This is a genomic window from Variovorax paradoxus (genome assembly GCF_040544635.1).
Lineage (GTDB): Bacteria > Pseudomonadota > Gammaproteobacteria > Burkholderiales > Burkholderiaceae_C > Variovorax > Variovorax paradoxus_R.
The window spans coordinates 111,960-166,604 of sequence record NZ_JBEPKJ010000012.1 but is presented as its reverse complement, the minus strand read 5'-3'; the positions used below and the strand labels follow the sequence as shown (position 1 = coordinate 166,604).

Here is a 54,645-nt window from a genome sequence, read left to right as displayed (position 1 = left end):
GCGCGCCAGCACCGGCACGCCGCCCTGCTGCGGCCAATCGGCGGGCAGCAGCCAGCGCGGCAGGCGCGCGTTGTCGAGCAGGACGGGCGTTTTCATGCGAAGCGCGCCATTGCGGTGCCGACCCGCGCCATGAAGCGCTTGAGCTGGGGCTCGGTCGCCACGTTCATGTGATAGTGGGCGTGGTAGTCCACCTTGGCGCGCCGGCCCGTGAGCCGCAGCATGTAGCGCGTGACGATCTTGCGCGGCGGATCGCCCATGTACCAGGCCATCCAGCGCGGCCGTCCGTAGGTGACCACGGCGCTGATGCGCTTGATGTGCGTGAGCATCGGCTTCACGTCGGCCGGGTCGCTGATGTCGAAGGCCACGCCGGGCATGAAGAGCCGGTCGAAGTAGCCCTTCAGCATCGCGGGCAGGCCGAAGCACCATGTCGGGAAGCAGAAAACGATGCCCTCGGCCCACTGCAGCCGCTCCACGTAGGGCTTGAGCGGCAGCTGGTTGTTCGGCACGTCGTGGTAGCCGAGCCGCTCCTCGCGCGAGAGCACCGGGTTGAAGCCCTCGGCGTACAGGTCGCAGTCGTCCACCTCGTGCCCGGCCGCGCGCAGGTTCTTCAGCACCTCCTGATGCAGGGCCGCATGGAAGCTGGTTTCGACCGGATGGCAGTAGACGACGAGCACGCGCATGGTGTTTGACCGCTTAATCAGAGCAAGTGGTCAGGTTATGCAAGCGACGTGCCAGTCCGGATGCACCGGAATGGGGATGTGGGGAATTTCCCGCGCTGCGGCTAGCTCGCCTTGCGCGGCCACAGCCGCACCGCCAGCGCAGCGGCAGCCGTGCCGGTTGCCAGCCCCGTCACGCCGACCCAGCCCCATTGGGCGAGCGCCAGCGCACCCAGCGCCGAGCCTGCCGCCATGCCGATGAACATGCTCGTGAAGAGCACCGCGTTGAGCCGGCTGCGCGCACCGGGCTCGATGCCGTAGACGATGGTCTGGTGCGCGATCAGCGCCGCCTGCATGCCCAGATCGAAGCCGACGGCCGCAAGCGCCAGCAGCCAGAGCTGCGCATGCGGCAGCAACAGCGGCGCAAACCCCATGGCTGCGAACGACACCACCACCAGCCCGGCGCCGAGGCGCGTCACCAGTTCCGGCCCGCGGCGGTCGGCCAGCCGTCCGGCCAGCGGTGCCGCGAGCGCGCCCGCCGCACCGGCAAGGCCGAACGCGCCGGCTGCCGCGCTGCCCAGATGGAAGGGCTCCCCGTGCAGCATCACCGCCAGGGTGGACCAGAAGGCGCTGAAGCCCACCGCCAGCAGCGCCTGCGCCAGTGCGGCGCGGCGCAGTGTGCCGTGGCGCGACCACAGCGTGCCCAGCGAGCCGAGCAGCGCGCCGTAGGCCAGGTGCGTGGTGGGCCGGAAGCGCGGCAGCCCGCGCCACGCGGCCGCGCCGATGAGCGCGATGCTGGCCGCCGCGGCAATGAACATGGCGCGCCAGCCGAAGTGCTCGGCCACGAAGCCGCTCACCACGCGCGACAGCAGAATGCCGAGCAGCAGCCCCGTCATCACCGTGCCGACCGTCTTGCCGCGCGTGGCTTCGGGTGCCAGCGTGGCCGCGGCGGGCACGATGTCCTGCGCCATCGTGGCCGCGATCCCGATGGCGAGGCTGGCTGCGAGCAGCACGCCGATCGACGGCGCGGCCCCGGCCACCAGCAGCGCGGCGCACAGCGCGGCTGCCTTGGCCAGCACGATGCGGCGCCGGTCGTAGCGGTCGCCCAGCGGTGCCAGCAGCAGGATGCCGAGTGCATAGCCCAGTTGCGTGAGTGTGGGAATGAAGCCCACCGACCGCGCGGAGGCGCCGATGTCGGCGCCCAGCACGCCGAGCATCGGCTGGGCGTAGTAAAGCGATGCCACCGACAGGCCGGCGCCCGTGGCGAGCAGCAGAACCAGCGATGCCGGCAGGTCGCGCGCCGCCGGTGCGGCTGCATCCAGTGCATGCGTTTGTTGAATGGAAAACATGGCGTTAACCCTTGAATATCGAGCGAGGGTTGAAATGTGCACCTCTGAGGCGTGACTTGGTAGCCCTGAAGATCGCACAATGTCTATACGTTGCACGCATAAATACAAGCCATGTCAACCTCTTCTCCTGCTGCCGACCGCATCGAGCTGATGCAGACCTTCGTCCACATCGTCGAGGCCGGCAGCCTCTCGGCCGCCGCCCAGCAGATGGGTGCCACGCAGCCCACCGTCAGCCGCCGGCTGCAGGCGCTGGAGCGCTCGCTGGGTGTGCGGCTCCTGCGCCGGTCCACGCACGCCATGAAGCTCACCGAGGACGGCGAGCGCTGCTACGAGCGCGCCAGGGAGCTGATTGCGGACTGGCACGCCTTCGAAGCCGACCTTCGCGGTGTGGGCGACGAGCCCGAGGGCACGCTGCGCGTGGTGGCGCCGCATGCACTGGGGCAACTGTTGCTGGTCGGGCCGCTGGCCGACTACCTTCGCGCATACCCGCGGGTGTCCGTCGAATGGCTGTTGAACGACCGTCGGCCCGACTTCATCGCCGAAGGCGTCGACTGCGCCATCCAGGTCGGCGAGATGACCGACACCATGGCCGTGGCGATCAAGCTCTCCGAAGTGCCGCGCGTGGTGGTCGCCGCGCCCTCGGTGATGGCCGGGCGGGCGCTGCCGACGCATGCGTCGGAACTGGCCGAATTGCCCTGGCTCGCGCTGCGCACGTTCTATCGCAACGAGGTACTGCTCACGCACCGGCCGACTGGCGAGGTGGCCCGCGTGCCCATCCGCCCGCGCATGAGCACCGACAGTCTTTACGCGCTGCAAAGCGCGGCGCGCATGGGCTTGGGTGCTTGCATGGGCTCCGTCTGGCTCATGAAGGACGACATCGCCACCGGCCGGTTGGTGCAACTCGTGCCCCAGTGGCATGTTGCGGCGCTACCCGTCTATTTGATCTATCCGCATGCGCGCTTCCAGCCGGCGCGGCTGCGCCGCTTCATCGAGATGATGCGGCTCGCGCTGGCCGACCCGGCAGGGCGGGCCTGGGAAGCCGGAACGTCGTGAGCGGCGCCTTGGGGGCGCGGCAAAACGCTAAGCCTTGATCCCGCAGCCGCCCAGCACGAACGCCACCAGCTCGCGCGCAATCGGCTCGCGGTCGATGGGTGCGTCGGGCGGCAGGCCGAGCATCACGCGCGTTTGGATTGCGTAGTCGGCGTAGCTCTGGGTCATGGCCCAGATGTGCATCAGCAGCAGGCGTGCGTCGAGCGGACGCATCTGCCCGCGTGCGATCCAGCCGTTGATCACGTCGACCTTTTTCTGCGTCCAGGCCCGCGCGTTGGGCCAGTAGCGGTCGAGGTTGCGGCCGCCGTCGAGCACCTCGCGCGTGAAGATGCGCGAGATCTCGGGGTTGTCGAAGGCGTGGTCGAGCTTCTTGCGGATGTAGTCGCCGAGCACCGTGGCCGGGTCGCTGGCGTCCTCGAACGAAAACACCACCTTCCAGGCATGCAGCACCTGCATCAGCAGCTCCTCGTAGAGCTCTTCCTTGCCGGCGATGTAGTAGTGCAACTGGGGCTTGGTGAGGCCGGCGCGCGCGGCAATGGCCTGGGTCGAGGTGCCCTTCAGGCCGTGCAGGCTGAACTCGGTGACAGCTGCGGTACGGATCGCCGCCAGGATGCGCTCGCGCCCGGGGCGGGCTCGCGACAGCGGGCCGTCGGGGGCGGGCATTTCCTGGGCGGTCGTGGGGGGAAGGGCTGCGGGATCGGCGTTCATTGGCATGGATTTGCGGCGGTGCGCCCGGCGATGGTAATCCCAGGCGCATGGCCGCATGCGATGCCGGCATGGAAGATCAAGGCATGCGGGCACGGTTCATGTATCTTCTCGCCGCTTCCAGAAATTCGTTCAAGACAAAGGAGTTCTTTCATGTACCTTTCCCCTCGTTTCAGGGCCTTCGCGGCCGGTGCCGCGCTGCTCGCGGCCAGCGCCCTCGCGCAAGCCCAGCAGGCGTTGCCCAATGTGGTGATCCTGGCCACCGGCGGCACCATTGCGGGGGCCGGCGCCTCGGCCGTGAACAGCGCCACCTACGCGGCTGCCAAGGTCGGCGTCGACAAGCTGATTGCCGGCCTGCCCGAACTCTCCAAGATCGCCAACGTGCGCGGCGAGCAGGTGTTCCAGGTCGCTTCCGAAAGCCTGACCAACGACAACCTGCTGACGCTGGCCAAGCGCGTGTCCGCGCTGTCCAAGCAAGCCGACGTGGACGGCATCGTCATCACCCACGGCACCGACACGCTGGAAGAAACCGCGTACTTCCTGACGCTCACCGTGCGCACCAACAAGCCGATCGTCGTGGTCGGCTCCATGCGCCCGGGCACGGCGCTGTCGGCCGACGGCGCGCTCAACCTGTATGACGCGGTCAGCGTGGCCGGCAGCAAGGACGCGGCAGGCAAGGGCGTGCTCGTGACGATGAACGACAACATCGACAGCGGCCGCGACGTGAGCAAGAACGTCAACGTCAAGACCAGCGCGTTCTCCAGCCAGTGGGGCCCGCTCGGCATGGTGGTCGAGGGCAAGAACTACTGGTTCCGCGCGCCGGTCAAGCGCCACACCATGAACTCGGAGTTCGACATCGACAGCATCAACACGCTGCCGGCGGTCGAGATCGCCATGGGCTACGAAGGCGTTTCGTCCATCGCCATCGACGCGTTCGCCAAGAGCGGCGTGAAGGCGATCGTCCACGGCGGCACGGGCAACGGCTCGGTGGCCAACCGCATCGTGCCCAACCTGCAGAAGGCGCGCACCGACGGCGCCATCATCATCCGCAGCTCGCGCGTGGCCGACGGCTTCGTGATCCGCAATGCCGAGCAGCCCGACGACAAGTACGACTGGGTGGTGGCGCACGACCTGCGCCCGCAGAAGGCCCGCATCCTGGCGATGGTGGCCCTCACCAAGACCAGCGATACGAAAGAACTGCAGCGCATCTTCTGGGAGTATTGATCCCGCTCAACGCGCGGCCCGCCGTTTGCGGTGCCGCGCGTATTCGAGGCTGCTCACGCACACGAGCAGCCAGGCCAGGCCGGTCAGCAGGCCGGCCACCACGTCGCTGGCGAAATGCACCTGCAGGAAGACGCGGCTGCATGCAATGGTGACGATGGCGGCCACGGCCGCCATGGCCGCCGGCACATGCCAGCGCGCCGGCAACAGGCGCAGCGCCAAGTACATCAGCATGCCGTAGCTCACGATCGCGCCCGCACTGTGGCCGCTCGGAAAGCTGAAGCTCGTTTCCAGCGCCAGCCCATGGTCGTGCAGCGGCCGCGCCCGCGCGAAGATGCGCTTGAGCGCCGGGTTCAGCAGCACGATGCCGCCCAGCGCCATCACCCAGCCCAGCGCCAGCCCGCGGTGCGCGTTGTGCCACAGCACAAAGGCCAGCACCACGCACACCGGCGCCAGCAGTTCGGCATCGCCCAGATGCGTGAGCCAGCTGAAAATAACGAGCACCGCCCACGGCACATGGTCGCCGACGGCGTCGGCCAGCGCCTGGTCGGCCAGGCCGAGCAGGCGGCCGTCGCCGAGCTTCGAGGCGATGTACGCCACCAGGCTTGCCGCCCCGAGAATCAGCACGAAACCCAGCGCCAGCCCGGCCGCCACGCGCGGCTCGTCGGGTTCGCCGTTTTCTGAAGAACTTCTGGCGCGGCGCTGCTGCAGCGCCCGGCAGACGATGCCGGCGCCCAGCACCGACACCGCGAAAACGCACAGGAACCAGACAAGGGCATGCTCGCCGACCTGGTGGGCGAGAAGAACGAGGGCAGGGGCTTCCATTGGCATGCGGGGCACCCTAAGGGAGCACCGCGCCGCTGGCAAGCCGAAGCCGCAATACTTTGCCGCACACAAAGGCCTTGTGAATCGCCGAATGGTCCCACCGCTCCACTTGGCAAACGCGGGTGCCGCCAATGTTTTCCAGGCGCAGCACGTTCACCGAGTTGGGGTGCCCCGCGCGTACGCGCGACGACACGGCCGTGCCGGCCTGCACCGCCCATGTCGTGCGCGGGCAGCCGGCGTAGGCGTCGTGCAGCGAGCGCACGAACGGCAGATGGATGTGGCCGCCCAGAATCAGATCTGCGCCCGCATGGCTCCAGCGCGCGACGGCGGTCTCGCGCCCGCGCAGCCGGTTGTGCATGTCTTCCTGGCGCGTAACCATCACCGGCTGGTGCGTGACCACCACGCGCAACTGAGAAGGCGAAGCGGACGCCAGCCGGGCCGCGACCCGCTCGACCTGCGCGGGCGAAACCTCGCCGTCCTCGTGCCGGTACCAACGCGTGGTGTTGACCGCAACCACCAGCCATTCGGCGGATTCGAACACCGGCTCCAGGTCGGTGCCAAAAGCCTCTGCGTATCTTTCGTAGGGCGAGAACAGCCGCGCCGCCAGGTGAAAGAGCGGAATGTCGTGGTTGCCGGGGATGGCAATCACCGCCGGCACCGCCAGCCTGTCGATGAAGGCGCGGGCCGCCGCAAACTGCGCGCGCGTGGCGCGCTGGGTGATGTCTCCCGAGAGCACCACCACCTGCGGCGACAGGGCCTGCGTGAGCCGCTCGAGTGCCTCCATCACGTCGGCCTGCTCGGTGCCGAAATGCGGATCGGAGATCTGAAGCAGGCAGCTCATTCCTTGGCGGCCTCCAGTTCGGGCGCGAGATCGGGCCGCACCAGCCACAGCGGCTCGGGCGACACCCGGAACAGCAGCGGCATCTCGGTCCAGGCGATCTCGCCGTCGGTGGCCACCTTCACGCGGCGCGGGAAATGCAGGCGGCCGGTTTTCACTGTCATCGATTCGAACGGAAAGCTCAACACCTCGTCGGCGCTCCCGAGGCGGCCCAGGGCGCCGCGCACCAGCAGGCCGGGCATCGCCAGGACGCCCGTCGGCTTCAGCACGACGGCCGCCAGCTGGCCGTTTTCGGGCGCGTCGGCATGTTCGATGCCCACCTGCAGCAGCTGCAACGGGTTGTTGCCGACAAAAAGCGTCGGCGTGCGAATGTCGCGCTCCTGACCGCGCCAGGCCATGCGCAGGTTCCAGAGCCGGTGGCCGCGCATCAGCGTCGAAAGGCCCGCGAAAAACGCGATCCAGCGGCTGCGGCCATAGCGTGCCTTGTAGCTTTCACGCTCTTCCAGCAGTTCGGCGTACAGGCCCATGCTGGCATTGACCAGGAACACGCGGTCGTTGACCAGCCCTACCTGCGCCGGCTGCGGCTGCGCGGTCAGCAGCACCTGCAGCGCCTCGGCCGTATCGCCCGGAATACCGTGGGCGCGGCTGAAGTAGTTGAAGGTGCCCTGCGGCAGCACGCCGAAGGCCAGCCCGCTGCCGAGCGTGGCCTGCGCCACCGTGTTGATGGTGCCGTCGCCGCCCGCGGCCACCACCACGCCGCCGACAGCGCGGGCGCGCTCGACCGCTTCGCGCGCAAGCGCCCGCACCGTGGCGCGCTCGTCCACCAAGAAGATGCGGTGCTTGCGGCCGGCCGCCGCACAGCCCTCCTCGATGACCCGGCGGGTTGCGGCGGTGTCCGCATTGCCGGAGCCGGCGTTGAGAACGATGAACAAAGGGGAATTCGGACCGATTTGGGGCGGCAGCATGTCGATGGAAACGGGGAAAAAGGAGCGCCGGCGGTGCAGGCAATGCTGGGGGCGCCGGGGGCGAAAAAGACCAGGAAAGGGCGATTGCATGCAACCGGCCCACCTTTGTCGCACGGCCCGCCGCGCGGCGCCGGCAGCCGGCATCCCGGTTTGCTGTGGGAGAGTTACCCTACGACCGTAAAATCGTCTGCTTTCGCGGTGCTTCGCCGCGCTACCGTCCAAATGTCCGGCCCACGCCGGCCAGCTTCATGTTGACCTTCCAGCAAATCATTCTCAAACTGCAGTCGTACTGGGCCGACAAGGGCTGCGCGCTGCTGCAACCGTACGACATGGAAGTGGGCGCGGGCACCTCGCACACCGCCACCTTCCTGCGGGCCCTCGGCCCCGAGCCCTGGAAGGCCGCCTACGTGCAGCCCAGCCGCCGCCCCAAGGACGGCCGCTATGGCGAGAACCCCAACCGCCTGCAGCACTACTACCAGTACCAGGTGGTGCTCAAGCCGGCGCCCAGCAACATCCTCGAGCTCTACCTCGGCAGCCTGGAAGCCTTGGGCTTCGACCTGAAGAAAAACGACATCCGCTTTGTCGAAGACGACTGGGAGAACCCCACGCTCGGCGCCTGGGGCCTGGGCTGGGAAGTCTGGCTCAACGGCATGGAGGTGACCCAGTTCACCTACTTCCAGCAGGTCGGCGGCATCGACTGCAAGCCCATTACCGGCGAAATTACCTACGGCCTCGAGCGCCTGGCCATGTACCTGCAGGGCGTGGACAACGTCTACAACCTCACGTGGACCGAAGGCCTGAGCTACGGCGACGTCTACAAGCAGAACGAGGTCGAGCAGTCGACCTACAACTTCGAGCACAGCGATGCCGAGTTCCTGTTCACCGCTTTCAATGCGCACGAAAAGCAGGCCAAGCACCTCATGACGGAGCAGCTTGCGCTGCCGGCCTACGAGCAGGTGCTCAAGGCCGCGCACAGCTTCAACCTGCTCGACGCGCGCGGCGCCATCAGCGTGACGGAGCGCGCCGCCTACATCGGCCGCATCCGCAACCTCGCGCGCAGCGTGGCGCAGAGCTATTACGAGAGCCGCGAACGGCTCGGTTTTCCGATGGCGCCTCGCGAGTGGGTTGCACAAATGACGAAGAAGGCGGCCTGAACGATGACGAGCGTGCAAAAGAACCTGTTGGTCGAACTCTTCGTCGAAGAGCTGCCGCCCAAGGCGCTGAAGAAGCTCGGTGACGCCTTTGCCGGCGTGCTGCGCGACCAGCTGGTGGCGCAGGGGCTCGCCGAGGCCGGTGCAGTGCTCACCGCCTACGCCTCGCCGCGCCGCCTGGCCGCACACCTCACGCACGTGGCCGGGCGTGCCGCCGACAAGGCCGTGTCGCAAAAACTCATGCCCGTGGCCGTGGGGCTCGATGCCTCGGGCCAGCCCACGCCGGCGCTGCTCAAGCGCCTGGCCGCGCTCGGTGCCGACGCTTCCGCCGTGCCCGGCCTGAAGCGCGCGATGGACGGCAAGGCCGAAGCCCTGTTCTACGAAAGCACCGCCAAGGGCGCCACGCTGACCGAAGGCCTGCAGAAGGCGCTGGCCGAATCCATCGCCAAGCTGCCGATTCCCAAGGTGATGAGCTATCAGCTCGAAAGCGGCTGCGAGCTGCCGGGCTGGAGCAGCGTGAGCTTCGTGCGCCCCGCACACGGCTTGGTGGCGCTGCATGGCGACACCGTGGTGCCCGTCGAGGCGCTGGGCCTGCATGCCGGCCGCGAGACGCACGGCCACCGCTTCGAAGCGGCGGTCGACCCGGTGGTGCTGCGCGATGCCAACAGCTACGCGCTGCAGATGCAGGACGACGGCGCGGTCATCGCGAGCTTCGAAGCCCGCCGCACCGAAATTGCGCGCCAGCTCGCGGCCGCCGCCGTGCGGGTCGGCGGCGGCACCGTGCCCATTCACGACGACGCGCTGCTCGACGAAGTGACGGCACTGGTCGAGCGCCCCAACGTGCTGGTCTGCAGCTTCGAACGTGAATTCCTCGAAGTGCCGCAGGAGTGCCTCATCCTCACGATGAAGGCCAACCAGAAGTACTTTCCGCTGCTCGACGCATCGAACAAGCTCACCAACAAGTTCCTCGTCGTCAGCAACATCAGCCCCGAGGATGCGAGCGCGGTGGTCGGCGGCAACGAGCGCGTGGTGCGCCCGCGCCTGGCCGACGCCAAGTTCTTCTTCGACCAGGACCGCAAGAAGTCATTGGCCTCGCGCGTCGATTCGCTCGGCAAGGTGGTCTATCACAACAAGCTCGGCACGCAGGGCGAACGCGTGCAGCGCGTGATGCACATCGCGCGCGGCATTGCCGAGAAGCTCGGCGATGCCACGTTGGCCGCGCAGGCCACGCAGGCCGCCCAGCTCGCCAAGGCCGACCTCGTGACCGACATGGTGGGCGAGTTCCCTGAGCTGCAGGGCACCATGGGCCGCTACTACGCGCTACACGACGGCCTCGGCGCCGCGGTGGCCGATGCCATCGAAGACCACTACAAGCCGCGCTTCGCCGGCGACGAGCTGCCGCGCAACACTATCGGCCTCGTGGTCGCGCTGGCCGACAAGCTCGAAACGCTGGTTGGCATGTTCGGCATCGGCAACCTGCCCACCGGCGACCGCGACCCGTTCGCGCTGCGCCGCCATGCATTGGGCGTGCTCCGCATGCTGATCGAGAAAGACCTCGCGTTGGGCCTGGACGCGCTGCTGCAGGACGCCGCCGCGCAGTTCAAGGGCATCACAGGCTTCGACGACAGCAAGGCCACCGTCGAACTGCAGGACTTCATTCTCGACCGCCTGGCCGGCAGCCTGCGAGAGCAGGGCGCCAGCGCGCAAGAGGTTGACGCCGTGCTGGCGCCGCGCCCGCAGCGCCTGGGCGAAGTGCCCAAGCTGCTGGCGGCTGTACGCGCCTTCGCCGCGCTGCCCGCCGCCGCCGCGCTGGCGGCCGCCAACAAGCGCATCGGCAACATCCTCAAGAAGGCTCCCGAGGCCGACGCGCACGTCAGCGAACTGCTGCTGCAGGAGCCCGCCGAGAAGGCGCTGCATGCCGCCATGGCCGAGGTCGTGCCCGCGGCCAATGCCCAGTTCGACGCCGGCGACTACACCGCTTCGCTGCAGACATTGGCCGCGCTGCGCGAGCCGGTCGATGCTTTCTTCGACGGCGTGATGGTCAATGCCGAACAGGCCGATCTTCGCCTCAACCGGCTGGGCTTGCTGATGTCGTTGCACGTCGCGATGAACCGCGTGGCGCAACTCGAACGGCTGGCGGTCTGAAGCGAAGCACGGGCTTTTTTGCCAACGCCATGAAACTCGTCATCCTCGACCGCAACGGCACGATCAACGTGCACCGCGAAGATTTCGTCAAGAGCGACATCGAGTGGACGCCGCTGCCCGGTGCACTCGAGGCCGTGGCCCGGCTCAACCATGCGGGCTGGCATGTGGTGATTGCGTCCAACCAGTCGGGCCTGGGCCGTGGCCTGTTCGACATGGCGTCGCTCAACGCCATGCACGCCAAGATGCACAAGATGCTCGCGGCCGTGGGCGGGCGGGTCGATGCGGTCTTCTACTGCCCGCACAGCCCCGACGAGGGCTGCGATTGCCGCAAGCCCGCGCCGGGCCTGTTCCGGCAGATTGCCGACCGCTACGGCATCGATCTCAAGGGCGTGCCGACCGCCGGCGACAGCCTGCGCGACCTGCAGGCCGGCGCGGCGGCCGGTTGCGAGCCGCACCTGCTGCTTACCGGCATGGGCGCCGCCTGCATCGGCGTCGACCCGCTGCCCTCCGAATACCCGGCGAACACGATGGTTCACGAGAACCTCGCCGCCTTTGTCGACTTTTTGCTTGCGCGCGAAGCGCAGGCTGCACTCCAGGTAGCTGTCTGATGGCGTTTCTCCGTTCCGTTGTCCATGCACTGTGGATGCTCGTCACCGTGGTGCCGTGGGGCATCATCATGTGCGTCAGTTCCCTCTGGAAGCGCGGCATTCCGCTCTACTGGATGGCGGTGCAGTGGCTCAGTTGGGCCATCGGCGGCGCACGCGTGCTGCTCGGCATTCAGACCCGCGTGACCGGCATGGAAAACCTGCCGACCGACAAGCTCGCCGGCGCGGTCTTGCTGGTCAAGCACCAGTCGACCTTCGAGACTTTCCTGATGCCCACGCTGATGCCGCACCCGCTGGCCTTCGTGTTCAAGAAGGAGCTGATCTACGTGCCCTTCTTCGGCTGGGCCATGGCCCGGCTCGACATGATCCACATCGACCGCAGCCAGCGCGCGCAGGCGTTCAACAAGGTGGTGAACCAGGGCCGCAAGCTGCTCGCGCAGGGCATCTGGATCATCATGTTTCCCGAAGGCACCCGCATTCCGCGCGGCCAGAAGGGCACCTACAAGAGCGGCGGCACGCGGCTCGCGTGCGAAACCGGCGTGCCCGTCATCCCCGTCGCCGTCACTTCGGCGAAGGTGTGGCCGCGCAAGGCTTTCATCAAGCGCCCCGGCGTGGTCGACGTGTCGATCGGCCCGGCCATCCCCAGCGTCGGCCGCAAGCCCGATGAACTGATGCGCGAAGTCGAAGCCTGGATCGAATCCGAGATGCGCCGGCTCGACCCCGAGGCCTACCGCGACAGCCCGCCGCTGCAGGCAGCGCAAGAAGTGCACTGAAGAGAAAGCCCGAGATGCGGGGACTGCTTCAGTTCACGATGGATCTGTTCGACGGGTTGGGCAACGAGTTTGCGCCGGCCCAGCCGTCCGCGCCTCGGCCGAGGAAGGTCAGGAAAAAGGCGGCGCCGCCTGTCGTCGTGGCGCCTCCCGTGGTCGTCGATGCGCCGCCGCAAGACAAGGCCGATCACGCGGCCCCCGCGCTGCCCGCCATCCCGCTGCGCGACACGCTGGCGCTCGCAAGCTTCGTGCATCCCCAGGCCACGCGCGAAGCGGTGCTGGGTTCGGCGCGCGTGGCCTATGAGTTCAAGCGCGGCAAGCGCAAGACCATCGGGTTCCTGGTCGGCGCCGAAGGCTTGTCGGTGCGCGCGCCGCGCTGGGTCACGCTGCGCGATGTCGATGCCGCCATCCAGGAAAAGGCCGACTGGATCATTCGCAAGCTGCTGGAAACGCGGCAACGCCACGCACGCGTCGAGGCCACGCGCATCGAGTGGAAAGACGGCGCCGAATTTCCTTTCATGGGTGAGACGGTCGTGATCCGCCTGGATCCGAAGCATGGCTTCGCAAGCGTCGGCGGCACGCTCGATGCGGGAGACGACGGCACCGGCCCGCGCATCTTGCGCCTGGCCGTGGCGCAGAACGCCGAGCCGTCCCAGATCCGCGACGCCGCCCAGGCCTGGCTCATGCGGCAGGCGCGGCGGTTGTTCATCGAACGGCTCGATCACTTCGCGCCGCGGCTCGGGGTGCGGTGGCAGAAGCTGTCGTTGTCGAATGCCGCTACGCGATGGGGGAGTGCGAGTGCGGATGGGTCGATTCGACTGAACTGGCGGTTGATTCACTTTCGCCTGCCGGTGATCGACTATGTGGTTGCGCATGAGCTGGCGCATCTGCGGGTGATGGATCACTCGCATCGGTTCTGGGAGACGGTGGAGAGTGTGGTGCCGGACTATGACTTGCTGCGGCAGCAGTTGAAGGATGAGGCTGTGCCTCGCTGGGGCTGATTTTTCTTGGTTTTTTTTTGATTCCGAGGCCGGGATTCCGCCCGGCGGCGGACTCACTTTCTTTTGCTTCGCCAAAAGAAAGTAAGCAAAGAAAAGGCGACCCCACTGTCTGCGACCCCTGCGCTGCGCTACGGGGCAACCTGCGGTGCTCGCGTTTCGCGGGGTCCGCAGAACTCGCTTCGCTCAAACAGCTGCGGCCCTGATCCGCGAAACCCTCCGCTCCTCGGCGCATACAGAGGGGCTTGGAAACCGAACGGGCCTTTGCTTCGCTCGGCCACCAGGCCCCTGCGGCGCTGCGCGCCGCGGGGGGCGGGATTGGCTGTTGGTCTTGGGGCCGAGCGAGAGCGAAGGCTGCCCGTTCCCACCCCTTCTGTATGCGCTGAGGAGCGCAGATGGAGGCGGGATCAGGGCCGCAGCTGTTTGAGCGAAGCGAGTTCTGCGGACCCCCGCCGGAGTCGAGCACCGCAGGTTGCCCGTAGCGCAGCGAAGGGACGCAGACAGTAGGGGTCGCCTTTCTTTGCTTACTTTCTTTGGCGAAGCAAAGAAAGTGAGTCGCCCGCCGGGGCGAGACCCGGCCTCGGAACCCAAAAAAACCAAAGAAGCAAACAAACTCAACGCGCGTGCGTAACCCCCCCATCCACCACCAACGTAGACCCCATCACATAGTCCCCCGCCCGAGAGGCCAAATAAATAGCCGCCCCAGCCATATCCTCGGCCACCCCGATGCGCCCCGCAGGAATCCGCTCCTTCACCTCATCCCCATGATCACGCGCCAGCTTGTTCATGTCCGAAGCAAACGCCCCCGGCGCAATCGCACTCACCACGATCCGCTCTTGCGCGAGCCGCAGCGCCATGCGCCGCGTCAGCTGAATCAACCCGGCCTTGCTCGCCGCATACGAATAAGTCTCCTGCGGGTTCACCGAAATCCCGTCGATCGAAGCAATGTTGATGACCTTCGCCAAATGATCGGTCGCCGCCTTCTTGAGCATCGGCGTCAACGCCTTGGTCAGGAAGAAGGGCGTCTTCAGGTTCAGGTCCACCACCTTGTCCCAGCCGCTCTCCGGAAACTCGTCGTACGGCGCGCCCCACGCCGCACCGGCGTTGTTGACCAGGATGTCGAGCGAGTCTTCATGCCTGGCATAGGCATCGACCAGCGCCTGCGCACCTTCCAGGGTGGACACGTCGGCCGGCAGCGACACGCATTGCCCGAAGGCCGAAAGCTCCTTGGCGGTCTGGTCGCAGGCTGCGGCCTTGCGGGCCGAGATGTACACGCGCGCGCCCTGGGCGAGGAAGCCCTCGGCGATCATGCGGCCGATGCCGCGCGAGCCGCCGGTGATCAAGGCGCTGCGGCCCTTCAGCGAGAAGAGTTGGGTGGTGTCCATGGTGCAGGTGTCTCCTGAATGAAATGACGAAGGATTTCAGGAAACGAGCTTAGTGCGCCGCGTGCGGGCGGTGCGTCACCTTGGCGGCAGCGAAAGGCTCCGGGGGCTCGTGAAAGTGCGCAGCTCGCCGCTCACGGGGTCTTGAAACGCCACCGACTTGGCCAGCAGCTGCAAGGGCTTGTCGAAGTCGTCGCTGTCGGGCGGCAGCAGCGTGGGGTAGATCGGGTCGTTGACGATCGGCATGCCCAGCGCCATGCAGTGCACCCGCAGCTGGTGCTTGCGGCCGGTAATAGGCGAAAGCTTCAGCAGGGCATGGCCGCCCGCGGCCTGTTCCACGAGGATGCGCGTTTCCGAATTGGGCTCACCGGCTTCTTCCTTCACGCGCATGAAATGTTCGTCGTCGACCAGCCGGCTGCGGTAGGTGCCGGGCACCGACGACACGCCCGGTTGCCACGGCACCACCGCCTCGTAATGCTTGGCGATGCGGCGCTCGGGAAACATGGCCTGGTAGGCGCCGCGCGTTTCGGGGCGCACCGAAAACAGCACCAGCCCCGCCGTGCTGCGGTCGATGCGGTGCAGCGGCACCAGGTCGTCGAGCTTCAGCTTGCGCTTGAGCCTCACCAGCAGGCTTTCCTGCAAATACTTGCCGGTGGGCGTCACGGGCAGGAAGGGCGGCTTGTCGACCACGACGAGCTGGTCGTCCTGGAACAGCACCTGTTCGTCGAACGGAATGCGCACCTCGGCATCGAGCGTGCGGTAGTAGTACACGCGCAGCGGCGCCTGGTAGCGGCGCTGCGCGGTCACGGGCGCGCCGTGCTCGTCGACTACATCGTTGGCTTCGATGCGTGCCATCCACGCATCGCGGGTGATCGCCGGAAAGCGTTCGATCAAAAAATCGACGATGGTGGGCCAGGGGCCTTGCGGCAAACCGACGCAACTTGGGCCGACCCCGTCGCGCGTGGGCAGCGGCAAGCGCTGGCTCGTCATTGCGAGAGCTCGCCCTGGAGCAGCGACAACGCCTCGGCGAACGACGGCCGCGCGGCCGCGTCGGGCTGCATGCAGCGGTCTTTCAAGGCGGCCAAGGCTTGCGGCGATGCGTCGCTGCAGCGGTCGAGCAGTTCTTCCAGCAGGCAGCCAAAGGCGCGCATCTCCAGCCGTTGCAACGCCTCGGCTTGCGCCGGCTCGAGCGCGCCGGTCATCCAGGCTGCGCCAAAGTCGCCGAGCAACCCGCCGCCCTGTGCACTCCACAGGATGTTGTGCGCGTAGAGGTCGCCGTGCAGGATGCCGCGCGCATGCAGGTGCCGCATGGCGGAAGCGATGTCGCGCGCAATGCGCAAGGCCACGTCGGAAGTCCATTGCGCATCGGCCGCATAGACATCGCGCGTGCACGACGCCAGGCTCGGCGGCCCCGCGAGCGTGCGAAAAGAGGGGTCGACCAGCGCCATGACCAGGCCTTCGATGCCTTCAGGGTGGCCGTCGATCCGGCTTTGCGCGGCAATCAGGGTCGGGTGCGCGCCGGCCGCGATGCTCGCGGCCATTTCGCTGTGCGGCCAGCCGTCGCTCGTCACGGCGCCCTTGAACAGCTTGACGGCCACGGGCTGCGATGCCGCGCCGAGCGTTGCTTGATGAATGACGCCCGATGCGCCTTCGCCGAGCTTCGGGCCCAGCGTCAGGTCGCGCCAGTCGATGTGCGGCACGGATTGCGCCGCAATGGCGGCGTCTTCCGCCTGCGCATCGAAAGGATTGCCAGCGCCTGCAAGCCACGAAAGGCGCGGCAGCGAGAGCAGCCACCCGGGCAGCGCCTCGAAGCGGTTGGCCGAGATGCGCAGCAGTTCGAGCTGGCTGCAGGCCGCCAGCGATTCCGGCAGCGCGCCCAGTCGATTGCCGGCGAGCATGAGCTTCTGCATTTGCGTGCACTGGCCGATGGCCTCGGGCAACGTCTCGACCTGGTTGTCCGTCAGGATCAGCCAGCGCAAAGAGGGCAATTGCAGCGCGGCAGCGGGCACGGTGCGGATGCGGTTGGCCTTGAAGCCGACCATCTCCAGGCCTTGGCATTGCCCGATGGATTCGGGCAGCTGCGTGAAGCGGTTGTCGGAGCAGAACAGCACGCGCAGGCGGTGCAGCCGGCCCAGATCGCCGGGCAACGCATTGAGCGCGTTGCCCGAAAGGTTCAGTACCTCGAGCGAATCCGCCAGGTCATAAATCTCGCGCGGAAACTCCGTGAGTCCGCACGAGAGATCGATTCGTTTGGCGCCAGCCAGCCGGCCGGCACGCAGCTCAGCCAGCGTGTCCATCCGGCGAGTCTAAATCCCTAGGCCGCGGCGCTGCGGGCGCCGAAGCGGTAGACGCCGTCCTTGCCCAGTTCGCGCCTGAGCTGGCCCGAGAACCACAGCAGGTGCAGGTGCGCCACCGTCTCGCCCATGGCGAAGGTCATCTGGTGCAGGTCGAGTTCGCGCTTGAACAGAATGGGCAGGCCTTCGGCCGCAGTCAGAGGGCGGGCCGTGCAGGCTTCGAGCAGTTCGGCCAAGCGGTCGCGGTGGTGCTCCTGCAGTTGGTCCACGCGGCGGTGAATGCCGGTGAACGGCTTGCCGTGCGAAGGCAGGCCCAGCGTGTCGGCGGGCAGCGCTTTGAACTTGTCGATGCTGTCCAGGAAGAGCCGCAGCGAGTTGGCTTCGGGCTCGCCCGAATGCACGCTCACGTTGGTGGAAATGCGCGGCAGCATCATGTCGCCGCCCAGCAGCAGCTTCAGCTCGTCGCAGTAGAGCGCAATGTGCTCGGGCGCATGGCCGTAGCCGCTGATGCAGCGCCAAGCGTGGCCGTTGATCGTGACCGTGTCGCCGTCCATCATGCGCGTGAAGCGCTCGGGAACCGAAGGCACCATGTTGGCGTAGTAGTTGGTGCGGGCGCGAATCTTGGCGACCGCCTCCGGATCGGTCAGGCCATGCGACGCAAAGAAGTTGGCCGCCTGGTCGCCGCCGGCCAGCGTGTCGCCGGCAGAGGTCAGCACGCGGGCCACGTGGTAGTCCGTCGAGCTGATCCACAGCGGCGCGTTCCAGCGCTTGCACAGCCAGTCGGCCAGGCCGATGTGGTCGGGATGCATGTGCGTGACGATCACGCGCAGGATCGGCAGGCCCTGCAGCTGCGTTTCGAACACCCGCTCCCACTGCGCGCGGGCTTCGTCGTGCGCAATGCAGCAGTCGACCACCGTCCAGCCCTCGACCCCGTCGAGGCTGTCGCGCAGCAGCCAGAGGTTGATGTGGTCGAGCGCAAACGGCAGCCGCATGCGGATCCATCGCACGCCCGGCGCGACTTCCAGTGCTTCGCCGGGGGCGGGCAGGGTGTCGCCCAGGGGGTAGTGGAGTTCGCGTTCGAGGAGGTTCATGTAAGATTGACGTTTACGTAAACGTCATGGGTTAAGGGCACCATTGTAGGGAGACCGGGGAAAACCTGCTGTCGCCATCGCAACGCCCCTCCAGACGGCTTTTTCGACCGATTCCAGCCACATGTCCGCGCAAACCTTCACCATCAGCCAGCTCGCGAAGGAGTTCGACCTCACGACGCGCGCCATCCGCTTCTATGAAGACATGGGGCTGCTGACGCCGGAGCGGGCCGGCATGCAGCGCGTCTACAGCGCGCGCGACCGGGCGCGGCTCACGCTCACGCTGCGCGCCAAGCGCCTCGGCCTGAGCCTGACCGAGGCCAAGGAAATCCTCGACATGTACGACAGCCCGCGCGACACCGTGGCGCAGCTGCAGAAGTTTCTCGGCGTGCTCGGCGCGCACCGGGCCCAGTTGGAAGAGCAGCTTGACGAACTGCAGGCCAACCTGGCGGAAGTGCGCGAGCACGAGAAAAAGGGCCGCGCGGCCCTGGCCAAGGCCCAGAGAGCGGCCAAGACGGCCTGAAATACCGCATCGAATCACGACTCATCGACAATCATGCCCATGTCCGACACTCTTGATGACCTGTTTGCCCACAACCGTGCCTGGTCCGCACAAATGGAACGCGACCGGCCCGGCTTCTTCACCAGCCTGGTGAAGCAGCAGACGCCGCGCTACATGTGGATCGGCTGTTCCGACAGCCGCGTGCCCGCCAACCAGATCACCGGCCTGGAGCCCGGCGAAGTGTTCGTGCACCGCAATGTCGCCAACATCGTGGTGCATTCCGACCTGAACGCGCTCTCGGCCATTCAATTCGCGGTCGAGCACCTGAAGGTCGAGCACATCATGGTGGTCGGCCACTACGGCTGCGCCGGCGTCAAGGCGGCGCTCAGCGGCAAGCGCATCGGCCTGGCCGACAATTGGATTCGCCACATCCAGGACGTGCGCGACCGCCATAGCGTGATGATCGAGAGCCTGCCCGAAGAAGTGCGCGTCGATGCGCTGTGCGAGCTCAACGTGGCCGAGCAGGTGGTCAACGTGGCTGTCAGCACCGTCATGGTCGATGCCTGGGGCCGCGGCCAGAAGGTCAAGATCCACGGCTGGACCTTCGGCGTGCACGACGGCCTGCTGCAGGACCTGGGCCTGGACGTCGACGGCGCCAAGCCGCTCGACGCGGTGTACAAGGCCGCGGTGCAACGCATCCGCTACAAGTGGAGCAAGCCGCTGAACATCTCGCCGTCCGCCCAGGCCGGTGCCGACGGAACCGAAACCGCCGAAGCCGTCCCGGTTGTCCAGACCGGGGAAAGCAGCGAAACGAAAACCGGCTGAAGCCATGTTCCCGCAGCGCCTCGATTCACCGCTGGCTTACGACATCGCCAAGGCGATGATCGATGGATTCAATCGCCACTACAGCTTGTTTCGCGCTGAATCGGCGCGCGCCAAGCATCGCTTCGAAACGGCCGACTGGCACGGCCAGCAACGCGCGCAGCGCGAGCGCATCGAATTCTATGACCTGCGCGTGAACGAGGCCGTGGCCCGGCTCGAGAAAGAATTCAAGGCCGGCGACCAGCCGATGGAGGTGTGGCACCAGGTCAAGCTGCACTTCATCGGCCTTTTGGTGGACCACCACCAGCCCGAACTGGCCGAGAGTTTCTTCAACTCGGTGACCACGAAGATCCTGCATCGCGCTTATTTCCAGAACGACTTCATCTTCGTTCGGCCGGCCATCAGCACCGAGTACATCGAGCCGCGCGGCGCGCCCACCTATCGGCCCTACTACCCCTCGCACGACACGCTGGCCGACACCATCGAACAGATGCTCGACGACTATGCGCTGCAGGGCACTTTCGCCAACAAGCGGCGCGATGCCGAGCGCGTGGCGCACGCCATCATGGGGCGCTTTCACCAGGTGAAGCTGCGCGCCAATTTCCAGATCCAGGTGCTCTCGGGGCTCTTCTATCGGAACAAGGGCGCCTACGTGGTCGGCAAGATCATGAACGGCTTCGTCGAGCTCCCGTTCTCGCTGCCGATATTGCACGACAGCCACGGCAAGTTCTATGTGGATGCGGTGCTTTTCGGCGAAGACGACCTGCAGATGCTCTTCAGCTTTGCGCGCGCCTACTTCATGGTCGACATGGAGGTGCCTTCGGCCTGCGTGCAGTTCCTGCGCTCGCTCATGCCGCGCAAGCCGCGCGCCGAAATCTACAACGCGCTGGGCCTCGCAAAGCAGGGCAAGACGCTGTTCTACCGCGACTTTCTTTCGCACCTGAACTACTCGAGCGACCGCTTCCGCATTGCGCCCGGCATCAAGGGCATGGTCATGCTGGTGTTCGACCTGCCTTCGTTTCCGTTCGTCTTCAAGGTCATCAAGGATTTCTATCCACCGCAGAAGGACACCACGCGCGAGCAGATCAAGGGCAAGTACATGCTCGTGAAGCAGCACGACCGCGTGGGCCGCATGGCCGACACGCTGGAGTACAGCGACGTGGGCTTTCCGCTCGACCGCTTCGAACCCGAGCTGATCGAGGAAATCCAGAAGTTCGCGCCCAGCCAACTCGAAGTCGGCGACCGCGACGGCAACGGGGAGATGGAGGTGGTGCTCAAGCACGTCTACATCGAGCGCCGCATGATTCCGCTCAACATCTTCCTGCAGGAAGCCTTCGACACGATCGCGAACCCGGAAAGCCCGGCCCATGCCAAGCGCGCGAAGGAGCAGCTCGAGCACGCGGTCGTCGAATACGGCAACGCCATCAAGGACATGGTGGCGGCCAACATCTTTCCCGGCGACATGCTGTGGAAGAACTTCGGTGTCACGCGCGGCGGCAAGGTCGTGTTCTACGACTACGACGAAATCGAATACATCACCGATTGCCAGTTCCGCAGGGTGCCCGCGGCGCGCAACGAGGAAGACGAGATGAGCGGCGAGGTCTGGTATTCGGTCGGCCCGAAGGACGTGTTTCCCGAAACCTTCGAACCCTTCCTGCTCGGCAACAGCGACGTGCGCGCGGCCTTCATGGCGCACCATGCCGACCTGCTCGACGCTGCCTTCTGGCAGCACCACAAGGAACGCATCGAGGCCGGCCAGATGCTCGACGTGTTCCCGTACGAAGAATCGCAGCGCTTTCAGCACGAAGGCCATGCAACCCATTTTTGATTGAGCCCCGGTCCACCGCGACCCCTTTCAACTTTCCGAAGGAGACCACCATGTCCGAATCCATCGTCATCGTCGGCGCCGCCCGCACCCCCATGGGGAGCTTCCAGGGCGACTTTTCTTCCCTCTCCGCGCACGACCTCGGCGGCGCCGCCATCAAGGCCGCGGTGGAGCGCGCAGGCATTGCGCCCGACAGCGTCGGCGAAGTGCTGTTCGGCAACTGCCTGATGGCCGGCCAGGGGCAGGCGCCGGCCCGCCAGGCTGCCTACAAGGGCGGCCTGCCCGACAGCGCGGGCGCGGTCACGCTCAGCAAGATGTGCGGCTCGGCCATGAAGGCCGCCATGTTCGCGCACGACCTCCTGCTGGCCGGCACGCACGACGTGATGGTGGCCGGCGGCATGGAAAGCATGACCAATGCGCCCTACCTCATGCTCAAGGGCCGTGGTGGCTACCGCATGGGCCACGACCGCATCTTCGACCACATGATGCTCGACGGCCTGGAAGACGCCTACCAGCCGGGCCGCTCGATGGGCACCTTCGGTGAAGACTGCGCCGCCAAGTACAAGTTCACGCGCGAGCAGCAGGACGCCTTCGCCATTGCCAGCGTGCAGCGCGCCAAGGCGGCCACCGAATCCGGCGCGTTCAAGGACGAGATCACGCCCGTGACCGTGAAGGGCCGCGGCGGCGACACCGTCATTTCCATCGACGAAGGCCCGGGCAAGGTCAAGCTCGACAAGATCGCCACGCTCAAGCCCGCGTTCAAGAAAGAGAACGGCACCATCACCGCCGCATCGAGCTCGTCGATCAACGACGGCGCTGCGGCGCTGGTGATGATGACCGAATCGCATGCGAAGAAGATCGGCGCCAAGCCCATCGCGCGCATCGTCGGCCATGCCACACATGCGCAGCAGCCCGAGTGGTTCTCCACCGCGCCGGTGGGCGCCGTGGCCAAGCTGTTCAAGAAGACCGGCTGGACGGTCAGGGATGTCGATCTGTGGGAAGTGAACGAAGCTTTCGCGGTAGTGCCCATGGCGCTGATGCATGAGCTCGACGTGTCGCACGAGATCGTCAACGTGAACGGCGGCGCCTGCGCGCTGGGCCATCCCATCGGCGCCAGCGGCGCGCGCATCATGGTCACGCTCATTCATGCGCTGAAGGCGCGCGGCAAGAAGCGCGGCGTGGCCACGCTGTGCATCGGCGGAGGCGAAGGCACCGCCGTGGCACTCGAATTGCTCTGATAAAAACGACCGCCACAAGCGCCCCCTTGCCGGGGCGCTTCGTGGTTTTTTCTACGAATACAGCAGACGCCAGGAGGTTCTACATGCGCCCATTCACTCAACGTACCGTCATGGCGGCCTTGCTGGCCGGCGCCTTCTTGGCGCCCGCGGCCGGCTGGGCGCAGAAGCGCGACAACGTGCTGTTCCAGGCGGCCACCGATGCGCAGCCCGCCGTGCTCAAGACGCTGGAGCAGCTCGTCAACATCGAAACCGGCACCGGCGATGCCGAAGGCATTGCGGCCGCGGGAAACTACCTCGAGGCCGAACTCAAGAACCTCGGCTTTACGGTCACGCGCAGCAAGTCCGCCGGCCTCGTGGTGGGCGACAACATCGTCGGCAAGATCAAGGGCAGGGGCGGAAAGAACCTGCTGCTGATGTCGCACATGGACACGGTGTACCTCAAGGGCACGCTCGCGAAGGCGCCGTTCCGCATCGAGGGCACCAAGGCCTACGGCCCCGGCATTGCAGACGACAAGGGCGGCAACGCCGTCATCCTGCACACGCTGAAGCTGCTCAAGGACTACGGCGTGCGCGACTACGGCACCATCACCGTGCTCTTCAACACCGACGAGGAAAAAGGCTCCTTCGGCTCGCGCGACCTGATCCAGGAAGAAGCCAAGCAGGCCGACTACGTGCTTTCGTTCGAGCCCACCTCGGCAGGTGACGAGAAGCTCTCGCTGGGTACTTCGGGCATTGCGTATGTGCAGGTCAACATCACCGGCAAGGCCTCGCACGCCGGCGCCGCGCCAGACCTGGGCGTGAACGCACTCGTGGAGGCGTCCGACCTCGTGCTGCGCACCATGAGCATCGACGACAAGGCCAAGCACCTGCGCTTCAACTGGACCATCGCCAAGGCCGGCAGCGTGTCGAACATCATTCCCGCCAGCGCCACGCTCAATGCCGACGTGCGCTACGCGCAAAACGAAGACTTCGAAGCCGCCATGAAGACGCTGGAAGAAAAGGCGCAGCAGAAGAAGCTGCCCGAATCCGACGTCAAGGTGGTGATCACGCGCGGCCGCCCGGCCTTCAATGCGGGCGAAGGCGGCAAGAAACTCGTCGAGAAGGCCGTGGCCTTCTACAAGGAAGCGGGCGGCACGCTGGGCGTTGAAGAACGCACCGGCGGTGGCACCGACGCGGCCTACGCGGCGCTTTCGGGCAAGCCGGTGATCGAAAGCCTGGGCCTGCCGGGTTTCGGTTATCACAGCGACAAGGCCGAATACGTGGACATCAGCGCCATTCCAAGGCGCCTGTACATGGCCGCGCGGCTCATCATGGACCTGGGCGCCGGCAAGTAAGACGCAACAAGAAAAAGACAGGAGACACGCCATGCTGCTCAGTGCCGACCAGGAAGCCATCCGCGACGCGGTGCGCGATTTTTCGCAAGCGGAACTCTGGCCCAACGCCCCGAAGTGGGACCGTGAACACAGCTTTCCGAAGGAAGCACACCAGGGCCTTGCGGCGCTGGGCGCCTACGGCATCTGCGTGCCCGAGGAGCATGGCGGCGCGGGGCTCGACTACCTCACGCTCGCGCTGGTGCTCGAAGAAATCGCGGCCGGCGACGGCGGCACCAGCACGGCCATCAGCGTGACCAACTGCCCGGTCAACGCCATCCTCATGCGCTACGGCAACGCGCAGCAGAAGAAGCAGTGGCTCGAACCGCTGGCGCAAGGCCGGATGCTCGGTGCCTTCTGCCTGACCGAACCGCAGGCCGGCAGCGATGCGTCGAGCCTGCGCACCACGGCGCGCCGAGACGCAGACGGCTACGTGATCGACGGCGTGAAGCAGTTCATCACCAGCGGCAAGAACGGCCAGGTCGCCATCGTCATCGCGGTGACCGACAAGGGCGCGGGCAAGCGCGGCATGAGCGCGTTCATCGTGCCCACCGATGCGCCCGGCTACAGCGTGGCGCGTCTCGAAGACAAGCTCGGCCAGCACAGCAGCGACACCGCACAAATCAATTTCGACGGCTGCCGCATTCCGGCGGAAAACCTCATCGGTGCCGAGGGCGAGGGCTACAAGATCGCACTGGGTGCGCTCGAGGGCGGGCGCATCGGCATTGCGGCGCAGAGCGTGGGCATGGCGCGCAGCGCGTTCGACGTGGCACTGGCCTACGCGAAGGAGCGCCAGGCCTTCGGCGGTTCGATCTTCGAACAGCAGGCCGTGGGTTTCCGCCTGGCTGAATGCGCCACGCAGCTCGAAGCCGCCCGCCAGCTCATCTGGCACGCAGCCAGCCTGCGCGACGCCGGCCGCCCGTGCCTGAAGGAAGCGGCCATGGCCAAGCTGTTCGCCAGCGAAATGGCCGAGCGCGTCTGCAGCGCGGCCATCCAGACGCTGGGCGGCTACGGCTACGTGAACGACTTTCCGCTCGAGCGTATTTACCGCGACGTTCGGGTGTGCCAGATTTACGAGGGCACGTCGGACATCCAGAAGCTCTTGATCCAGCGCGCGCTGGCGTGAGCGCCGGAACGCGCCGCCGGCCGCCGGTGCTCCGGATCGCCGCGGCGGTCCTGCTGATGGCGCTGGCCGTCTGGACGGTCGCCATCGAGCCGCGCTGGGTCGCGGCGCGCGTCGAGCCATTGAGCTCGGCGCAATGGCAGGCGCCGGCCGGCCTCAAGGTGGCGATGGCGGGCGATTGGCACCTCACCACGCGCTCGGCATGGCGCATTACCAGCGTCGAGCGGGCGGCGGGCATCGTCGACGCCATCAACGCCGCGCAGCCCGACGTGATCCTGCTGCCGGGCGACTTTCTTGCGGGTTCGGGTGGCGACGAGGACCTGTCGATCGAAGAGATGGCTGCCGTGCTCGGCCGGCTGAAGGCGCTGCAGGGCGTGTACGCGGTGCTCGGCAACCACGACTGGTGGCACGACGGCAAGCGCACCGCCAAGGCACTGTCGGCGCAGGGCATTGTCGTGCTCGAGAACGCCTCGGTGCGTTTGCCGGGCCATGACATCTGGGTGGTCGGCATCGGCGACGACTCGACCGGCCATTCGGAACCGGACAAGGCACTGGCCGGTGTGCCGCCCGGCGCCGCCACGCTCGTCATGATGCACGACCCCTTCAGCTTCGCGACCATGCCGCGCACCCAGGGGCTGGTGGTGGCCGCGCACACGCACGGCGGGCAGATCAGCGTGCCGGGCTACGGCGCACTGGTCGTGCCAGGTCGCGCGCCGCGCGAATGGGCCTATGGCTGGATCGCGCACAAGGACAAGCGCATGTACGTGACCAGCGGGCTGGGCGTGAGCATTCTTCCGGTGCGCTTCAACATGCGGCCCGAGTGGGTGATGTTCCAGTAAGAGCTTCATGCGGTGTCATCGGTTTCGATGACAGACAGGACGCTGCCAGCGGCGCAGCATGGCGGTCTCTTCGTCGGAGGTCTTGTCATGTCCATTTCGAAACCCGTCCCCTTTGCTCTGACCCTCCTGTGCCTCGGCGCGCATGCCCAGCCCGCCGCCCCGGACATCGCCACCCTCACGGCGACGGATGCCGTGCAGCAGCTTTGCGTCGGCACCCTGACCAGCGAGCAGCTCGTGACGACGTACCTCGCGCAGGCCAAGGCTGGGGCAAACCTCAATGCCTTCATCACGCTGGATGAAGCCGGGGCGTTGAAGGCCGCGCGCGCCGCCGATGCCCTGCGCAAGCGCGGGGGCGCCTGCAAGCCGCTGGCAGGCCTGCCGGTGGTCATCAAGGACAACATCCAGGTGCGGGGCCTGCCCGCCACGGCCGGTTCGCCCGCGCTCAAGGGCTTCGTGCCCACCGCCGATGCGCCGGTGGTGGCCAAGCTTCGGGCGGCGGGCGCCGTCATTCTCGGCAAGACGAACATGCACGAGCTGGCCTTCGGGGTCACCGGCTACAACCCCGCGTTCCAGAGCGGCCCCGAGGTGGGAGTGCGCAACGCCTACGACGCGAGCCGCATTGCGGGCGGTTCGTCGTCGGGCAACGGCGCGGCGCTCGGCGCGCGCATGGCGCCCGCGGCGCTGGGTACCGACACCGGCGGCTCGGTGCGCATTCCGTGCGCGTTCAACGGCTGCGCCTCGCTGCGCCCGACCATGGGGCGCTACTCGCAGCAGGGCATCGCGCCGATCTCGCACACGCGCGACACCGCCGGACCGATGGCGCAGTCGATGGCCGACGTCGCGCTGCTCGACCGCGTGATTGCGGGCGGCGGGCCCCTCAAGCCCGCCGATCTGAAGCGCGTGCGGCTCGGCGTGGTGCCGGCCTTCCATGCGAACCTCGATGCCGACACGCGCGCCGCCACCGATGCCGCGCTCGACAAGCTGCGCGCGGCCGGCGCCACGCTGGTGGAGGTGGAGATGCCCGGGCTCACGGAACTCAACGGCGCCGTCGGCTTTCCGGTCGCGCTTTACGAGGCACATGACGACATGGTGGCCTACCTCGCGAAGTACCGCACAGGCATCGACATCGCGCAGCTGACGGCCGGCATCGCGAGCCCCGACGTCAAGGGCACCTTCGACGCTTTCGTGGTCCCGCGCAAGCTGCCCGCGCCGAACGGCGTGGTCGACGCGAAGCCGGCCTACGACCACGCGATGCGTGTCGCGCGGCCCGCATTGCAGAAGCTCTATCGCGAGACCTTCGCGAAGAACAGGCTCGACGCACTCGTGTTTCCGACGGTGCCGCGCGTGGCGCTGGCAGCCGGGCCCGAGGCCAGCAGCCCCGAGAACTTCGGCGCGCTGATCCAGAACACCGACCCCGGCAGCAACGCCGGCATTCCGGGCGTGCAGTTGCCCTCGGGCCTGGGTGCGGGCAGCGGGCTGCCGGTGGGGCTGGAACTCGACGGACCCGCCGGCAGCGATCGCAAGCTGCTCGCCTTGGGCCTTGCGGTGGAAAACGTAGTGGGCCGGCTGCCGGCCCCGAAGTCGAAGTAGGGCGCCTCCGGCCGTATCAGCGCTGAACCAAACCGGCCAGCGCCGACCGGCGCTCGATGCCGAGCTTGTCGAAAATGCGCCGCAGGTAGGTGCGCACCGTCGGCACGCTCACCGCCATACGGCGCGCAATCTCCTTGTCGGTCAAGCCTTCGCATACGGCCCGCGCGACCTCCTGTTCGCGCCTGCTCAATGCGCGCCACGCCGTATCGGCGGCGGGCATCGGCGCGGCAGCCGCGGTGCGCTGCGCGCGCTGCAATGCACCGATGAAGGCGGGCTCGATCAGGTCGAGCAGCGCCTTCTCGTGGTCGCCGAAATCGCCGCGCCCCTTGCACCGCCAGATGCGCAGGTCGCCCAGCGCACGGTGGCCCTCGAACGCATGCAGGTTCATGCCCCAATGCAGCCCGTCGCGTGAGAGAAAGTCGGTAAAAAACTCGGTGCGCATCAGTTCGCGCTGCGGCATCACGTCGGTCACCCGGGTGGCGCGGCGGTGCGATTGCAGCACGAAGGTGATCGGGTCGTGGTGCTGGTGCCATTCGCCGTAGCGGTCGAGGTTGGCCGGGTCCATGTTCAGCGCCACGCGGCCATCGAAGCGGCCGGTTCCGGCATTCCACACGAACGAGGCGAACTGGTCTGCATGCAGCAGGTCGAGCAGCGCCCAGCCGAGGCGCTCGCGGATGTCGCTTTCGCCGCGGTCTTCCGCCAGCAGCGTGAAAACGCCGCGCAGCGCCTGCTGTTCGGAGCCTGTCAGGTACATCGCCGCCTCGCTCTTTCGTGTGCCGAAGTAAGGCTAACGTTTAGCAAGCGCCGCGCCAAGAGTGGATCTCCGGGGCGGCCTCGGGGTTGCCCCATCGGGGGAAAGCCCGCGAGGTGTTCCAATAGAGGCCTTCATGAGTGCCACCGACCCCACCACCGGACCTTGCCCCTGCGGCCGCACGGACCGTCGAGACAAGCCCATCGGCTACGCCCTGTGCTGCGGCCGCTACCTCGAAGATTTCGAGGGCACGCCTGCGCCCGACGCCGAATCGCTGATGCGTTCGCGCTACACGGCCTTCGTGCTGGAGCGGGAGCCTTACCTGCTCGCCACCTGGCATCCGTCGAAGCGGCCGGCTTCGATCGAGTTCGAGCCGGGCGTGAAATGGCTGGGGCTCGACATCCGCTCGCGCTCGGTGCTCGACACCGACCATGCCGAGGTCGAATTCGTCGCCCGCCAGCGCAGCAGCACCGGCACCGCCACGCGGCTGCACGAGCGCAGCCGCTTCGTGCGCGAGGGCGATCGCTGGTTCTACCTCGAAGGCGACCTGCAAACCCCCGGTTGACGTGGCGGGCCGAGGCTCGCACAATCGGCCTCGCTCCGGGGTGCACGCATGTGGCGTGCTGAGATGGCAAAGCTGCCGACCCGCGAACTTGATCCGGGTCATACCGGCGTAAGAAGAGCTGCACTCCCTGACTCCGGTCCCGCCACCCACCCACCGTGGCGGCCCAAAGTCCTCAGAGCGATTGCGGAGCACCCTTTCCCTCAACAAGGAGTGCCCCGCATGAATGCCCCCGACAAGTTCACCTCCCTGCTCTCGCTCACGCGCGAGCCCTTTCCCGCTTCGCACAAGTGCCTGATTCCGGGCAGCCGGCCCGACCTGAACGTGCCGGTGCGCGACGTGCTGCTGACCAACGGCGAGACAGTTTCGCTCTACGACACTTCGGGCCCGTACACCGATGCCAAGGTCGAGATCGACGTGCGCCGTGGCCTGCCCGGCGTGCGCGGCGCCTGGATCGTCGAGCGCAACGACACCGAAAGCTACGAAGGCCGCTCGCACCAGGCGCTCGACGAGGGCCTCAAGCACGCTCACGACCACGATGCCCAGCGCCTGGCCGAACTGCGCGCCGGCGCTTCGGCGTTGCAGCGCACGCCGCGCCGCGCGAAGTCGGGTGCCAATGTCACGCAGATGCACTACGCGCGCCGCGGCATCGTCACGCCCGAGATGGAATACGTGGCCCTGCGCGAGAACGGCAAGCGCGAGTGGATGGCCGAATACCTCGCCAACGAGGAGCGCGCGAAGCGCGTGGCCGGCAACCCGATGGGCGCGAGCATTCCGCGCATCATCACTCCCGAGTTCGTGCGCGACGAAGTGGCGCGAGGCCGCGCGATCATTCCGGCCAACATCAACCATCCCGAAGTCGAGCCGATGGCCATCGGCCGCAACTTCAAGGTGAAGATCAACGCCAACATCGGCAACTCGGCCGTCACCTCGAGCATCGAGGAAGAAGTGGAAAAGCTCGTGTGGGCCATCCGCTGGGGCGCCGACAACGTGATGGATCTGTCGACCGGCAAGAACATCCACACCACGCGCGACTGGATCGTGCGCAACAGCCCCGTGCCCATCGGCACCGTGCCGATCTACCAGGCGCTGGAGAAGGTGGGCGGCGTGGCCGAAGACCTGACCTGGGAGATCTTCCGCGATACGCTGATCGAGCAGGCCGAGCAGGGCATCGACTACTTCACCATCCACGCCGGCGTGCGCCTGCCGTTCATCCACCTGACGGCCGACCGCATGACGGGCATCGTGTCACGCGGCGGCTCGATCATGGCCAAGTGGTGCATCGCACACCACAAGGAGAGCTTTCTCTATGAGCGCTTCGAGGACATCTGCGACATCATGAAGGCCTACGACGTGAGCTTTTCGCTCGGCGATGGCCTGCGCCCGGGCTCCGGTGCGGATGCGAACGACGAAGCGCAGTTTGCCGAGCTGCGCACGCTGGGCGAGCTGACGCAAGTCGCCTGGAAGCACGACGTGCAAACCATGATCGAAGGGCCGGGCCATGTGCCGATGCACATGATCCAGGCCAACATGGACGAGCAGCTCAAGCACTGCCACGAGGCGCCGTTCTACACGCTCGGCCCGCTGACGATCGACATCGCGCCCGGCTACGACCACATCTCGAGCGCCATCGGCGCCGCGATGATCGGCTGGGCCGGCACCGCGATGCTGTGCTACGTGACGCCGAAGGAGCACCTGGGTCTGCCCGATCGTGACGACGTGAAGCAAGGGATCATTGCCTACAAGATCGCCGCGCATGCGGCGGACGTGGCCAAGGGGCATCCTGGGGCGCGTTCGCGCGACGATGCGCTCAGCAAGGCGCGCTTCGAATTCCGTTGGCAAGACCAGTTCAACCTGGGCCTCGACCCCGACACGGCGCGCGAATTCCACGACGAGACGCTGCCCAAGGATTCGAGCAAGGTGGCGCACTTCTGTTCGATGTGCGGGCCGAAGTTCTGCTCCATGAAGATCACGCAGGAAGTGCGGGAGTACGCGGCGAAGAAGGGTGTGGCCGAGGCGGAAGCCATGGCCGAAGGAATGGCGCAAAAATCCAAGGAGTTCATGGCGGGCGGCGGCGAGATCTACATCCCGATCCAGCCGGTGTCCTGAGTTTGCCCCGGGGGTCATTGCTACCATGGCGGGAACTCCCCCCAAACTCCTTCAGCGCAATGACTCCATTCCCCTTCGCCGCAGTTCTCTTCGATTGCGACGGCGTTCTCGTCGATTCAGAACCCATCACCAACCGCGTTCTTGCCGAAATGCTCGGCGAACTCGGTTGGCATCTCACCACCGAAGAATCGATGAACACCTTCACCGGCAAGGCCGTGAAGGACGAAGCCGCCCTCATCGAATCCAGGACCGGCGTCAAGATCACCGAGGAGTGGCTGAGGGCATTCAGGGCGCGCCGCAACGAAGCCCTCGAACGCGACCTGAAGGCCATTCCCCACGCTCCCGCGGCCATTCGCAAAATCCATGCAAAGCTCAAGGGCCGCATCGCCTGCGCCTCGGGCGCTGACCGCCACAAGGTCGAGTTGCAGCTGGCGAAGGTCGGCCTGCTCGATTGTTTCGAAGGCCGCATCTTCAGTGGCCACGAGATGCCGCGCTCCAAGCCTCATCCGGATGTGTACCTTGCCGCCGCCGAGGCGCTGGGTGTCGATCCGAAGCGCTGCGCGGTGGTCGAAGACACCGTCACGGGCGCAATGGCCGGCGTGGCCGCGGGTGCCACGGTGTTCGGCTACAGCACCGGCGAATCGGGCCACAGCGGCCCCGAGGCGTTGCGCAGCGTCGGCGCGCTGCAGGTGTTCAGCGACATGCGGGAATTGCCCGCGCTGCTTGCCGCGCACGGCCTGCAGCCGGCCTGAAAACGGGCTTGCCGACCAAGCCCCTGCCGCGAGCAAGCCTGCAGGGTTTCTGCTGCAATGGCAGTAAAGCAAGTCCACAAGGAGCCAGACCCGATGACTTCCGAATACAAGACCGAGCAACCCGACCGCGCCGAGATCGATGCCCTGAAGGGTCCGGCCGTGGTCGAGTTCGGCACCAACTGGTGCGGCATCTGCAAGGCCGCGCAGCCGAACATTGCCGAGGCTTTTTCCAAGCACCCGGACATCCCGCGCATCAAGGTCGAGGACGGCAGTGGGCGACCGCTGGGGCGCTCGTTCAACGTGCGGCTGTGGCCCACGCTGGTGTTCATGCGTGACGGCAAGGAGGTTGCGAAGCTGGTGCGGCCGGAAGACAGCAAATCCATCGCCGATGCGCTGGCGCTGATTGCGCAGGCGGACTGACTTTCGGGTTGGTGCTTTGTTGGGGGCGCTGCTGTTCAGGGCTCTGTTGTTCAGGGCGCGTGCACAGGCCACCGGGTACTCCCCTCCGCGAATGTCCCCCGTCGGCGGGAGCGCGCCCTGAACAGCAGCGCCCTGAACAAATGCGCCCCGCACCCAAGCGCCGTTAAAGCAAAAAAGCAAAATCCCGCTACAGCCCCTGCTGCCGAAAGTCGCGCGGCGCATGTCCGGTCCACTGCAGGAACGCACGCGAAAAGCTCTTCTCGTTGCGAAAGCCCACCGCCAGCGCCACCTGCTTGATGGGCCGATTGGTGCGGCGCAACTGCTCCACTGCCATCTCGTGGCGCACTTCGTTCTTCAGTGTTTGTAGTGAGGTGCCCTCTTCGTGCAGTTGCCGGTGCAGCGTGCGGCTCGACACATTGAGCAGCGTGGCCAGCGCCTCCGCCGTGGTGGCCTCGGCGGCGCGCGAACGCAGCAATTCGCGCACGCGCTGCCCCAGCAGGCGGTCGCGCCGGTACTGCAGCACCGTGAGCGGCAGTGCCCGCTTGAGCATGGTTCGCAGTGCGCGTTCGTCTCGTTGCAAGGGCAGGGCGAGGTAGCGCTCGTCGAAGCTGATGCTGGCTTCGGGCGCATCGAAGCGCACATCGGGCGTGAACATCAGCGGATAGGCATCGCGATGCGGCGGCGCCGCGAACGGAAAGGTGGCGTCGCGCAGCGAAATGCGCGAGTCGATGGCCCAGCAGACATACCCATGCAGGAAACGCAGGCTCGTGACCAGGCAGAACTCGCGAAACGCTTCGTTCAGCGGGCGGTGCTCGGCAATGCGCAGCGTAGCCACGCCCCCCGACACCTCCAGCGCCAGCGTGATGTCGTCGGTCAGCAGGCGATGGTGGCGGCACCATCGCTTGATGGCCACGCCCAGGTCCGGCGAGGTCAGCGAGGCGCGGCACAGCATGCCGTAGCTGCCCCAGGGCAGCCGCCGCGAGAACCAGCCGAGGGCTTCGTCGTCCAGTTCCTGCATGGCATGTTCCGAGAGCGCCTCGAATTGCGCCGCCGTCACCCGCGCGCCCGGCCGTGCCAGTTCGCGCGGCGTGATCTGTGCCGCCTGCAAGGCCCCCGAGGGGTCGGCGCCATAGCGCTCGTAGCCCTTGACGATGGCTCTCACGAAGGCCATCGGCGTGGCGGCGCGGGCTGGGCGGAGGAATGAGGGGGACGACATGGCTGGGCGGAATAGGCGTGGCGCAATTTGCAACCATTGTGGCGCCAATTGCGGCGCAGCGAGGCGTAAGCTGTGTTTCTTCCAAGCGCCAATCCGCGTGGGTAGCTCTGCGCGCCGACCCCTCAGAGGAGACAAGACATATGCACGATCCCGGCCTGAACTTCGACCTGGGCGAGGACATCGACTCGCTGCGCAGCGCCATCCAGGACTTTGCCGCAAACGAAATCGCGCCCCGCGCCGCCGACATCGACCGCGACAACCTGTTCCCGCACGACCTGTGGCAGAAGCTCGGCGAGCTCGGCCTGCACGGCATGACGGTGAAGGAAGAGTTCGGCGGCACCGAGCTGGGCTACCTGGCGCACATCGTGGCCATGGAAGAAGTCTCGCGGGCCTCGGCTTCGGTGGGTCTTTCGTACGGCGCGCACTCCAACCTGTGCGTGAACCAGATCCACCGCAACGGCAGCGACGCGCAAAAGAAGAAATACCTGCCCAAGCTGGTGAGCGGCGAGCATGTGGGCGCGCTGGCCATGAGCGAGCCCAACGCCGGTTCCGACGTGGTGAGCATGAAGCTCAAGGCCGAGAAGAAGAACGGCTACTACGTGCTCAACGGCGGCAAGATGTGGATCACCAACGGCGGCGACGCCGACACGCTGGTGATCTACGCCAAGACCGAGCCCGAGATGGGCGCGCGCGGCATGACGGCCTTCATCGTCGAAAAAGGTTTCAAGGGCTTTTCGGCCGGCACCAAGCTCGACAAGCTGGGCATGCGCGGCTCCAACACTTACCCGCTGTTCTTCGACAACTGCGAAGTGCCCGAAGAGAACGTGCTTGGCGGTGAAGGCATGGGCGCCAAGGTGCTGATGAGCGGGCTCGACTACGAGCGCGCGGTGCTGTCGGGCGGCCCGCTCGGCATCATGGCCGCATGCATGGACGCGGTGCTGCCATTCATCCACGAGCGCAAGCAGTTCGGCCAGAGCATCGGCGAGTTCCAGCTGATGCAGGGCAAGCTCGCCGACATGTACTCGACCTGGCAGGCCACGCGTGCCTATGTGTACGCGGTGGGCAAGGCCTGTGATCGCAACGACCATGCGCGCACTTTCCGCAAGGATGCGGCGGGCGCGATTCTCTATTCGGCCGAGAAGGCGACGTGGATGGCCGGCGAGGCGATCCAGGCGCTGGGCGGCGTGGGCTATACCAAGGACTTTCCGGTCGAGCGGCTGTGGCGTGATGCGAAGCTGTATGAGATTGGTGCGGGGACGAGCGAGATCCGGCGGATGCTGATTGGGCGTGAGCTGTTCGCGGAAACCGCCTAGGATGTTTTTCTCCCTCCCCCTCTGGGGGAGGGCAGGGGTGGGGGGCAAGCGGCGTTCGATGAAGCACTGCACCGAACAAGCGCCGCTTGCCCCCATCCCAACCTTCCCCCAGAGGGGGGAAGGAGCAAGGCAAAACGGAGACAAGGAAGGACATGAGCATGACTGCTGCGCTGACCGAGAGTTACGGCAAGGGCGCCACCGACGTCCCCCTCATCGAACAAACCATCGGCGACTTCTTCGACGACATGGTCGCGAAGCACCCCGACCGCGAAGCGCTCATCAGCCGCCACGAAGGCAAGCGCTTCACCTACCGCGAGCTGCAGACCGAATCGAACCGCCTCGCGAGCGCACTGCTGAACCTGGGTCTCGCACCCGGCGACCGCGTCGGCATCTGGTCGCACAACAACGCACCCTGGGTGCTGATGCAGATCGCCACCGCCAAGGTCGGCCTGATCCTCGTCAACATCAACCCGGCCTACCGCACCTCCGAGCTCGAATACGCGCTCAACAAGGTCGGCTGCAAGGTACTGGTGACGATGGCGCAGTTCAAGACCAGCGACTACCTCGGCATGCTGCGAGAGCTGGGCCCCAAGCGCCTGCCGCAGCTGCAGCACACCTTCTGGATCGACGGCAAGGCCGCAGCCGATGTGGAACAACCGGGCATGCAGCGCTTCAGCCATCTGCTTGCAAGCGGCAAGGATGGTGGTGAGGCCGACCCGCGCGTGGCGCAGGTGCAGAAGACGCTGAAGGCCACCGACCCGATCAACATCCAGTTCACCAGCGGCACCACGGGCTTCCCCAAGGGCGCGACGCTCACGCACCGCAACATCCTGAACAACGGCTTTTTCATCGGCGAGTGCATGAAGCTCTCGCCCATCGACAAGCTCTGCATTCCGGTGCCGCTCTACCACTGCTTTGGCATGGTGCTCGGCAACCTGGCCTGCCTTACGCATGGCTCGGCCATCGTGTACCCGAACGATGGATTCGATCCACTCACCGTGCTCGAGACCGTGCAGGCCGAGAAGTGCACCGGGCTGCATGGCGTGCCCACGATGTTCATTGCCGAGCTCGACCATCCGCGCTTCAGGGAGTTCGATCTTTCCACGCTGCGCACCGGCATCATGGCCGGCTCGCCGTGCCCCATCGAGGTGATGAAGCGCGTGGTGAACGAAATGCACCTGAGCGAGATCACCATCGCCTACGGCATGACCGAAACCAGCCCGGTGAGCTGCCAGAGCAGCACCGACACGCCGCTGGACAAGCGCGTGTCCACGGTCGGCACGGTGCAGCCGCACATCGAAGTGAAGATCATCGATCCGGAGACCGGCGCGGTCATGCCGCCCGGCCAGTCGGGCGAGCTCTGCACCCGCGGCTATTCGGTGATGCACGGCTACTGGGAGGACGAGCCCAGGACGCGCGAAGCCATCGACGCCGAGCACTGGATGCACACCGGCGATCTCGCGACGATGGATGCCGAGGGCTACGTCAACATCGTCGGCCGCATCAAGGACCTGGTGATCCGCGGCGGCGAGAACATCTACCCGCGCGAGATCGAAGAATTCCTGTACCGCCACCCCAAGGTGCAGGACGTGCAGGTGGTTGGCCTGCCCGACAAGAAGTACGGCGAAGAGCTCTGCGCCTGGATCATCGTGAAGCCCGGCCAGACCGCGACCGACACGGAGATCCGCGACTTCTGCAAGGGCCAGATCGCGCACTACAAGGTGCCGAAATACATCCAGTTCGTCACCGAATTTCCGATGACGGTGACCGGCAAGATCCAGAAATTCAAGATCCGCGATGCCATGACCGAGCAGCTCGGTCTCAGCCAAGAAAAGACAGCATGAGCAAACTCGAAACGAAATTGAATGCGCGTTCGGCCGACTTCCAAGCGAATGCCGCGGCGATGCGCGCACTGGTCGACGACCTGCACGCGCAGTTCGCGAAAGTGGAGCAGGGCGGCGGCGAGGCCGCGCGCGCCAAGCACACGGCGCGCGGCAAGCTGCTGCCGCGCGACCGCGTGGCCGAGCTGCTCGACCCGGGTACGCCGTTCCTCGAGATCGCGCCGCTGGCCGCGCATGCGATGTACCTCGATGCGAAGGGGGCCGAATCGGCACCCGGCGCCGGCATCATCGCGGGCATTGGCCGCGTGAACGGCGTGGACTGCATGATCGTGTGCAACGACGCGACGGTGAAGGGCGGCACCTACTACCCGATGACGGTGAAGAAGCACCTGCGCGCGCAGGAGATCGCCGAGCAGAACCGCCTGCCCTGCATCTACCTGGTCGACTCGGGCGGTGCCAACCTGCCGAACCAGGACGAGGTCTTCCCCGACCGCGACCACTTCGGTCGCATCTTCTACAACCAGGCCAACATGAGCGCCCAGGGCATTCCGCAGATCGCGGTGGTCATGGGCTCGTGCACGGCAGGCGGCGCGTATGTGCCGGCGATGAGCGACGAGTCGATCATCGTGAAGAACCAGGGCACGATTTTCCTGGGCGGCCCGCCGCTCGTGAAGGCGGCCACGGGCGAGGTCGTGACGGCCGAAGACCTGGGCGGTGGCGACGTGCACACGCGGCTGTCGGGCGTGGTCGACCACCTGGCGCAGAACGATCTGCATGCGCTGGCGCTCGCGCGCTCTGCGGTGGCGAATCTGAATGCCAAGGCTGCAGCGCCGCAACCAGCCGAACATCCGGCGGTGAATGCGCCCGCGTTCCCGCGCGAAGAGCTCTACGGCGTGATTCCCACCGACACCCGCAAGCCCTTCGATGTGCGCGAGATCATTGCGCGCATCGTCGACGGCAGCGAGTTCCACGAGTTCAAGGCGCGCTTCGGCGCCACGCTGGTCTGCGGCTTCGCGGAGATCGAAGGCATGCCCGTCGGCATCATCGCCAACAACGGCATCCTGTTCAGCGAGTCGGCGCAGAAGGGCGCGCACTTCATCGAGCTGTGCTGCCACCGCAAGATTCCGCTGGTGTTCTTGCAGAACATCACGGGCTTCATGGTGGGCCGCAAGTACGAGAACGAAGGCATCGCGCGCCACGGCGCCAAGATGGTGACGGCGGTGGCCACCGCCAACGTGCCCAAGTTCACCATCATCATCGGCGGCAGCTTCGGCGCCGGCAACTACGGCATGTGCGGCCGCGCATACAGCCCGCGTTTTCTCTGGATGTGGCCCAACGCGCGCATCAGCGTCATGGGCGGCGAGCAGGCCGCGAGCGTGCTGGCCACGGTGAAGCGCGACGGCATCGAGCTCAAGGGCGGAAGCTGGAGCAAGGACGAGGAAGAGGCCTTCAAGGCGCCGATTCGCCAGCAGTACGAAGACCAGGGGCATCCCTACTACGCGACGGCGCGGCTGTGGGACGACGGCATCATCGATCCGGCGGATACGCGGCGGGTGCTGGCGCTCGGTTTGGCCGCATCGCGCAATGCGCCGATTCCCGAGCCGAAGTTCGGCATCTTCCGGATGTAGTCATGGCACAGCTTTCTTGCGCATCGAGTCGACATGGGCGTTGCCTTTCGGGGCGCGCTCCCGCCGACGGGGTACCTTGCTCCGCGAATGTCCCCCGGCCTGCGGCCTCCTCCTTTATTTCGCTGCGCAAGGCACCCCATCGACGTGAGCGTGATGCGCGTCGGTCGTTGATCAGCGTTGCACCAGCAGCGTGCCCAGGTGCACAGGGCATCGGGTGCTCCCCGCAGCGAAATAAAGGAGGAGGGCGAAGCCCGGGGGACATTCGCGGAGGGGAGTACCCGGTGGCCTTTGCACACGCCCTGAACAAATGCGCACCGCGCCACGGATCACTGACATGACCTTCACCAAACTGAAACTAGAAATCCAGGACACAGTAGCGCGCATCTGGCTAGACCAGCCCGACGCACGCAACGCCTTCGACGACGTGGTCATTGCCGAACTGACGCAGGCCTTCACCGAAGCCGGCGCCGCGCCGCAGGTGAAAGCCATCGTGCTCGGCGCGAACGGCCCCGCCTTCTGCGCGGGCGCCAACCTCAACTGGATGCGCCGCATGGCCGACTACACGCGGGACGAGAACATCGCCGACGCGGGCAAGCTGGCAACCATGCTGCGCACCATCGCCGAGTGCCCCAAGCCCACCATCGCGCGCGTGCAGGGCGATGTGTATGCGGGCGGCATGGGGCTGGTCGCGGCCTGCGACATGGCCGTGAGCGTGGACGCGGCGTGGTACTGCCTGAGCGAAGTCAAGATCGGCCTCGTGCCGGCGACCATCAGCCCGTATGTGCTGCGCGCCATGGGCACGCGCGCCTCGCAACGCTACTTCCTTACGGCCGAGCGTTTCACCGCTGCCGAGGCGCACCGCATCGGCTTCGTGCATGAAGTGGTGGCCGCCGACGCGCTCGATGCCAAGGTCGACGAACTCTTGAAGGCGCTCACCAGTGCCAGCCCGGCTGCGGTGCGTGCCTGCAAGCAGCTGATCGCCGACGTGGACGGCCGCGAAATCGACGATGCGTTGATTGCGAAAACGGTCGAAGGCATCGCGGATATCCGGGCCAGCGATGAAGGCCGCGAAGGCGTTCAGGCCTTTCTGCAGAAGCGCAAACCGTCCTGGCTGGGCCACTGAGCGCACGCTATGAACGCGCTCGACATGCCCCAACTGCTGGCTTTGGCCGCCGCCATCGGCTGGGCCAGCGGTGTGCGGCTGTACCTCGTCGTGCTGTTGACGGGGCTGGCCGGCTACTTCGGCTGGGTGCCGTTGCCCAACGGCTTGCAGTTGCTGGCGCATCCGGTGGTCATCGCGGCCAGCGGATTCATGGTGTTCATCGAGTTCTTCGCCGACAAGATCCCGGGCCTCGATTCGCTGTGGGACGTGGTGCATACCGCCATCCGCATTCCCGCCGGCGCCGCGCTCGCGGCCAGCGTGTTCGGCGCCGACCATGGCGTGATGGCCGTCGTGGCCGCGCTCCTGGGCGGCGGCTTCGCGGCCACCGCCCACGCGGCCAAGGCCACGACGCGTGCGGCCATCAACACCTCGCCCGAGCCGTTCTCCAACGTGGGTGCGTCGCTGGTCGAAGACACCATGGTGCCCGCGGGGTTGTGGCTCGCGGTGGTGCACCCGCTGGTCTTCCTGGCGCTGTTCGTCCTGGTACTGGTGCTCAGCGTGTGGCTCATCCGCAAGAGTTGGCGTTTTCTCCGGGCGCTATTCACCCGCGTGGCACGCATCTTCAGCGGCCGACCCGATCCGGGCGTCACGCCTGCGTTTCAACTGAAAAAGAATCCTCCGGGAGACACTCCGAATGTTTAAGAAAATTCTCATCGCCAATCGTGGAGAGATCGCGTGCCGGGTGGCAGCGACCGCACGCCGCATGGCAATTCGCACCGTGGCCGTGTACTCCGATGCCGACGCGCATGCCAACCACGTGCGCGCATGCGACGAATCGGTGCACCTGGGCGGCAGCGCACCGAAAGACAGCTACCTGCGCTGGCAAAAGATCCTCGAAGCAGCCAAGGCCACGGGTGCCGAAGCAGTGCATCCGGGCTACGGCTTCCTGAGCGAGAACGAGGAGTTCGCACAGGCTTGCGCGGACGCAGGGCTCGTCTTCATCGGCCCCCCGCCCTCGGCGATCAAGGCCATGGGCCTGAAGGCCGAATCGAAGCAACTGATGGAAAAGGCCGGCGTGCCGCTGGTGCCCGGCTACCACGGCCACGACCAGGACCCGGCGCTGCTGCAGCGCGAGGCCGACCGCATCGGCTACCCGGTGCTCATCAAGGCGAGCGCGGGCGGCGGCGGCAAGGGCATGCGCGCGGTCGACAAGGCGGAAGACTTTGCGGCGGCGCTCGCTTCGTGCCAGCGCGAGGCGATCAATAGCTTCGGCGACGATGCGGTGCTGATCGAAAAGTACGTGCAACGCCCGCGCCACATCGAGATCCAGGTGTTCGGCGACACGCACGGCAACTATGTCTACCTGTTCGAGCGTGACTGCTCGGTGCAACGCCGTCACCAGAAGGTGCTGGAAGAGGCACCCGCGCCTGGCATGACCGAGGCGATGCGCAAGGAAATGGGCGATGCAGCGGTGGCCGCGGCGCGTGCCGTGAACTACGTGGGCGCGGGCACCGTCGAGTTCATCGTCGAGCAGCGCGAAGGCGGCGAGATGAACTTCTTCTTCATGGAGATGAACACGCGGTTGCAGGTGGAGCACCCGGTGACCGAAGCCATCACCGGCCTCGACCTCGTCGAATGGCAACTGCGCGTGGCCTCGGGCGAGGCGCTGCCCGCGAAACAGGCAGACTTGCAGATTCACGGCCACGCCATCGAGGCGCGCATCTGCGCCGAGAACCCCGACAACAACTTCCTGCCGGCCACCGGCACCTTGCGCGTGTACCGCAAGCCGCAGGCCACGGCGTTCCAACGCAGCCGCGTGCGCATCGACGACGGCGTGCGCGAGGGCGGCGAGATCTCGCCGTTCTACGACTCGATGATCGCCAAGCTGATCGTGCACGGCTCCACGCGTGCCGAGGCGCTGGCCCGGCTCGATGCCGCATTGGCGCAGGTGCAGATCGTGGGCGTGTCGACCAACGTGCAGTTCCTGCGCGGCATTCTCGCGACCGAATCGTTCTCGAAGGCCAACCTCGACACCGCGCTGATCGAGCGCGAGCGCACCGTGCTGTTCGACCGCGAGGCGCTGGGCCTGCCGCTGGCCGCTGCTGCCGCCATCACGCGCACGCTGATCACCGAGCGACCGGCTGGCGCACCTGACCCGTTCGAACGGCGTGACGGCTGGCGCGCAATGGGCGAGTACCGGCGCCACTTCGACTTCGAGTTTCGCGGCGCCGAGCAGACCGCTTTGCTGACCTACAAGCGCGACGGCAGCCTGTGGCTCGAAGCCGGCGGCGCGCAAGGCCCGCTGGTCGTGGGCCAGTTTCCGTCGGGAGAATTCGAGGTCGAGTTCGCGGGCACGCGGCAGACGCTCGACGTGCATCTCGACGGCGCCACGGCCCATGTGTTCGCCTCGAAAGGCGCCACGAAGATCACCGCCATCGACCGCCTGGCCCACGCGGGCGACACCCATGCCGAAGCCGGCCGGCTTACCGCGCCGATGCCCGGCAAGGTGGTGTCCTTCGCCGTCAAGGCCGGCGACAAGGTCAGCCGCGGCCAGCCGCTGGCTGTAATGGAAGCCATGAAGATGGAGCACACCATCGCCGCGCCGGCCGACGGCACCGTGGAAGAACTGATGTTCTCGCCGGGCGAGCAGGTGGCCGAAGGCGAGGAATTGCTGCGAATGGCTGCGGCGGCTGCTTGAGTCAGCCCACCACCACTTCGCTGATCTGCATCACCGGCGCAATGTCGGTGTAGTTCCTGATGTCGCCCAGGATCTCCTTGGCATGCGGGCCGAACGCCGTCTGGAAGGCTTCGACGGATTCGCAGAGCACGTGGCACATGCCGACATAGGTCGGCGGCGTGCCCGGCGCGCCGCCGGCCAGGCCCTTGTCGATGGTGTACGCCTTGCAGGCGTCTCCCATGCGTGCCTTCAACAGCGGCATGTGCTTGTCGCGGTAGTAGGCGTGGTCGAATCGGGCGCCCTCGGTGTAGGGGTACATCACGCTGACTTTGATCATGCTTCGGTCTCCTGGTGTTTCGATGTCTTCGGTGGTCGCGCACCAGCATAGAAGAAGGCCTGCGGCGCTACAAGCGGCCATTGGTCATGGCCCCGGCAAGCCGCGGCGTAGCCGGCCCCTCTAAGATTCGATCCATGAAAATCATCGTCTCTCTCACCGACAACCGCCCCGAACCGTGGATCGAAGGCCTCAAGGCCGAGCTGCCCGATGCGCAGATCGAGACCTGGCAACCGGGTGCCTCGCAGGCCGACCATGCCGTGGTGTGGGTGCCGCCCCAGCAGTTGCTCGACGAGCAGCCCAAGCTGCGCGGCCTGTTCAACATCGGAGCGGGCGTCGACGCGCTGCTCAAGCTGAAAGTCCCGCCGCAGACGCGCATCGTGCGGCTCGACGATGCCGGCATGTCGGTGCAGATGGCCGAGTACGTGTGCCACACGCTGATCCGGCACTTCCGGGAGTTCGACGTGTATGAGGCCGATGCACGCGAAGGCCGCTGGAGCTATCGCAAGCCGCGGCTGCGGCGCGACTTCCCGGTTGGCATCATGGGGCTGGGCGTGCTCGGCGAGCGGGTCGCGAAAGCGGTCGCGCAGTTCGAGTTCCCGGTGCTGGGCTGGAGCCGTTCGCCAAAAGCCATCGACGGCGTGAAGGTGTTCAGCGGCGAAGCGCAGTTCGACGAGTTCCTGTCGTCCACGCGCGTGCTCGTCAACCTGCTGCCGCTGACCGAGGCGACGCGCGGCATTCTCAACCGCACCACGCTCGGCAAGCTGCGGCCGGGCGGCTATCTCATCAGCATCGCGCGCGGCGCGCACCTGGTCGAAGACGACCTGATCCCGATGCTCGATGCGGGCCAACTGGCCGGCGCCACGCTCGATGTGTTCCAGGTCGAGCCGCTGCCGGCCGACCATGCCTTCTGGCGCCACCCGAAGATCACCGTCACGCCGCATGGCTCGGCGCGCACGCTGCGCGAGGAGTCCATTGCCCAGATCGCCGGAAAGATCCGCGCGATGGAACAGGGCCTGCCGGTCAGCGGCGTGGTCGACCCGGTCCGGGGCTACTGACAACGGCATGCGTTACCGACGATTACGCTGAAAGGAGGTGCAGCCAGGGGCAAACCCTGACGCTTTTGTTTTTCACATACGCGAAAATTTCTTCATGGTTGTGAAAACTGCTTTTCGCGTGATCGAGATCGTCGAGCTCTTCGCCCGGGAGAAACAGCCGCTGGCGCTGTCCGAGATGGCGCGGCTGCTCGAAATGCCGGTGTCCAGCTGCCTCGGGCTCATCCGCACCTTGGAAGAGCAGGGCTACATGTACGAAACCGGCCGCCGCCAGGGCTACTACCCCACCGGCCGGCTGCTGGCCATGGCGCAGATCATCGCGGCGCACGACCCGGTGCTCGACCGCGTGCGGCCCGCGCTCGAAGAGCTGCGCGATGGCGCGCGTGAAACCGTGTTGTTCGGCAAGTTCCGCGATCCGAACACCGTGGTCTACCTGGAAGTGCTGAGCGCGCCGCAGAGCATTCGCTATTCCGCCGAATCGGGCGAGACACGCCCGGCCTACGCCAATTCGATGGGCCGCGCGCTGCTCTCCACGCTCGCGCCCGAGGCGCGCCGCAACCTGCTCGCAACCACCCGGCTGGCACCGCTGACCGACGCCACGCTGACCACGCCCGATGCCATCGAGCAGGAGCTCGAACGCTCGCCCGCGCGCGGCTGGTACGGCAACCTGGGCGAGAGCATTCCCGATCTGGTCGGCCTCGCGTGGCCGCTGCGCATCGGGGGCGAGGCCTACGCCATCTCGGTGGCGGGCCCGCGCTACCGGCTGGAGCCCCGCATCGACGAGGTGGCCGCCATGCTGCGCTCCGCCTGCCTGGCCATCGAACATAAAGGCTGATTGAAGACCATGACCCTCCCACGCTACTTCGTCCGCGAAGCCGACATCGCCGGCTACCACCCGGCCAACCACACCGGCACGCTGAACAAGCGGCTGATCGGCCCCGAAACCGTGGGCGCGAAGCAGCTCGAGGTGCTGGTCGGCCACATCCAGAAGGGCAAGGGCGCGCTGCCCCATGCGCACCCGGGCATCGAGCAGGTCTGCTACATGCTCGAAGGCCGCGCGGTCGCCGAAGTGGGCGGCCAGCGGCAGGAGCTGCACCCCGGCGACAGCTGCTTTTTTCCGGCGGACGCGATGCACACCTTCACGGTGGTGAGCGACGAGCCGGTGCGCGTGCTGGTCATCTACAGCCCGCCGTACGAGGAATCGCCGGAGCGCGTGATCCGGCCCTGACCGACAACAACCCGGAGACAGACAACATGCAGACGACAAAGAACGCGACAGAAACAGTCGCGGTGGCAAGCCGCCGCCGTTTCATTTCCATCGGTGCCGCCGCGGGCCTGGCCGGCGCAGCGCCGTGGGCCTTTGCAGAGGAGGCCTACCCGAAGCAGCCGATCAAGCTGATCGTGCCCTTCGCGGCCGGCAGCGGCACCGACGCGGTGGCGCGCATCACCGCGCAGATGCTGGGCGAGGCGCTGAAGACCTCGGTCATCGTCGACAACCGCGCCGGCGCCAACGGCGTGATCGCCGCCGAGTTCGTGGCCAAGGCGCCGCCCGACGGCTACACGCTCTTCATGACCACCAACACCACGCACTCGGCGAATCCGAGCCTGATGAAGTCGCTGCCCTACGACCCGGTGAAAGACTTCGCGCCCGTGAGCCGCATGGGCAACCTGCCGTTCATGCTGGTGGTCAACAACGACCTGCCGGTGAAGAGCGTGGCCGAGCTGCTGGCCTGGGGCCGCGCCCATCCAGGCAAGCTGACCTATGCGAGCGGCAACAGCACCGGCATCGTGAGCGGCGCCACGCTCTCGCGCATGAGCGGCGTGCCGATGCTGCACGTGCCCTACAAGAGCACGCCGCCGGCCATTGCCGACCTGATCGGCGGGCAGGTGTCGATGATGGTGGTCGACCTCGCCGCGGGGCTCGCCACGGTGAAGGCCGGCAAGATGCGCGCGATTGCGGTCACCACGCAGGAGCGCACCAAGCTCTTCCCCGAACTGCCGCCATTGGCCGATACGCCCGAGCTCAAGGGCTTCGACATCACGTCGTGGAACGGCGCGTTCGCGCCGGCCGGCACGCCGCGCGATGTCGTGCTGAAGCTGAACAAGGCGCTGTCGGAGATGGCGAATGGCACAGCCTTCCGCGAGCGCGTGGCAAAGCTGGGCTTCGATGCGTTCGGCAGCACACCGGAAGAGCTGGGTGCGTTCACCGTGTCCGAGCTGGCCAAGTGGAAGAAGCTGATTCAGGCTGCGGGCATTCAACCGGAATGAGTTCATCCGCTACGCCCGCCGGACCCCTTCACGGCATCCGTATCCTCGACCTGACGGCTGTCGTGATGGGGCCGTACGCCACGCAGACGCTCGGCGATCTCGGCGCAGACATCGTCAAGGTCGAGCCGCCCTCAGGCGACAACCTGCGCGCGGTCGGTCCGATGCGCAATGCCGGCATGGGCGCAATGGCGCTGCACCTCAACCGCAACAAACGCTCGATCGTGCTCGACCTCAAGCAGCCCGAGGGCCGCGAGGCTTGCCTGCGGCTCGCGGCCGGCTGCGATGCGCTCATCTACAACACGCGGCCGCAGGCGATGGCGCGGCTCGGGCTCGGCTACGAAGCCGTGGCGGCGGTCAACCCGAAGATCGTCTACCTCGGCGCCTTCGGCTATGGCGAAGAGGGCCCCTATGCCGGCAAGCCCGCCTACGACGACCTCATACAGGGCGCGGCCGGCGTCGCCTCGCTGTTCGCGCAGCAAAGCGGCGATGCGCCGCGTTATGCACCCGTCACGCTGGCCGACCGCGCGGTGGGGCTGCAGGCTGCCATCGCCCTGCTGGCTGCCGTGCTGCATGCGCAGCGCACCGGCCAGGGCCAGTCGGTGGAAGTGCCGATGTTCGAGGCGCTCTCGCAGTTCGTGATGGGCGACCATCTCGGCGGCCACAGCTTCGAGCCGCCGCTCGGCCCGACTGGCTACGCACGCCTGCTCGCGCCGCACCGCAAGCCCTACGCCACGGCCGATGGCTACCTGAGCGTGCTGATCTACAACGACAAGCACTGGCAGGCTTTCTTCGACGTGATCGGCCGGCCCGAGCTGCGAAGCTCGCCGATGTTCGGCTCCCACACAGCACGCGCCGCGAACATCGGCGCGGTCTACGCGTTCGTGGCCGAGGTGATGGCCACGCGCGGCAGCGACGAATGGATGGCTGCGCTGGAAGCCGTCGACATCCCGGTCGCGCGGCTGCACAGCACCGAGAGCCTGCTCGACGACCCGCACCTGCGCGCCGTCGATTTCTTTCCCGAGTTCGATCACCCGAGCGAGGGCCGCATCCGCACCCTTGCGCCGGTCGGCCGCTACAGCGCCACGCCCGCTGCCATTCGCCGGCCGGCGCCTCGCATCGGTGAACAGAGCGTCGAGTTGCTGCGCGAGGCGGGCTATGCAAGCGAAGAGATCGACCGGATGCTCGCGCGCGGCGTCACGCTGCAACCGGAACCCACGAAAGACAGCGAATGAACTTTTCCCTGAACGAAGACCAGTGCTCGCTGGTGGCCGCCATCGAACGGCTGTGCGAAGACTTCCCCGCCGACTACTGGCGCGACCACGACGACCGTGCCGCGTTCCCGCACGAGTTCCACCGCGCTGTGGCCGAAAGCGGCTGGCTCGGCATCGCGATGCCCGAGGCGCAGGGCGGCGCGGGCCTCGGCATTACCGAAGCCGCGCTGATGATGCGCGCCATCAGCGCGTCGGGGGCGGGCATGTCGGGTGCGTCGTCGGTGCACATGAACATCTTCGGGCTCAACCCCGTGGTGGTGTTCGGCAGCGAGGACCAGCGCCAGCGCTTCCTGCCGCCGCTGATCGCAGGCACCGAGAAGGCTTGCTTCGCCGTGACCGAGCCCGACGCGGGGCTCGACACCACGAGCCTCAAGACGCAGGCCGTGCGCCAGCCCAACGGCAGCTACCTGCTGCACGGCCGGAAGATCTGGATATCGACCGCGCAGGTGGCCGACCGCATGCTGATCCTCACGCGCACCACGCCGATCGACCAGGTGAAAAAGCCCACGCAGGGCCTCACGCTGTTCTACACGCCGCTGGACCGCAGCAAGGTCGAGGTGCGCGAGATCCACAAGCTCGGCCGCGCGGCGGTCGACTCGAACATGCTCTTCATCGACGGGCTCGAAGTGCCGGAGGAAGACCGCATCGGCGAGGAGGGTCGCGGCTTCGAATACATCCTGCACGGGCTCAACCCGGAGCGCATATTGATCGCGGCCGAAGCCATCGGCATCGGCCGCGCCGCGCTGCGCATCGCCTCGCAGTACGCCCAGGAGCGTGTCGTGTTCGGCCGGCCCATCGGCCAGAACCAGGGCGTGGCGCATCCGCTCGCGCGCGCCTGGGCGAATCTCGAGGCGGCCGACCTGATGGTGTTCAAGGCCGCCACGCTGTACGACGCGGGCGAGCCCTGCGGCATCGAGGCCAATGCTGCCAAGTATCTTGCGGCCGAGGCGGCGCACGACGCCTGCCAGAACGCGGTTCTCACGCTGGGCGGCATGGGCTATGCGAAGGAATACCATGTCGAGCGCCTGCTGCGCGAGAGCTACATTCCGCGCATTGCGCCGGTGAGCCCGCAGATGATCTTGAACTTCATCGCGGAAAAGGCGCTCGGCCTGCCGAAGTCGTACTGATCTTGCCCATGCCATGAATCCACCCGCCGTGACCCGCCATCTCGTCATCCGTGGTCTCGTGCAGGGCGTGAGCTATCGCTGGTCGATGGTGCAGGCCGCGCGGCGCCTGGGCGTGCGCGGCTGGGTGCGCAACCGCCGCGATGGCAGCGTGGAGGCGCTGGCCCATGGCCCGGCCGCTGCTGTTGATGCGCTGGTTTCGTGGGCCCGCAACGGGCCGGACGGCGCGCGTGTGGATGCACTGGAAGCGGAGGAAGCCCCTGCTCCCGCCGAGCCGCCATCGGATTTCGTGCAGCGCGAAACGGTGTGAGATGAGTGGCTGGCATGATTTGCAACGCCGCTGGCGGGCATTGCAACCCTGGCGGCAGGCGGTGCCGAGCACGCCGGCCCCAGCTGGCCGACAATTGACGGACGGCTTTTTTCGTTTTCCCTGCGAACCCAGAGACATCCCATGAAACTCCCCGCCAAGGTCAAGATCGTCGACGTCGGTCCGCGCGACGGACTGCAGAACGAGAAGCAACCCGTCTCCGCCGAAATCAAGATCGGCCTCGTGCATCGCCTGCAGGACGCCGGCCTGAAGGAGATCGAGGTCACCAGCTTCGTGAGCCCCAAGTGGGTGCCGCAGATGGCCGACAACGCCGAGGTGATGCACGGCATCCAGCGCAAGCCCGGTGTGCGCTATTCGGTGCTCACGCCCAACATGAAGGGCTTCGAGGCCGCCATTGCCGCGCCGCGCGAAGAATGGCCCGACGAGATCGTGGTGTTCGGCGCCGCAAGCGAGGCCTTCAGCCAGAAGAACATCAACTGCTCGATCGCCGAGAGCATCGAGCGCTTCGCGCCGGTGGTGGCCGCGGCGCGCGAAAAAGGCATCGACGTGCGCGGCGCCATGTCGTGCACCGTCGGCTGCCCGTACGAAGGCGAGATCGCGCCCGAGCGCGTGGGCATGCTGGCGAAGCTGATGAAGGACATCGGCGTGCAGCGCGTGGACGTGGCCGACACCATCGGCGTGGGCACGCCGCGCAAGGTGCGGGCTGCCATCGAGGCCACGCTGGCGCACTTCGGCGTGGACCACATCTCGGGCCACTTCCACGACACTTACGGCCAGGCGCTGGTCAACACGCTGGCCTCGCTGGAGTTGGGGGTCTGGAACTTCCAGTCGTCCTCCGCCGGGCTGGGCGGCTGTCCCTACGCCAAGGGCGCGACCGGCAACGTGGCCACCGAAGACGTGGTGTACATGCTGCACGGCATGGGCATCGCCACAGGCATCGACCTGGACAAGCTGATCGACGCGGGCGTGTACATCAGCGATGCGCTGGGGCGCGAGCCGAATTCGCGTGCGTCGAAGGCGATCCGTACGAAAAGGGAAGCTTGATGTGCGGCGCTGAACTTCATTCGCTGCCCGAGGGCGTGCAGCGCGTTTCCCGTGTGCTGCAGGACGCGGGCCATCCGCATTTGCCGCGCATGCTCGACGATGCCTGCCGTACCGCGCAGCAGGCGGCCGACGCGCTCGGCATCCTGGTTGGGCAGATTGCCAAGAGCATCATCTTTCGCCGCAAGAGCGACGATGCGGCGGTGCTGGTCATCACCTCGGGCGACAAGCGGGTCGACGAGAAAAAAGTCGACGCACTCATCGGCAAGACCGGCCGCGCCGACGCCGAATTTGTGAAGGCGCGCACCGGCTTCACCATCGGCGGGGTGTCGCCGGTTGGGCATGCGACGAAGCCCGTGGTGCTGATCGACCGTGAGCTGTTCCGCTTCGAAGAGATCTGGGCGGCCGCGGGCCATCCGCACGCGGTGTTCCAGCTGCGTCCGCAAGACCTCGAGAAGCTCACCGGCGCGCCGGTGGCGGACGTGGTGTGACGTGAATTTCGACGCCGCCGAAACGCTGGCCGAGCGTGCCGCCACCGTACAGCGCTCGGGCGACGATGCGCCCTCGCCCTGCACCTCGGTCTGCCGCATGGACCGCCTGAGCGGCCTTTGCGAAGGATGCCTGCGCACCATCCCCGAGATCGCAGGCTGGAGCAAGATGGAAGACGCAGCGCGGCGCGGCGTGTGGCGCGCGATAGAGTTACGGGCACGGGCCGGCATCTGGCGCATCCCGGAGCCATCTGGAGACAAGCACGCATGAAGCACATCGACTTTTATCTGGACTTCATTTCGCCCTATGCGCACCTTGCCTTCGAGCACCTGCCCGAAGCACTCGAAGGCCTGAGCTACGACGTGGCCTACAAGCCGGTGCTGCTTGGCGCGCTGCTCAAGCACCATGGCCAGCTCGGCCCCGCGGAGATTCCGGCCAAGCGCAGCTGGACCTACCGGCATGTGCTCTGGCTCGGCCATGCGAACGGCATCCAGATCGAGATGCCGGCATCGCACCCGTACAACCCGCTCCCGCACCTGCGGCTCGCAGTCTCGACGTCGGACGACGGCAGCATCAGCCGCCTCGCGGCCGAAACCATCTTTCGCCACGTGTGGCGCGGCGGTGAAGAAGCGGGCGATGCCGCGCGGCTGGCCGCGCTCGCGGCGCAACTGAAGCCGAAGCGCGACATGAACAGCGACGAGAGCAAGGCCTTGCTCAAGCGCAACACCGACGAAGCCGTGCAGCTCGGCGTGTTCGGCACGCCCGCTTGCGTGGTCGACGGCCGCCTGTTCTGGGGCTTCGACGGGCTCGCGATGCTGCGTGCCTACCTCGGCGGCGACACGTGGTTCGACGGTCCGCAATGGGCCGGCGCCGACCAGCGGCCTTCCTTGCTGCGTGGCAGCAAAAACTGAGCGAAAGCCCCGATTTCTTACAACCTGAAACGATCCCTGCGGGTTTCACCTTAATCCGTAAGCGTCGGTTCAGTTTCGCGAAAGGCTCGGGTCAGTCGCGCCTCCAAGAATGCTTCACGGTCCCGAATGCCGGGGCTGAACGAACGCATACACAGGAGACGACGCAAATGGCAGCAACACTGGATTCGAGGGGGATGCCGCACCCGGCCCCCCGGCCCATGTCCGCGGAGGAAAAGAAGGTCATCTTCGCTTCCTCCCTTGGCACGGTGTTCGAGTGGTACGACTTCTACCTCTACGGTTCGCTGGCCGCGATCATCGCGAAGCAGTTCTTCAGCGGCCTCGATGCAGGCGCGGCCTTCATCTTTGCGCTGCTGGCATTCGCCGCGGGCTTCCTGGTGCGTCCGTTCGGCGCCATCGTGTTCGGCCGGCTCGGCGACATGATCGGGCGCAAGTACACCTTCCTGGTCACCATCCTGATCATGGGCCTGTCGACCTTCATCGTCGGCTTGCTGCCCAGCTACGCGACCATCGGCGTTGCCGCGCCGGTGATCCTGATTGCGCTGCGCATGCTGCAGGGCCTCGCGCTCGGCGGTGAGTACGGCGGTGCCGCCACTTATGTGGCCGAGCACTCGCCGCACGGCAAGCGCGGTGCCTACACCTCGTGGATTCAGACCACCGCAACGCTCGGCCTGTTCCTGAGCCTGCTGGTCATTCTGGGTGTGCGCACCTGGCTCGGCGAGCAGGCGTTCGGCGAGTGGGGCTGGCGCATTCCGTTCCTGGTGTCGATCGCGCTGCTCGGCATCTCGGTGTGGATTCGCCTGTCGCTGAGCGAATCGCCCGCCTTCCAGAAGATGAAGGCCGAGGGCAAGACCTCGAAGGCGCCGCTGTCCGAATCGTTCGGCCAGTGGAAGAACCTCAAGATCGTGATCCTGGCGCTCGTCGGCCTGACCGCCGGCCAGGCCGTGGTCTGGTACACGGGCCAGTTCTATGCGCTGTTCTTCCTGACGCAGCAACTGAAGGTCGACGGCACCACCGCCAACCTGATGATTGCCGCATCGCTGCTGCTGGGCACGCCGTTCTTCGTGGTGTTCGGTACGCTGTCGGACAAGATCGGCCGCAAGCCGATCATCATGGCCGGCTGCCTGCTGGCCGTGGTGACCTACTTCCCGGTCTTCAAGATGATCACGGAATACGCCAACCCCGACCTGGCCCGCGCACAAGCGACCGCCGGTGTCACGGTGACCGCCGATCCCAAGTCGTGCTCGTTCCAGGGCAACCCTGTGGCGCGCGAAATCGACTTCAGGAGCTCTTGCGACATTGCCAAGCGCTACCTGGTGCAGAACTCGGTGAGCTACGACAACGTCGAAGGCGCGCCGGGCTCCAAGGCCATCGTCAAGATCGGCAGCAAGACCATCGAGGCGCCCGTGGGCAACGTGGTCAACCTGAAGTTCGACGAAACATCTGCCAAGGAAATCGCTGCCTTCAAGAAGGGCGTTACCGAAGACCTGAAGGTTGCGGGCTACCCGGCCAAGGCCGACCCCGCCAAGATGAACAAGGTGATGGTCATTGCGCTGCTGTTCTGGCTGGTGCTCCTGGTCACGATGGTCTACGGTCCCATCGCCGCCATGCTGGTCGAGCTGTTCCCGACGCGCATCCGCTACACCTCGATGAGCCTGCCGTATCACATCGGCAACGGCTGGTTCGGCGGATTGCTGCCGACCACCGCCTTCGCGATCGTGGCGACCACCGGCAACATGTACAACGGCCTCTGGTACCCGATCATCATTGCGGCAATGACGCTGGTCATCGGCACGCTGTTCATCCGCGAAACGAAGGACGTGGACATCTACGCCAACGACTGACGCACGCATGTTCAGGAGGAGGGCGCGAGAGCCGGCCCTCCGTTCAACAAAGGGGCTTCATGCCGTCGGCATGAGGCCTTTTTCTTGAACCCATTGAACTCATCAGGAGATAGAACCCATGTGGAAACTCGTTGTCGGCTTCGTCATTTTTGCCGCTATTGCCCTTTATGTGATTTCGAAGGGCGGTGACAAGATCGACATGTCCGGCGAGAAGCACGGCGGCGACACGGTGCACGAGCCTGCGCCGGCTGCCCCGGCGGCGCCTGCTGCGCCTGCCAAGTAAGCCGCTACCGCTTGAAGCGGCCTTCGCTGACGATCGACAGGTCGACGTAGTCGATGCCTGTGTGGTCCTGCGGCGAGTAGTTCACGCCGAGGTTGCCGCCCACGTCGTACTGAAGGCGGTTGAGCGTGGCAATCAGCCTGGCGCGGGTCGGCTTGGGGCCGGTGCGGCGCAGGGCCTCCACCAGCACCTTGGTAGCCACGAAGCCTTCGAGCACTGCCGGCGAGAGCTCGGTCTGCCCCTTGGCCTGTGCAAGCGCCATCGCTTCCTTGATCAGCGGATGGCCGAACGCGCGCTCGTAGGGCAGCACCTGCGTGACGATCACGCCGGTGCTGGTCGAGCCGAGTTCCTTGATGAAGCCCGAGGCCGCGTTGTTCGAGAGCGTGATGATCTGCGCGGCCGAGCCAGCGGCCCGCAGCGCCTTCACGCCTTCGGTGACCGCGGTGCCCGAGCCGATCCACAGCACCGCCTGCGCGTTGGCCTTGATCAGCTGCGGCACGATGGCTGAATAGTCGGGCTTGCTGCGGTCGGCCAGCGCGAGCACGGCCGGCGCCAGGCCCGCCTTTTCGAAGCCCCTGCTCGCGCCTTCCATCGCGTCCTTGCCGAACGAATCGTCGGCCTGAACCACGGCAATGCGCTGGATGCCCGTCGTGTACAGGTGCTGCACCGCCTTTTCGGCCTCGCGCTGGTAGGTCGAGCGCACGTTGAAGATGTTTTTCTGCAGCGGCTTGTGCAGCGCCATGGCGCCGGTGGAAGGGGCGACCAGCGCCACGCCATATTTGTCGAGCAGGGGAATGACGGCAATGGTGTTGGGTGTGCCCCGGTTGAGCAGCAGCGCCAGAACCTTCTTGTCTTCGATGAGGATGCGGGTGTTCTCGAGCGAGCGCTTCGGGTCCAGGCCGTCGTCCAGCCGGATCACCTCGATCTGCTCGCCGTGAACGCCGCCCTGGGCGTTGACATGGTCGATGACCAGTTGCGAGCCCATGATCGTTTCCTTCACGCCGACCGCCGCCGGCCCCGACAGGTCGGCCGACTGGCCGATGACGATCTGCGCCGATGCACCGGAAGCGGCCACGGCGAAGAGCGCCAGAAGCGCGGCGGCGCGGAATCTGTACATCTTCATCGAACGACCTTTTCGCGAAGCGAATGCTTCCGTCGGAAGATGCGCAATGTGGTGCAGCGAGCGGCGTTCACTCGCTCGTGGAAACCCTGTCAAACCATGGTTTACGCACCCCGCCCGGGCACGGTTTACCGCTTGAAGCGGCCGTCGCTGATGATGGCCAGGTCGGCGAAGTCGATGCCCGAATGGTCCTGCGGCGAATAGCTCACCTCCAGTCCGCCGAGATCATAGGCGCGCAGGGTTTCGAGCGCTGCAAGCACCTTGGCGCGCGTGGGCTTCGGCCCGGCGCGGCGCAGTGCCTCCACCAGCACCTTGGCCGACGCAAAGCCCTCGAGCGCCGCCGGCGAGAGTTCGGCCTGGCCCTTGGCCTGCGCAAGCGCGATGGCTTCCTTGACCATCGGGTAGCTGATGGAGCGCTCGCTCGGGAACACCTGGGTCACGATCACCCCTTTGCTCGCATCGCCCAATTGCTTGATGAAGCCCGACGAAGCGTTGTTCGACAAGGTGACCACCTGCGCGAAGGATCCCGCCGCGCGCAGTGACTTGATGCCTTCGACCACCGCGACGCCCGAACCGATCCAGAGCACCGCCTGCGCGTTGGCGTCCTTGATGGCCGGCACGATGGTCTTGTAGTCGGGCTTCTCGCGGTCGGCCGGCACGGTGACGATGGGCTTGGACTGGGCCTTGGCAAAGCCGGTCATCGCGCCTTCGAGCGCGTCCTGCCCGAAGGAGTCGGTCACGTAGACCACCGCAATGCGCGCAATGCCGGTGGTGAGCAGGTGCTGGATCGCCTTTTCCGCTTCGCGCTGGTAGGTGGCGCGCACGTTGAAGACATGCTTG

Annotated in this window: 54 protein-coding genes and 1 riboswitch (2 of these 55 running past the window's edge); of the genes, 38 read left to right on the top strand and 16 right to left on the bottom strand. The window is 66.5% G+C overall.

From position 1 onward, the window contains the following. The 3 genes from ABIC94_RS20670 to ABIC94_RS20660 all read right to left on the bottom strand — a co-directional run. Positions 1 to 96: the beginning of an amidohydrolase family protein gene (locus ABIC94_RS20670; RefSeq protein WP_354374851.1), read on the bottom strand. It extends 1,179 nt beyond the left edge of the window; the window shows 96 of its 1,275 coding nt (coding positions 1-96); the start codon lies at positions 94 to 96; its stop codon lies beyond the left edge, outside the window. Further along, the gene (locus ABIC94_RS20665; RefSeq protein WP_354374849.1) at positions 93 to 680 is read right to left on the bottom strand and encodes an NAD(P)H-dependent oxidoreductase; all 588 of its coding nucleotides are present in this window, start codon (positions 678 to 680) and stop codon (positions 93 to 95) included. Before ABIC94_RS20665 ends, ABIC94_RS20670 begins: the two co-directional genes overlap by 4 nt. 101 nt (positions 681 to 781) lie before the next feature. Next, entirely contained in the window at positions 782 to 2,005 is a 1,224-nt protein-coding gene (locus ABIC94_RS20660) for an MFS transporter (RefSeq protein ID WP_354374848.1), read from the bottom strand. 111 nt (positions 2,006 to 2,116) lie between these two features. Here ABIC94_RS20660 and ABIC94_RS20655 point away from each other — a divergent pair, with 111 nt between their 5' ends. Beyond that, complete coding sequence (locus tag ABIC94_RS20655) at positions 2,117 to 3,058, top strand: LysR family transcriptional regulator (RefSeq protein WP_354374847.1); 942 nt, start codon at positions 2,117 to 2,119, stop codon at positions 3,056 to 3,058. 27 nt (positions 3,059 to 3,085) lie between these two features. Here ABIC94_RS20655 and ABIC94_RS20650 read toward each other — a convergent pair whose 3' ends face one another. Further along, positions 3,086 to 3,763 carry a TetR family transcriptional regulator C-terminal domain-containing protein gene (locus ABIC94_RS20650; protein WP_354374846.1) on the bottom strand — a complete coding sequence of 226 codons (678 nt, stop codon included), beginning with the start codon at positions 3,761 to 3,763 and terminating at the stop codon, positions 3,086 to 3,088. Between the two features lie 150 nt (positions 3,764 to 3,913). Between ABIC94_RS20650 and ABIC94_RS20645 the strand changes: the two genes are divergently transcribed. Then, complete coding sequence (locus tag ABIC94_RS20645; RefSeq protein ID WP_354374845.1) at positions 3,914 to 4,984, top strand: asparaginase; 1,071 nt, start codon at positions 3,914 to 3,916, stop codon at positions 4,982 to 4,984. Positions 4,985 to 4,990: 6 nt separating this feature from the next. On the opposite strand, the gene ABIC94_RS20640 is transcribed toward ABIC94_RS20645, so the two are convergent. Genes ABIC94_RS20640 through ABIC94_RS20630 form a run of 3 tightly spaced genes read right to left on the bottom strand, consistent with a single transcriptional unit; the run spans position 4,991 to position 7,609 of the window. Further along, on the bottom strand, positions 4,991 to 5,812 hold the full coding sequence (locus tag ABIC94_RS20640; RefSeq protein ID WP_354374844.1) for a phosphatase PAP2 family protein: 822 nt from the start codon (positions 5,810 to 5,812) through the stop codon (positions 4,991 to 4,993). Positions 5,813 to 5,822: 10 nt separating this feature from the next. Continuing rightward, positions 5,823 to 6,647, bottom strand: coding sequence for a metallophosphoesterase family protein (locus ABIC94_RS20635; protein ID WP_354374843.1), 825 nt, complete (start codon positions 6,645 to 6,647; stop codon positions 5,823 to 5,825). Then, entirely contained in the window at positions 6,644 to 7,609 is a 966-nt protein-coding gene (locus ABIC94_RS20630; RefSeq protein WP_436318066.1) for a diacylglycerol/lipid kinase family protein, read from the bottom strand. Before ABIC94_RS20630 ends, ABIC94_RS20635 begins: the two co-directional genes overlap by 4 nt. Before the next feature lie 248 nt (positions 7,610 to 7,857). Here ABIC94_RS20630 and glyQ point away from each other — a divergent pair, with 248 nt between their 5' ends. Genes glyQ through ABIC94_RS20605 form a run of 5 tightly spaced genes read left to right on the top strand, consistent with a single transcriptional unit; the run spans position 7,858 to position 13,281 of the window. Then, positions 7,858 to 8,763 (top strand): glycine--tRNA ligase subunit alpha, encoded by a 906-nt coding sequence (glyQ, locus tag ABIC94_RS20625; protein ID WP_307698999.1) that lies wholly within the window; start codon positions 7,858 to 7,860, stop codon positions 8,761 to 8,763. 3 nt (positions 8,764 to 8,766) lie between these two features. Next, on the top strand, positions 8,767 to 10,905 hold the full coding sequence (gene glyS / locus ABIC94_RS20620) for a glycine--tRNA ligase subunit beta (RefSeq protein ID WP_354374841.1): 2,139 nt from the start codon (positions 8,767 to 8,769) through the stop codon (positions 10,903 to 10,905). 29 nt (positions 10,906 to 10,934) lie between these two features. After that, entirely contained in the window at positions 10,935 to 11,513 is a 579-nt protein-coding gene (gmhB, locus tag ABIC94_RS20615; RefSeq protein ID WP_354374840.1) for a D-glycero-beta-D-manno-heptose 1,7-bisphosphate 7-phosphatase, read from the top strand. Next, positions 11,513 to 12,283, top strand: coding sequence for a lysophospholipid acyltransferase family protein (locus ABIC94_RS20610; RefSeq protein WP_354374838.1), 771 nt, complete (start codon positions 11,513 to 11,515; stop codon positions 12,281 to 12,283). Before gmhB ends, ABIC94_RS20610 begins: the two co-directional genes overlap by 1 nt. A gap of 14 nt (positions 12,284 to 12,297) precedes the next feature. Beyond that, complete coding sequence (locus ABIC94_RS20605; RefSeq protein ID WP_436318065.1) at positions 12,298 to 13,281, top strand: M48 family metallopeptidase; 984 nt, start codon at positions 12,298 to 12,300, stop codon at positions 13,279 to 13,281. Between the two features lie 611 nt (positions 13,282 to 13,892). On the opposite strand, the gene ABIC94_RS20600 is transcribed toward ABIC94_RS20605, so the two are convergent. The 4 genes from ABIC94_RS20600 to ABIC94_RS20585 all read right to left on the bottom strand — a co-directional run bounded on the left by ABIC94_RS20600 (position 13,893) and on the right by ABIC94_RS20585 (position 18,045). Further along, complete coding sequence (locus tag ABIC94_RS20600) at positions 13,893 to 14,663, bottom strand: SDR family oxidoreductase (RefSeq protein WP_354374837.1); 771 nt, start codon at positions 14,661 to 14,663, stop codon at positions 13,893 to 13,895. Positions 14,664 to 14,738: 75 nt separating this feature from the next. Further along, positions 14,739 to 15,650: a pseudouridine synthase gene (locus ABIC94_RS20595; RefSeq protein WP_354374836.1), complete on the bottom strand. Its 912-nt coding sequence runs from the start codon at positions 15,648 to 15,650 to the stop codon at positions 14,739 to 14,741. Further along, complete coding sequence (locus ABIC94_RS20590; RefSeq protein ID WP_354374835.1) at positions 15,647 to 16,957, bottom strand: leucine-rich repeat-containing protein kinase family protein; 1,311 nt, start codon at positions 16,955 to 16,957, stop codon at positions 15,647 to 15,649. The genes ABIC94_RS20595 and ABIC94_RS20590 overlap by 4 nt, the downstream gene beginning before the upstream one ends. A 17-nt stretch (positions 16,958 to 16,974) precedes the next feature. Beyond that, entirely contained in the window at positions 16,975 to 18,045 is a 1,071-nt protein-coding gene (locus tag ABIC94_RS20585; RefSeq protein ID WP_354374834.1) for an MBL fold metallo-hydrolase, read from the bottom strand. Positions 18,046 to 18,166: 121 nt separating this feature from the next. Between ABIC94_RS20585 and ABIC94_RS20580 the strand changes: the two genes are divergently transcribed. From ABIC94_RS20580 to iaaH, 8 genes are all read left to right on the top strand, one after another. Further along, complete coding sequence (locus ABIC94_RS20580; RefSeq protein ID WP_354374833.1) at positions 18,167 to 18,565, top strand: MerR family transcriptional regulator; 399 nt, start codon at positions 18,167 to 18,169, stop codon at positions 18,563 to 18,565. A gap of 39 nt (positions 18,566 to 18,604) precedes the next feature. After that, complete coding sequence (can, locus tag ABIC94_RS20575) at positions 18,605 to 19,369, top strand: carbonate dehydratase (RefSeq protein ID WP_436318064.1); 765 nt, start codon at positions 18,605 to 18,607, stop codon at positions 19,367 to 19,369. Between the two features lie 4 nt (positions 19,370 to 19,373). Continuing rightward, the gene (gene aceK, locus ABIC94_RS20570; protein ID WP_354374831.1) at positions 19,374 to 21,194 is read left to right on the top strand and encodes a bifunctional isocitrate dehydrogenase kinase/phosphatase; all 1,821 of its coding nucleotides are present in this window, start codon (positions 19,374 to 19,376) and stop codon (positions 21,192 to 21,194) included. Between the two features lie 50 nt (positions 21,195 to 21,244). Continuing rightward, on the top strand, positions 21,245 to 22,429 hold the full coding sequence (locus tag ABIC94_RS20565) for an acetyl-CoA C-acyltransferase (protein WP_354374830.1): 1,185 nt from the start codon (positions 21,245 to 21,247) through the stop codon (positions 22,427 to 22,429). Positions 22,430 to 22,512: 83 nt separating this feature from the next. Then, positions 22,513 to 23,763 (top strand): glutamate carboxypeptidase, encoded by a 1,251-nt coding sequence (locus tag ABIC94_RS20560; protein ID WP_354374829.1) that lies wholly within the window; start codon positions 22,513 to 22,515, stop codon positions 23,761 to 23,763. A gap of 31 nt (positions 23,764 to 23,794) precedes the next feature. Next, positions 23,795 to 24,925: an acyl-CoA dehydrogenase family protein gene (locus tag ABIC94_RS20555; protein WP_354374828.1), complete on the top strand. Its 1,131-nt coding sequence runs from the start codon at positions 23,795 to 23,797 to the stop codon at positions 24,923 to 24,925. After that, positions 24,922 to 25,761 carry a metallophosphoesterase gene (locus tag ABIC94_RS20550; protein WP_354374827.1) on the top strand — a complete coding sequence of 280 codons (840 nt, stop codon included), beginning with the start codon at positions 24,922 to 24,924 and terminating at the stop codon, positions 25,759 to 25,761. The genes ABIC94_RS20555 and ABIC94_RS20550 overlap by 4 nt, the downstream gene beginning before the upstream one ends. A gap of 87 nt (positions 25,762 to 25,848) precedes the next feature. Beyond that, positions 25,849 to 27,351 carry an indoleacetamide hydrolase gene (iaaH, locus tag ABIC94_RS20545; RefSeq protein ID WP_354374825.1) on the top strand — a complete coding sequence of 501 codons (1,503 nt, stop codon included), beginning with the start codon at positions 25,849 to 25,851 and terminating at the stop codon, positions 27,349 to 27,351. A 16-nt stretch (positions 27,352 to 27,367) separates the two neighbouring features. Here iaaH and ABIC94_RS20540 read toward each other — a convergent pair whose 3' ends face one another. Beyond that, the gene (locus tag ABIC94_RS20540) at positions 27,368 to 28,105 is read right to left on the bottom strand and encodes a helix-turn-helix transcriptional regulator (protein ID WP_354374824.1); all 738 of its coding nucleotides are present in this window, start codon (positions 28,103 to 28,105) and stop codon (positions 27,368 to 27,370) included. Positions 28,106 to 28,238: 133 nt separating this feature from the next. Between ABIC94_RS20540 and ABIC94_RS20535 the strand changes: the two genes are divergently transcribed. From ABIC94_RS20535 to ABIC94_RS20520, 4 genes are all read left to right on the top strand, one after another. Then, the gene (locus ABIC94_RS20535) at positions 28,239 to 28,667 is read left to right on the top strand and encodes a YchJ family protein (protein WP_354374823.1); all 429 of its coding nucleotides are present in this window, start codon (positions 28,239 to 28,241) and stop codon (positions 28,665 to 28,667) included. Between the two features lie 26 nt (positions 28,668 to 28,693). After that, positions 28,694 to 28,799, top strand: a riboswitch (TPP riboswitch). A gap of 87 nt (positions 28,800 to 28,886) precedes the next feature. After that, complete coding sequence (gene thiC, locus ABIC94_RS20530) at positions 28,887 to 30,773, top strand: phosphomethylpyrimidine synthase ThiC (RefSeq protein ID WP_354374822.1); 1,887 nt, start codon at positions 28,887 to 28,889, stop codon at positions 30,771 to 30,773. A gap of 59 nt (positions 30,774 to 30,832) precedes the next feature. Then, a complete protein-coding gene (locus tag ABIC94_RS20525; RefSeq protein WP_354374821.1) occupies positions 30,833 to 31,525 on the top strand; it encodes an HAD family hydrolase in 693 nt (230 codons plus the stop codon). A gap of 93 nt (positions 31,526 to 31,618) precedes the next feature. Then, the gene (locus tag ABIC94_RS20520; protein ID WP_354374820.1) at positions 31,619 to 31,945 is read left to right on the top strand and encodes a thioredoxin family protein; all 327 of its coding nucleotides are present in this window, start codon (positions 31,619 to 31,621) and stop codon (positions 31,943 to 31,945) included. Positions 31,946 to 32,132: 187 nt separating this feature from the next. On the opposite strand, the gene ABIC94_RS20515 is transcribed toward ABIC94_RS20520, so the two are convergent. Continuing rightward, positions 32,133 to 33,161 carry an AraC family transcriptional regulator gene (locus ABIC94_RS20515; RefSeq protein WP_354374819.1) on the bottom strand — a complete coding sequence of 343 codons (1,029 nt, stop codon included), beginning with the start codon at positions 33,159 to 33,161 and terminating at the stop codon, positions 32,133 to 32,135. Positions 33,162 to 33,301: 140 nt separating this feature from the next. Here ABIC94_RS20515 and ABIC94_RS20510 point away from each other — a divergent pair, with 140 nt between their 5' ends. The 6 genes from ABIC94_RS20510 to ABIC94_RS20485 all read left to right on the top strand — a co-directional run bounded on the left by ABIC94_RS20510 (position 33,302) and on the right by ABIC94_RS20485 (position 41,743). Next, positions 33,302 to 34,474 (top strand): isovaleryl-CoA dehydrogenase, encoded by a 1,173-nt coding sequence (locus ABIC94_RS20510; RefSeq protein WP_354374818.1) that lies wholly within the window; start codon positions 33,302 to 33,304, stop codon positions 34,472 to 34,474. Positions 34,475 to 34,626: 152 nt separating this feature from the next. After that, complete coding sequence (locus ABIC94_RS20505) at positions 34,627 to 36,318, top strand: AMP-binding protein (RefSeq protein WP_354374817.1); 1,692 nt, start codon at positions 34,627 to 34,629, stop codon at positions 36,316 to 36,318. Next, positions 36,315 to 37,943, top strand: coding sequence for a carboxyl transferase domain-containing protein (locus ABIC94_RS20500; RefSeq protein WP_354374816.1), 1,629 nt, complete (start codon positions 36,315 to 36,317; stop codon positions 37,941 to 37,943). The genes ABIC94_RS20505 and ABIC94_RS20500 overlap by 4 nt, the downstream gene beginning before the upstream one ends. A 334-nt stretch (positions 37,944 to 38,277) precedes the next feature. Beyond that, on the top strand, positions 38,278 to 39,066 hold the full coding sequence (locus ABIC94_RS20495; RefSeq protein WP_354374815.1) for an enoyl-CoA hydratase/isomerase family protein: 789 nt from the start codon (positions 38,278 to 38,280) through the stop codon (positions 39,064 to 39,066). Between the two features lie 9 nt (positions 39,067 to 39,075). Continuing rightward, entirely contained in the window at positions 39,076 to 39,747 is a 672-nt protein-coding gene (locus ABIC94_RS20490) for a DUF4126 domain-containing protein (RefSeq protein ID WP_354374814.1), read from the top strand. After that, a complete protein-coding gene (locus ABIC94_RS20485; protein ID WP_354374813.1) occupies positions 39,740 to 41,743 on the top strand; it encodes an acetyl/propionyl/methylcrotonyl-CoA carboxylase subunit alpha in 2,004 nt (667 codons plus the stop codon). Before ABIC94_RS20490 ends, ABIC94_RS20485 begins: the two co-directional genes overlap by 8 nt. A gap of 1 nt (position 41,744) precedes the next feature. On the opposite strand, the gene ABIC94_RS20480 is transcribed toward ABIC94_RS20485, so the two are convergent. Then, positions 41,745 to 42,059: an EthD family reductase gene (locus ABIC94_RS20480; RefSeq protein ID WP_354374812.1), complete on the bottom strand. Its 315-nt coding sequence runs from the start codon at positions 42,057 to 42,059 to the stop codon at positions 41,745 to 41,747. Between the two features lie 134 nt (positions 42,060 to 42,193). On the opposite strand from ABIC94_RS20480, the gene ABIC94_RS20475 reads away from it, so the two are divergent. From ABIC94_RS20475 to ABIC94_RS20415, 13 genes are all read left to right on the top strand, one after another. Continuing rightward, a complete protein-coding gene (locus tag ABIC94_RS20475; protein WP_354374811.1) occupies positions 42,194 to 43,114 on the top strand; it encodes a 2-hydroxyacid dehydrogenase in 921 nt (306 codons plus the stop codon). 94 nt (positions 43,115 to 43,208) lie between these two features. Continuing rightward, complete coding sequence (locus ABIC94_RS20470) at positions 43,209 to 43,946, top strand: IclR family transcriptional regulator (RefSeq protein WP_354374810.1); 738 nt, start codon at positions 43,209 to 43,211, stop codon at positions 43,944 to 43,946. Positions 43,947 to 43,955: 9 nt separating this feature from the next. Then, complete coding sequence (locus ABIC94_RS20465) at positions 43,956 to 44,339, top strand: cupin domain-containing protein (RefSeq protein ID WP_354374809.1); 384 nt, start codon at positions 43,956 to 43,958, stop codon at positions 44,337 to 44,339. Between the two features lie 26 nt (positions 44,340 to 44,365). Next, positions 44,366 to 45,379, top strand: a complete 1,014-nt coding sequence (locus tag ABIC94_RS20460) for a Bug family tripartite tricarboxylate transporter substrate binding protein (protein ID WP_354374808.1) — start codon at positions 44,366 to 44,368, stop codon at positions 45,377 to 45,379. Beyond that, positions 45,376 to 46,611 (top strand): CaiB/BaiF CoA transferase family protein, encoded by a 1,236-nt coding sequence (locus tag ABIC94_RS20455; protein ID WP_354374807.1) that lies wholly within the window; start codon positions 45,376 to 45,378, stop codon positions 46,609 to 46,611. Before ABIC94_RS20460 ends, ABIC94_RS20455 begins: the two co-directional genes overlap by 4 nt. Beyond that, positions 46,608 to 47,777, top strand: a complete 1,170-nt coding sequence (locus ABIC94_RS20450) for an acyl-CoA dehydrogenase family protein (RefSeq protein ID WP_354374806.1) — start codon at positions 46,608 to 46,610, stop codon at positions 47,775 to 47,777. Before ABIC94_RS20455 ends, ABIC94_RS20450 begins: the two co-directional genes overlap by 4 nt. Positions 47,778 to 47,790: 13 nt before the next feature. Beyond that, positions 47,791 to 48,084, top strand: a complete 294-nt coding sequence (locus tag ABIC94_RS20445; protein ID WP_354374805.1) for an acylphosphatase — start codon at positions 47,791 to 47,793, stop codon at positions 48,082 to 48,084. Positions 48,085 to 48,225: 141 nt separating this feature from the next. Then, positions 48,226 to 49,146, top strand: coding sequence for a hydroxymethylglutaryl-CoA lyase (locus ABIC94_RS20440; RefSeq protein ID WP_354374803.1), 921 nt, complete (start codon positions 48,226 to 48,228; stop codon positions 49,144 to 49,146). Further along, the gene (locus ABIC94_RS20435; protein ID WP_354374802.1) at positions 49,146 to 49,634 is read left to right on the top strand and encodes a YbaK/EbsC family protein; all 489 of its coding nucleotides are present in this window, start codon (positions 49,146 to 49,148) and stop codon (positions 49,632 to 49,634) included. Before ABIC94_RS20440 ends, ABIC94_RS20435 begins: the two co-directional genes overlap by 1 nt. A gap of 1 nt (position 49,635) precedes the next feature. Next, positions 49,636 to 49,902, top strand: a complete 267-nt coding sequence (locus ABIC94_RS20430; RefSeq protein WP_354374801.1) for a DUF1289 domain-containing protein — start codon at positions 49,636 to 49,638, stop codon at positions 49,900 to 49,902. Further along, positions 49,899 to 50,543: a 2-hydroxychromene-2-carboxylate isomerase gene (locus ABIC94_RS20425; RefSeq protein ID WP_354374800.1), complete on the top strand. Its 645-nt coding sequence runs from the start codon at positions 49,899 to 49,901 to the stop codon at positions 50,541 to 50,543. The genes ABIC94_RS20430 and ABIC94_RS20425 overlap by 4 nt, the downstream gene beginning before the upstream one ends. A gap of 167 nt (positions 50,544 to 50,710) precedes the next feature. Next, entirely contained in the window at positions 50,711 to 52,405 is a 1,695-nt protein-coding gene (locus tag ABIC94_RS20420) for an MFS transporter (RefSeq protein ID WP_354374799.1), read from the top strand. A gap of 118 nt (positions 52,406 to 52,523) precedes the next feature. Then, positions 52,524 to 52,688 (top strand): hypothetical protein, encoded by a 165-nt coding sequence (locus ABIC94_RS20415; RefSeq protein ID WP_354374798.1) that lies wholly within the window; start codon positions 52,524 to 52,526, stop codon positions 52,686 to 52,688. A gap of 4 nt (positions 52,689 to 52,692) precedes the next feature. Here ABIC94_RS20415 and ABIC94_RS20410 read toward each other — a convergent pair whose 3' ends face one another. Both ABIC94_RS20410 and ABIC94_RS20405 read right to left on the bottom strand, forming a co-directional pair. Continuing rightward, the gene (locus tag ABIC94_RS20410) at positions 52,693 to 53,808 is read right to left on the bottom strand and encodes an ABC transporter substrate-binding protein (protein WP_354374797.1); all 1,116 of its coding nucleotides are present in this window, start codon (positions 53,806 to 53,808) and stop codon (positions 52,693 to 52,695) included. Between the two features lie 125 nt (positions 53,809 to 53,933). After that, on the bottom strand, positions 53,934 to 54,645 hold the 3' portion of the coding sequence (locus ABIC94_RS20405) for an ABC transporter substrate-binding protein (RefSeq protein WP_354374796.1). 395 nt of this gene lie beyond the right edge of the window; only the last 712 of its 1,107 coding nucleotides appear in the window; its start codon lies off the right edge, out of view — the gene reads right to left on this strand; its stop codon occupies positions 53,934 to 53,936.

What these genes read in the sequence shown, in the direction of transcription:
- ABIC94_RS20665 (WP_354374849.1), bottom strand. Translation starts at nt 680, where the DNA reads ATGCGCGTGCTCGTCGTCTACTGCCATCCGGTCGAAACCAGCTTCCAT.
- ABIC94_RS20660 (WP_354374848.1), bottom strand. Translation starts at nt 2,005, where the DNA reads ATGTTTTCCATTCAACAAACGCATGCACTGGATGCAGCCGCACCGGCG.
- ABIC94_RS20655 (WP_354374847.1), top strand. Translation starts at nt 2,117, where the DNA reads ATGTCAACCTCTTCTCCTGCTGCCGACCGCATCGAGCTGATGCAGACC.
- ABIC94_RS20650 (WP_354374846.1), bottom strand. Translation starts at nt 3,763, where the DNA reads ATGAACGCCGATCCCGCAGCCCTTCCCCCCACGACCGCCCAGGAAATG.
- ABIC94_RS20645 (WP_354374845.1), top strand. Translation starts at nt 3,914, where the DNA reads ATGTACCTTTCCCCTCGTTTCAGGGCCTTCGCGGCCGGTGCCGCGCTG.
- ABIC94_RS20640 (WP_354374844.1), bottom strand. Translation starts at nt 5,812, where the DNA reads ATGCCAATGGAAGCCCCTGCCCTCGTTCTTCTCGCCCACCAGGTCGGC.
- ABIC94_RS20635 (WP_354374843.1), bottom strand. Translation starts at nt 6,647, where the DNA reads ATGAGCTGCCTGCTTCAGATCTCCGATCCGCATTTCGGCACCGAGCAG.
- ABIC94_RS20630 (WP_436318066.1), bottom strand. Translation starts at nt 7,609, where the DNA reads ATGCTGCCGCCCCAAATCGGTCCGAATTCCCCTTTGTTCATCGTTCTC.
- glyQ (WP_307698999.1), top strand. Translation starts at nt 7,858, where the DNA reads ATGTTGACCTTCCAGCAAATCATTCTCAAACTGCAGTCGTACTGGGCC.
- glyS (WP_354374841.1), top strand. Translation starts at nt 8,767, where the DNA reads ATGACGAGCGTGCAAAAGAACCTGTTGGTCGAACTCTTCGTCGAAGAG.
- gmhB (WP_354374840.1), top strand. Translation starts at nt 10,935, where the DNA reads ATGAAACTCGTCATCCTCGACCGCAACGGCACGATCAACGTGCACCGC.
- ABIC94_RS20610 (WP_354374838.1), top strand. Translation starts at nt 11,513, where the DNA reads ATGGCGTTTCTCCGTTCCGTTGTCCATGCACTGTGGATGCTCGTCACC.
- ABIC94_RS20605 (WP_436318065.1), top strand. Translation starts at nt 12,298, where the DNA reads ATGCGGGGACTGCTTCAGTTCACGATGGATCTGTTCGACGGGTTGGGC.
- ABIC94_RS20600 (WP_354374837.1), bottom strand. Translation starts at nt 14,663, where the DNA reads ATGGACACCACCCAACTCTTCTCGCTGAAGGGCCGCAGCGCCTTGATC.
- ABIC94_RS20595 (WP_354374836.1), bottom strand. Translation starts at nt 15,650, where the DNA reads ATGACGAGCCAGCGCTTGCCGCTGCCCACGCGCGACGGGGTCGGCCCA.
- ABIC94_RS20590 (WP_354374835.1), bottom strand. Translation starts at nt 16,957, where the DNA reads ATGGACACGCTGGCTGAGCTGCGTGCCGGCCGGCTGGCTGGCGCCAAA.
- ABIC94_RS20585 (WP_354374834.1), bottom strand. Translation starts at nt 18,045, where the DNA reads ATGAACCTCCTCGAACGCGAACTCCACTACCCCCTGGGCGACACCCTG.
- ABIC94_RS20580 (WP_354374833.1), top strand. Translation starts at nt 18,167, where the DNA reads ATGTCCGCGCAAACCTTCACCATCAGCCAGCTCGCGAAGGAGTTCGAC.
- can (WP_436318064.1), top strand. Translation starts at nt 18,605, where the DNA reads ATGTCCGACACTCTTGATGACCTGTTTGCCCACAACCGTGCCTGGTCC.
- aceK (WP_354374831.1), top strand. Translation starts at nt 19,374, where the DNA reads ATGTTCCCGCAGCGCCTCGATTCACCGCTGGCTTACGACATCGCCAAG.
- ABIC94_RS20565 (WP_354374830.1), top strand. Translation starts at nt 21,245, where the DNA reads ATGTCCGAATCCATCGTCATCGTCGGCGCCGCCCGCACCCCCATGGGG.
- ABIC94_RS20560 (WP_354374829.1), top strand. Translation starts at nt 22,513, where the DNA reads ATGCGCCCATTCACTCAACGTACCGTCATGGCGGCCTTGCTGGCCGGC.
- ABIC94_RS20555 (WP_354374828.1), top strand. Translation starts at nt 23,795, where the DNA reads ATGCTGCTCAGTGCCGACCAGGAAGCCATCCGCGACGCGGTGCGCGAT.
- iaaH (WP_354374825.1), top strand. Translation starts at nt 25,849, where the DNA reads ATGTCCATTTCGAAACCCGTCCCCTTTGCTCTGACCCTCCTGTGCCTC.
- ABIC94_RS20540 (WP_354374824.1), bottom strand. Translation starts at nt 28,105, where the DNA reads ATGTACCTGACAGGCTCCGAACAGCAGGCGCTGCGCGGCGTTTTCACG.
- ABIC94_RS20535 (WP_354374823.1), top strand. Translation starts at nt 28,239, where the DNA reads ATGAGTGCCACCGACCCCACCACCGGACCTTGCCCCTGCGGCCGCACG.
- thiC (WP_354374822.1), top strand. Translation starts at nt 28,887, where the DNA reads ATGAATGCCCCCGACAAGTTCACCTCCCTGCTCTCGCTCACGCGCGAG.
- ABIC94_RS20525 (WP_354374821.1), top strand. Translation starts at nt 30,833, where the DNA reads ATGACTCCATTCCCCTTCGCCGCAGTTCTCTTCGATTGCGACGGCGTT.
- ABIC94_RS20520 (WP_354374820.1), top strand. Translation starts at nt 31,619, where the DNA reads ATGACTTCCGAATACAAGACCGAGCAACCCGACCGCGCCGAGATCGAT.
- ABIC94_RS20515 (WP_354374819.1), bottom strand. Translation starts at nt 33,161, where the DNA reads ATGTCGTCCCCCTCATTCCTCCGCCCAGCCCGCGCCGCCACGCCGATG.
- ABIC94_RS20510 (WP_354374818.1), top strand. Translation starts at nt 33,302, where the DNA reads ATGCACGATCCCGGCCTGAACTTCGACCTGGGCGAGGACATCGACTCG.
- ABIC94_RS20505 (WP_354374817.1), top strand. Translation starts at nt 34,627, where the DNA reads ATGAGCATGACTGCTGCGCTGACCGAGAGTTACGGCAAGGGCGCCACC.
- ABIC94_RS20500 (WP_354374816.1), top strand. Translation starts at nt 36,315, where the DNA reads ATGAGCAAACTCGAAACGAAATTGAATGCGCGTTCGGCCGACTTCCAA.
- ABIC94_RS20495 (WP_354374815.1), top strand. Translation starts at nt 38,278, where the DNA reads ATGACCTTCACCAAACTGAAACTAGAAATCCAGGACACAGTAGCGCGC.
- ABIC94_RS20490 (WP_354374814.1), top strand. Translation starts at nt 39,076, where the DNA reads ATGAACGCGCTCGACATGCCCCAACTGCTGGCTTTGGCCGCCGCCATC.
- ABIC94_RS20485 (WP_354374813.1), top strand. Translation starts at nt 39,740, where the DNA reads ATGTTTAAGAAAATTCTCATCGCCAATCGTGGAGAGATCGCGTGCCGG.
- ABIC94_RS20480 (WP_354374812.1), bottom strand. Translation starts at nt 42,059, where the DNA reads ATGATCAAAGTCAGCGTGATGTACCCCTACACCGAGGGCGCCCGATTC.
- ABIC94_RS20475 (WP_354374811.1), top strand. Translation starts at nt 42,194, where the DNA reads ATGAAAATCATCGTCTCTCTCACCGACAACCGCCCCGAACCGTGGATC.
- ABIC94_RS20470 (WP_354374810.1), top strand. Translation starts at nt 43,209, where the DNA reads ATGGTTGTGAAAACTGCTTTTCGCGTGATCGAGATCGTCGAGCTCTTC.
- ABIC94_RS20465 (WP_354374809.1), top strand. Translation starts at nt 43,956, where the DNA reads ATGACCCTCCCACGCTACTTCGTCCGCGAAGCCGACATCGCCGGCTAC.
- ABIC94_RS20460 (WP_354374808.1), top strand. Translation starts at nt 44,366, where the DNA reads ATGCAGACGACAAAGAACGCGACAGAAACAGTCGCGGTGGCAAGCCGC.
- ABIC94_RS20455 (WP_354374807.1), top strand. Translation starts at nt 45,376, where the DNA reads ATGAGTTCATCCGCTACGCCCGCCGGACCCCTTCACGGCATCCGTATC.
- ABIC94_RS20450 (WP_354374806.1), top strand. Translation starts at nt 46,608, where the DNA reads ATGAACTTTTCCCTGAACGAAGACCAGTGCTCGCTGGTGGCCGCCATC.
- ABIC94_RS20445 (WP_354374805.1), top strand. Translation starts at nt 47,791, where the DNA reads ATGAATCCACCCGCCGTGACCCGCCATCTCGTCATCCGTGGTCTCGTG.
- ABIC94_RS20440 (WP_354374803.1), top strand. Translation starts at nt 48,226, where the DNA reads ATGAAACTCCCCGCCAAGGTCAAGATCGTCGACGTCGGTCCGCGCGAC.
- ABIC94_RS20435 (WP_354374802.1), top strand. Translation starts at nt 49,146, where the DNA reads ATGTGCGGCGCTGAACTTCATTCGCTGCCCGAGGGCGTGCAGCGCGTT.
- ABIC94_RS20425 (WP_354374800.1), top strand. Translation starts at nt 49,899, where the DNA reads ATGAAGCACATCGACTTTTATCTGGACTTCATTTCGCCCTATGCGCAC.
- ABIC94_RS20420 (WP_354374799.1), top strand. Translation starts at nt 50,711, where the DNA reads ATGGCAGCAACACTGGATTCGAGGGGGATGCCGCACCCGGCCCCCCGG.
- ABIC94_RS20415 (WP_354374798.1), top strand. Translation starts at nt 52,524, where the DNA reads ATGTGGAAACTCGTTGTCGGCTTCGTCATTTTTGCCGCTATTGCCCTT.
- ABIC94_RS20410 (WP_354374797.1), bottom strand. Translation starts at nt 53,808, where the DNA reads ATGAAGATGTACAGATTCCGCGCCGCCGCGCTTCTGGCGCTCTTCGCC.